The sequence below is a fragment of the Denitrificimonas halotolerans genome, from assembly GCF_034259425.1.
GTDB classification, from domain to species: domain Bacteria; phylum Pseudomonadota; class Gammaproteobacteria; order Pseudomonadales; family Pseudomonadaceae; genus Denitrificimonas; species Denitrificimonas halotolerans.
On sequence record NZ_JAXIVU010000009.1, the window covers coordinates 1 to 57671 of the forward strand.

The window sequence follows — 57671 nt, forward strand, 5'->3', positions numbered from 1 at the left end:
GGCTTGGAATAAGAGAATGGACGTGCAGTGGGTGTGGTGTCGCTCACGATCGCGATATCAACGCGGCACGTAACATTCTCGCGGCTGGGCATAGTCGTCTAGCAGTAGGAATCCCCGTCCTTTAGGTTGGGGAGGATGTCAACCGGTAGCAGTCCGAAGGGGGTGTAAGTAATATAGGGAGCGTACTGTGTAGCAGCATGCCCGGTCATGATATCAATGCTGCTTAGAGCATTTTCGCGATCGGGCATGGCCATCTTGCTGTAAGAATGCCGGTTTTAGAATGAGGTAATGAGTGATTAGTGATTTGTACCTTGTGTATAACTGTCAAGATTGCTTGCTGTATCGGGAGTTGCTATTTCAGTAGCAGTGATAGATTCAAGAGCTATCGGTTGGCCCATTTTTACAGGACTTTCTGCTTTGAGTTCGGCGTTCCAGGTTACATGCTCAGGGCCAAATAAAACAATGGCCGTTGAGCCGAGTTTAAAACGACCTAGTTCAGCACCTTTTTCCAAGGTGATAGGTTGACGTGCTGTTTGGCTATAATCATAGCTGCGTAATGCACGTTTAGGGGGCGTAATTAATCCAGACCAGACAGTTTCAATACTGGCAACGACCATTGCACCTACGAGCACGATAGCCATAGGGCCATGCTCAGTATCGAAAATACAAGCGACCCGCTCATTGCGGGCAAAAAGTTCAGGGACATTCTCTGCGGTGGTTTGATTTACAGAAAATAAACGGCCGGGAATATACACCATTTCACGTAAGATACCGGTGAGTGGCATGTGAACGCGGTGGTAGTCTTTAGGGGATAAGTAAACTGTAGAGAAGTTACCGCCCATAAAAGGTGCTGCGCGTTCTGCATCACCGCCGAGTAATTCAAGCAAGCTAAAGCTATGACCTTTTGCTTGAAAAACACGGCCATGTTCGATTTGTCCTATTTGGCTGATGGCACCATCAGCAGGACTGACAACCGAATGCGTAGAACTGTCAATGGGGCGTGCACCTTCTTTGAGTGGACGGGTAAAGAAGTCGTTGAAGTGGCGGTAAGCATAAGGGTCAGAAATTGCTGCTTCACTCATATCAACTTGATAACGCTGAATAAACCATTTGATCAAGCGGTTTTTAAACCAGGTTTTTTCGCATTCGGCGAGACAGCCAATCAGGCGCGATAAAGTGTGGTGCGGTAATATATATTGCATGAAAATAAATAGACGCTGTTTAAAGTTCATCAATCGAGCCTTTTAATTTTAAAAATGATAGACAAGAGGGCTATGTCAGTGCACACATATCTGCATGAGTCATGACGTGTTTTATACAGCGTTCACGACGCACTATGGAGCAAGCTAGTGCATATTGTAGGGTAAAGATTGAAGGCCTGCCTTGTTTGGCTTGCTTTAGCCCATCGGACTCTGTTCACGTAGCGCTCAATGCTGTATCTGTGTGTTGAAAATCAGTAATGCTCTGTATTGATACCGCTGATAATGTGCTTAAAACTAGCTAAGCGTTGGGGGTGTATCTTGCCAGCCTCTACCGCTGCGAGTAGAGCACAGCCGGGTTCATGTTCGTGGGTGCAGTCACGGAAACGGCAATGGCCTAGAAAATCATGGAACTCAATAAATCCAGCTTCTACATCAGCAATACTGACATGTCCAAGGCCAAACTCACGAATACCTGGGGAATCAATCAGTTGGCCACCGGCAGGAAAGTGAAAGAGGCGTGCGGTAGTTGTGGTATGGGTTCCTTTGCCGGTGAGTTCTGAAAGGGCTCCTACACGGGTGTCGGTATCAGGCAGTAAACGATTCACTAGTGAGGATTTACCAACTCCAGACTGACCAACAAAAACACTAACTTGATGATTAAGTTGTGCCTGTAGTTGTTCTAAACCATCACCAGAGTAGGCTGAAACTTCGAGCAATGGATAGCCTAAGGTATGATAGGTATTGAGTAGGCTGTGGGTGCGTGACTGCCCGCTTGGATCCAGTAAGTCAGATTTATTAAGCAATAGAAAGGGCTTAATACCCGCATGCTCGGCAGCAATAATATAGCGATCTATAAGGTTGGCGTGGGGCTCCGGTAGCGGAGAAAAAACAATAATAATTTGATCAACGTTAGCTGCTACGGGCTTTAATGTTCCACGGGTGTCAGGACGACGCAGTTCGCTGTGACGTGGTAGTTGCGCAACAATAATGCCTAGGCCTTGGTTGCCTGGGCGCCAAACCACTCGATCACCGGTGACTAGAGGGGGTAAGTTGGCGCGTAAATAGCAGCGGTATGTTTGCCCTGCATGTTCAGGGTTTTCTGTTTCAACTTCAACTTGCACGCCAAAATGTGAGATGACGAGGCCGTGTTGTTCTGGGCCTAAGTCGCCACCTTCGAGCTCTTCCAGAGCGCGTTCTTCACGTTTCGCAGCGCGAGCAAGGCGCTCTTCTTGAATTTTATTGACGCGCCAGCCTTGGCGACGATTGAGTGTACGTTTGGCCATATTTAACTCTTGTTATGGGCACTGAATAAGACAGGTAACATGTATAGTACAGGCCATACTTATTGGTCTGTCGGTAAGCCGCGTTGAGTACGCCAAGCGCGAGCGGCAATTACAAAAAGGGTAATAGCAGTTAAGGGGACAACATAGCCAATCATGGCTTCGGCAAAGGTAGTAGCAAAAGCTTCGCCGTTGCTTTGCATGATTAAGTAGGCGGTGTAGGCTAAGTAATAGCCTAAAAATAATGCGCCTTCCCAGCGGCTTACACGGTAGCCGGCAAAGAATATAGGCAGGCATGCCACCATCACGGCTAGCATCACTGGAAAGTCAAATTTAATTGCCGTGCTTGCCACAACAATTTTTTCTGGAGACACCAAACCAGCTAAACCTAACACAGCCAGAAGGTTAAAAAGGTTGCTGCCAACGACGTTACCCACAGCAATGTCACGTTCACCGCGCCAAGCAGCCACTAAGGACGTGGCCAACTCTGGCAATGAGGTACCTACGGCAATAATCGTTAAACCAATCACTAACTCAGATAAGCCTAAAGCTTCAGCAAGATTGACAGCACCTGTGACTAACAGATTAGAGCCCACTACGAGCAACACAAAGCCAGCGACTAAATAACCAGCATTGATCAGTGAGGCATAAGGGTGAGGGTTTACTTGGGTAATGTATTCTTCGTCAATATCTACCGCTTGGCCTGGGCGCCATCTTTTTAAACTGCTCACAATTAAGTAGCCGGTATAGCTGACAATGCAAGCAAATAGAATAAAGCCATCAAGACGACTATAGCTGCCATCCATTGCCAAAAACCAAGCTAAAAGGCCGGCGGCAATCATAATAGGAACATCAAAGCGTACAAGCTGACGTGAAACAACTAGGGGAATAATAAGAGCGGAAACACCTAGTACGATAAGAACGTTAAAAATATTACTGCCAATCACATTGCCGATAGCAATATCACCTTGACCTTGAAAAGCTGACTGAGTACTGACTGCCATTTCTGGGGCGCTGGTACCAAAAGCTACAACTGTTAAGCCAATAATGAGTGGTGAAATACCAAAACGAGCAGCTAAGCGTGCGGCCCCGCGAACTAAAACTTCTGCACCAATGACCAGCAAAATAAAGCCGCCAATAAGGTAAATAAAGGTTAAAACAGACATGCGGTGACTCCGGCTTTGTGTTGTGCGCTGAGGCGTAGATTAGCAGGTTGCGAAAGGTGAGTAATTGATTGCTAAATAATAAATTTAACGTAGAACTTGGATGTGCACAGGGGCTACCCCTCTGTTGACTAAGTTGATTTCCTCTGCTGCTGCGCGCGATAGGTCGATAATGCGGTCTTTGACATAAGGGCCGCGATCATTGATGCGCACAATAACGCTTTTTTGACTGATAGTGTTGGTGACTTTAACTTTTGTACCGAAGGGCAAAGTTCGGTGTGCCGCTGTCAGTTCATGCCTGTTGAATCGTTCACCATTGGCGGTGAGCTTGCCTTGATGGTAGGCGCCGTACCAAGATGCTTTACCACTACTTTTGGCTAAAGTTGTGCTGTGTGATTGTGTTGAACAGGCCGTTAAAAGTATTAAGGCCGCAGTAATCCAATAAAAGCGCATAAAGTGCACTCCTTGAGCATTTGCCAGTGAGAGCAACCTCAAGCTGGCTGAGCCAACTTGAGGTCCCTCCGGGTTATTGATCAAGCTTTTTCTTTAGCAGCTCGTTAACTTGTTGCGGGTTTGCCTTGCCTTTGGAAGCGCGCATTGCTTGACCTACAAAGAAACCAAACATTTTGCCGCGTTTATTCTCATCGCTAGCACGGTATTGTTCAACTTGCTCAGCATTGGCTGCTAAAACATCATCCAATAGAGCTTCAATGGCTCCGCTGTCAGTGACTTGTTTTAGACCGCGCTTTTCAATGATGCTGTCGGCATCGCCTTCACCTTCAGCCATGGCTTCAAAAACCATTTTAGCGATTTTTCCAGAAATGGTGTTGTCTTTGATGCGCAACAGCATACCACCAAGTTGTTCGGCGCTGACCGGTGACTGGGCGATATCTAGGTTTTCTTTGTTCAGCAGGCTAGATAGCTCGCCCATGACCCAGTTAGTGGCTAATTTAGCGTCTTGACAGATTTTCTCTACTGCTTCGAAGTAATCAGCGAGCTCGCGACTGGCTGATAGTACACTGGCATCATAAGTTGATAGGCCAAAATCTTGCTCAAAACGCTCGCGTTTTTGTGTGGGCAGTTCGGGTAAGTCTTTGCGTAAGCTGTCCAACATCTCCCGTGGAATATGCACCGGTAACAAGTCAGGGCAAGGGAAGTAACGGTAGTCGTTGGCCTCCTCTTTAGTACGCATGGAACGGGTTTCGTCTTTATTAGGGTCGTACAGGCGAGTTTCCTGAATAACTTTGCCGCCATCTTCAATCAAGTCAATTTGACGCTGGATTTCATGGTTAATGGCGCGCTCAATAAAGCGGAATGAGTTAACGTTTTTAATTTCAGTACGAGTGCCTAGCTCGGTTTGACCTTTAGGGCGTACCGATACGTTGCAGTCGCAACGGAAAGAACCTTCGGCCATGTTACCGTCGCAGATATTGAGGTAGCGCACTAAAGTGTGAATGGCGCGCGCATAAGCCACAGCTTCTTTGGCGCTGTTCAACTCTGGTTCTGAAACAATTTCCAGTAAAGGAGTACCGGCACGGTTTAAGTCAATACCTGTCATGCCGCTAAAGTCTTCATGCAAGCTTTTGCCTGCATCTTCCTCTAAGTGCGCGCGGGTGATGCCAACGCGTTTAATGCTACCGTCTTCTAGGGCAATATCTAAATGACCCAGACCGACGATAGGGTCATCCATTTGACTGGTTTGATAGCCTTTAGGCAGGTCTGGATAGAAATAATTTTTGCGAGCAAAAATATTGTACTCGCCAATTTCAGCATTGATTGCTAAGCCAAACATGCAGGCCATACGTACTGCTTCTTCGTTTAATACGGGCAAGGTGCCCGGCATGGCCAAGTCAATTAAGCTGGCTTGGGTGTTCGGTTCAGCGCCAAACTCAGTGGCGCTACCAGAGAAAATTTTTGTATCAGTTGCGAGCTGTGCATGGATTTCCAGCCCGATCACGGTTTCCCATTGCATTGTGAGTCGTCCTCAGAATCCGGCTGGCGTACGAGTGTGCCAATCAGTGTGTTGTTGGAATTGATGTGCAACCTGCAGTAAACGTGCTTCTTGGAAGTACGGTGCTTGCAGTTGTACGCCGACTGGTAAACCATCGATTACGCCAGCAGGCATCGATAGGCCAGGGATACCTGCTAAATTAGCAGGTACGGTATAAATATCTTCTAAGTATGCGGCCACTGGATCATTGGCTTTTGCGCCAAGTTGCCAAGGTAGGTTTGGCGTGGTTGGGCCAAGAATTAAGTCGACTTGCTCAAAAGCGTTAGTGAAGTCGTTTTTTATTAAACGACGAATTTTCTGTGCTTTTAAATAGTAGGCGTCGTAGTAGCCTGTGGAAAGTGCGTAAGTGCCCATCATGATGCGACGCTTGACCTCTTCACCGAAAGCCTCGTTACGAGAGCGTAAGTACAAGTCTTCGAGATCTTTGGGAGCTTCACAGCGGTAGCCGAAACGAACGCCATCAAAGCGCGCTAAGTTGGTAGAAGCTTCAGCAGAAGCAATCACATAATAGGTGGCTACAGCATGAGGTAAGCTTGGTAGGCTGACTTCAACAAAAGTTGCACCTAGCTGTTTCAGTTGTTCAATGGCTGTATGAACTGCATCGCCAATGCGAGCATCTAGGCGGTCGTCGAAGTACTCTTTCGGTAGACCTATGCGTATGCCTTGAAGCGGTTGTGTTAAGGCGGCAGGGTAGTCATCCACAGGCTGCTGAGCACTCGTGGAGTCACGCTCATCGAAGCCAGCAGTGGCTTGTAGTAGTAGTGCGCAATCTTCTGCGTTGTGGGCTAAGAAACCCGCTTGATCAAAGCTGGAAGCATAAGCGGTCATGCCCCAACGTGAAATGCGCCCATAGGTTGGTTTGATACCTGTTAGGCCAGTGAAAGCAGCGGGTTGACGAATAGAGCCACCACTGTCGCTACCGGTTGCAGCGGGCACTAGGCGTGCAGCAACTGCGGCAGCACTTCCACTGGAAGAACCGCCTGGAACTCGCTCTAGATCCCAAGGGTTTTTGCTAGCGCCGTAGAAGCTGGTTTCACCGGAAGAGCCCATAGCGAACTCATCCATGTTGAGTTTACCTAAACTGACGCAGCCTGCTTGGTTGAGCTTTTCGATAACGGTAGCGTTATACGGGGCAATGAAGTTATCTAACATTTTAGATGCACAGCTAGTGCGTACGCCTTGAGTGCAGAATAAATCCTTATGCGCTAGGGGTACACCCAGAAGCGCTGAGGATTGCCCTTCGCTGCGTAACTGGTCAGCTGCTTGGGCTTGCTGCAATGCAGCATCTTCAGTCACTGTAATAAAACTGTTGACCTGAGGATCAAGCTGTTTAATACGTGCTAATAAGTGTGTTGTAAGCTCGTGCGCAGAAAACTGCTTGGCAGCCAGCGCTTTTGAGATGTTGGCTAAAGTAAGTTGATGCATGACAAATGAGTCCTTAATCGATGACCTTAGGTACCAGGTATAAGCCGTTTTCTACAGCTGGAGCGAGGGCTTGGTAGTCATCACGCTGATTGCTTTCGGTGACGGTATCTGTGCGTAAACGCTGGGTGGCTTCTAAAGGGTTAGCCAAAGGCGTTACATTGTCAGTATTTACCGCTTGCATGGCATTGATCATGTCGAGGACGGTATTTAAGGAAGCGGTGCTGCTGTCTAATTGCGCATCATCTAGTCCTAAACGAGCTAGATAAGCCAGTTTTTCCACGTCGCAGCGTTCAAGTGCCATGTGAAATTCTCCTACTTAAAGAGTGTGGGGTGGCCATTTATACAGCCAAAATGGAACAATCACAGGATTGTTACATCTATACGTTTGTAAAATTCATATTGATGTTTAGAAAGTGTTAATCTAACACAGTGCGCACCTTGCTCAAAAGGTCGATGGTTGTTAGAGTTTCCTATTATTTTTTAATCAGCGTTTCAAATGCGCGTTGCCTAGGGTTATCCATCCCATGTTAAAGAAATTACGCGGCCTGTTTTCCAGTGACTTATCCATTGATTTGGGAACGGCCAACACCCTTATTTATGTGCGTGAACGCGGTATTGTATTAGATGAGCCATCAGTTGTTGCGATCCGTACGCGAGGCAATCAAAAAAGTGTTGTAGCTGTGGGTACCGATGCTAAGCGTATGCTCGGACGTACTCCAGGGAATATTTGTGCGATTCGCCCGATGAAAGATGGCGTGATTGCTGATTTCAGTGTATGTGAAAAAATGCTGCAGTACTTTATAAATAAAGTACACGAGAATAGCTTTTTACAGCCGAGCCCGCGTGTATTGATTTGCGTGCCTTGCAAATCCACTCAGGTTGAGCGCCGAGCCATTCGTGAGTCTGCGCTAGGTGCTGGCGCACGTGAGGTTTTCCTGATTGAGGAACCGATGGCTGCTGCTATTGGGGCTGGTTTGCCAGTGGATGAAGCGCGCGGTTCTATGGTGGTTGATATCGGTGGCGGTACCACGGAGATTGCTTTGATCTCTCTTAATGGTGTGGTGTATGCCGAGTCTGTACGGGTGGGCGGTGATCGCTTTGATGAAGCCATTATTACTTATGTGCGTCGTAATTACGGTAGTCTCATTGGTGAGTCCACTGCGGAACGCATTAAACAGGAAATTGGCGCAGCTTTTCCAGGTGGCGAATTGTTGGAGTTTGATGTACGTGGACGTAACCTGGCTGAAGGTGTACCACGTAGTTTCACGCTCAACTCTGACGAGGTGCTAGAGGCTTTGCAAGAGTCGTTAACCGCGATTGTACAAGCAGTTAAAAGTGCTTTAGAACAATCGCCACCAGAATTGGCATCAGACATTGCTGAGCGAGGTTTAGTGCTCACTGGTGGTGGTGCTTTGCTACGGGATATGGATAAATTGCTCGCACAAGAAACAGGCTTGCCCATTATTGTTGCTGAAAATCCAAAAAACTGTGTGGCTTTAGGTGGCGGTCGTGCTTTAGAGATGATGGACCGCAACTCTATGGATCTATTATCGATTGAGTAAGCGCTGCTGACACCTCAAGCGTTTGCGCTTTATGCTTATCGTTCATCTTAACTGCAGGTCGATTTATACTGGCCTGTAGTTAAGACGCTGGGGATGTATCATTAAGCCTCTATTTGCTAAAAGTACTGCTCTAAGTACAAAGTTTTTAATACTGACTTGTTTATCTATTGCCTTGATGTTGGTCGATGCACGTCTAGAGGTGCTTAAGCCTGTGCGTAGCCAATTAGGTATGGTGCTGACGCCAATGTATTGGCTAGGCGATTTACCTGTACGTGTATGGTCTGACAGCATCCAAATGTTCAGTAGTCGCACGAATTTAATTGCAGAAAATGAGCAGTTGCGTGCTGAGACATTATTGATGCAGCGCCGTTTGCAGAAACTGGCAACTTTAACTGAACAAAATGTCCGGTTGCGTGAGCTGTTGAATTCATCCGCCTTAATTGATGATCGAGTGCTGGTTGCGGAATTGATCGGTATTGATCCGAATCCTTACACCCACCGTATTTTAATTAATAAGGGAAGTGAGGACGGTGTCACTTTAGGTCAGCCGGTTCTAGATGCTCGTGGTGTAATGGGGCAGGTGGTTGAGGTGATGCCTTATACCTCACGCATTCTACTGATCACGGACAGTAATCATAGTGTACCTGTGCAGGTGAACCGTAATGGTTTGCGTGCTATTGCCAGTGGTACTGGTCATCTGGAATCGATGGAATTGCGTTATGTCACTGATAGCGCAGATATTCGCAAAGGTGATTTATTGGTCACTTCAGGTATGGGGCAGCGTTTTCCTGTGGGCTATCCTGTTGCAGTGGTCAGTGAGGTGCAACGTAACACGGGGCAGCCTTTTGCTCGAATCAAAATTTTGCCTGCAGCAAGCTTGAACCGCAGTCGTTATTTGTTGTTGGTATTTCGTGACCATGTACATGGCGTGCAGAGTTTAGATCAAAGTGTGCAGCAAACCTTAGAGGATGATGCGAAGCAGCTGCGTAAAGCTACGGAGACAACAGCAGAAGAGGCGCAGCGGGATGGGTAGAATGACACTTACTATTTGGGCAACACTCATCGCTGCCTTATTGTTGTCAGTGGTACCTATGGCAGAGCATTTAGAAATCGGGCGGCCCATGTGGCTGGCTTTAGTGCTCAGTTTTTGGGCAATGAACTTCCCGCATCGAGTGGGCCTGCTGACCGCGTGGTTTTTTGGTATTGCTCAAGATGTGCTATACGGCACACTTTTTGGTCAACACGGTTTAGCGCTCGTCGTAGTGGTGTTTCTTGTATTAACTTTGCAACAGCGTCTTAAGTTGTTTCCTTTGTGGCAGCAGTCTTTTGCTTTGCTAGTGATTTTTGGTTTATCACAGCTTTTACTCTTGTGGCTTAGTACTTTATCAGGGATGCGTCCTGAACTGAGTTACTATGCGGTGCCGGTTTTAGTCAGTAGCTTAATCTGGCCTTGGTTGTACTTGTTACTGATCAACCTAAAACGATTGCGCGGCTTCAAATGAGTCCTGCCTTATGTGATCGTGAACTGTATCGGAACTATGAGCCTGCGGAGCAGGGTGTGGCGCACTTGGCGATATAGTGCGATGTTAGCGATAACATTGTAATCTCCTGAGTCGTAATGTGTTATTAATTGAAGTGTTTGGTGTTTTGCACAGCCAAGACCTTAATGCATTGCGTATAGAGCTCGTGCACACCCATGTCCCTAGATTGAGAGCACCATGAGTGAAGAAATTTTAATTAACATTACACCAATGGAATCCCGTGTTGCAGTTGTGGAAAACGGTGTGTTGCAAGAGGTCCACGTTGAGCGCACTCAACGTCGAGGTATTGTTGGTAATATTTACAAAGGTAAAGTGGTACGGGTTCTGCCAGGAATGCAGGCAGCCTTTGTTGATATAGGCTTGTCTCGAGCTGCTTTTATTCATGCCGCGGATATTGCTGCACGAGAAGGCATGACTGGTGAGGGAATTAGTGGCTTGGTGCATGAGGGGCAAGCCATTGTGGTGCAAGTCACTAAAGACCCTATTGGTAGTAAAGGGGCACGCCTAACGACTAATTTATCGATCCCTTCACGTTACTTGGTTTATATGCCAAGCAGTAGTCATATTGGTGTATCACTGAAAATTGAAGAAGAAGCCGAGCGTGAGCGTTTAAAACAAGCTGTTACCGAATGCTTAGCGAAGGAGGGGTTAGAAGATAAGGGTGGTTTTATTATTCGGACCGCTACTGAAGGCGCTGATCCAGATGCCATTATGGTAGATATTCGTTATTTGCATCGTTTATGGGCGCAGGTCCGTGAACAAATGAAAGTTTGTGCTGCACCAACGGTGATCTACGAAGAATTATCTTTGCCATTGCGTACTCTGAGGGACCTGGCTGCTGAGCACACTGAGAAAGTGCGCATTGATTCGCGGGAAATGTTACAAAAAGCACAGCAGTTTGTAGGTGAACTGATGCCAGAAATTTCTGATCGCGTTGAGCATTATCCCGGCGAGCGTCCGATTTTCGATCTATACAGTATAGAGGATGAAATTCAAAAGGCTCTAGAGCGCAAGGTTCCGCTTAAATCAGGCGGTCATTTAGTAATTGATCCGACTGAAGCTATGACCACCATCGATGTGAATACAGGGGCTTTTGTTGGGCATCGTAATCTTGAAGAAACGGTTTTTAAAACTAATCTAGAAGCAGCATTGACCATCGCACGGCAATTACGCCTACGCAATGTAGGCGGCATCATCATCATTGACTTTATTGATATGGAAGATGAAGAGCATCGTCGCCAAGTGCTACGTACGTTAGAGCGTCAGCTTGAGCGTGATTATGCGAAAACCAATATTATCGGTATTACTGAGTTAGGTCTGGTGCAAATGACCCGTAAGCGTACACGGGAAAGTCTAGCACAGGTTCTGTGTGAGCCTTGCGTAACGTGTCAAGGGCGAGGACATATGCGCACTGCAGAGACCATTTGCTATGAGATCTTCCGTGAAATTATTCGCGAGGCACGCACTTTCCAAGCGGATGGGTATATGGTGTTGGCCAACCAGAGTGTGGTTGACCGTTTACTCGATGAAGAGTCCGGGAATGTGGCTGATTTGGAGTCTTTTATTGGCCACCCCATTCGTTTCCAGGTTGAGAGCATGTATTCACAAGAACAGTATGATGTGGTTTTGCTTTAATTTATTTAAAGCTTAAGGAGCCTGAATGGGTTTTGCTCTGCGTCTGTTGAATGCTTTATTGCGCGGGAGTTTATGGCTGCTCGCAGCCTTATTGATTTTTGCTGCTTTGTATGTCAGTGCGGGGCGTCAGTTGACTCCCTTAATGGCGGAGTACCGTGATGAAATTCAGCAGGGTTTGCAGCAACACTTGCGGCAAAGTATCCAGGTAGAGCGCTTTGAAGGGGGATGGCGTGGTTTTTCTCCCTTATTAAAGGCGCGCGATGTAAGGCTGGGTGAAGGGGAGCATGCATTACTGATTGATTCGCTTGACCTGCAACCTGATGTGATTGCGAGTTTATTAGCTCGTGAGTTGCGATTAAAAGCCTTGATCTTAGATGGGTTGCAAGTGCGTTTTCAGGAGGATCAGGATGGACAATGGTCATTACAGGGCTTGCAGTTAGATGATACCGAGCGAACTGTTTTTCAGTTGAACGATTGGTTGTACAAGCTGGGGCAGGTCGCTCAGCTTAGTGTGTTGAATAGTCGGGTAATTATTCAGGGCCATGAGCAGGAGTCTTTTACTTTAACGTATGCAGGCTTTACTTTGAGCCGCATAGGATTGCAGCAGCGCTTAGATTTGCGTGGGATTTTGCCTGATGGTGAAGCGCTGGAGCTGAGTGCGCAAGGTCAGTTCGTGGATGATGACTGGCGGAGCAGTGATCTCAGTGTTTACGTGAAAACGCCCAGTAGTAACTTAGCGCAGTGGATTCCCAAAAAGTATATGCCTGATTGGAATCTAGAGACAGTCAAGGCTGGCGCTGAGCTTTGGCTGCATGCCCAGCAAGGGCAAATGCAACGTGCTGTTTTGCGTCTTATTCAACTTGAGTTGCAAGGGCAGTTTGCTGATGCTGAGCCACTTTATATTCAGTCCAAGGATGGGTTGGCTTTTTATCAAAATGATCAGGGTATACAGAGTGCTTGGTTTGAGCGACTTCTATTGCAAATTAATGAGCTGAAGGTGCGAGATTGGCAGCTGTGGGCAGCCTACGACAATGTAGTGGCCCCGCGCTGGCAGTTAGCTATTAAGCAGCTGGAGCTATCTGATGTCCAGTATGTCTTGGACAGGGTTGTGCAATTGCCAGATAAAGCAGTTGAGGTTATGCAAAGCATGCAGCCTCGTGGACTGCTCAATAATTTACAATTGCAATGGCGGCCAGAAGCAAAACTTGCTGAGCGTTTGTCATTCAGTAGCGGGCTGCAGAATATTGAATTTTCCGCATGGGAAGCTGTTCCTGCAGCTTTTGGTATCAACGGTTTGATTTCTGGTGATTTAACCCAGGGTGAACTGCGCTTATCGAGCTCTAGTGGGTTTGGTTTGCATTTATCTCATCTATTTGCAGAGCCTTGGCAGTATCAGCAGGTGCATGCGCAGTTACTATGGATGTTTGATGAGCAGGGGTTTACTTTGCAAAGCCCTTATTTGCAAGTAAAGGGCGACGAAGGTGACATTGCAGGTGATTTTCTAATTCGTTTACTAAAAGACCCGGCAGCCGAAGATTATATGGATTTACGTGTCGGTTTACGTGATGGCGATGCCCGCTTTACCCGTAAATATTTACCTTCTTTAGCTCCTGGCTTTAATCCAGCTTTAGAGCAATGGTTGGGCGGTGCAATTCAGGCTGGAATGATTGAGCAAGGTTACTATCAGTATCAAGGTGCCTTAAATAGAGATGCACCGGCGAACTCACGCAGTATGAGTTTATATTTTGCGGTTAAAAATGCTCAGCTTGATTATCAGCCAGGTTGGCCTGTGCTGAATGACGCGGATGTTGAGGTGGTGGTAGAAGACGATAGTGTGCGCATCCATCTTGATCGAGGTGTCATTTTAAATACGCCCATCACTTATGCGTATGCGGAAGTGGCAGCTAGCGAAACTGGAGCTGCTCCTGTTTTGCAATTGCGTGCTGAGCTACAAAGTAATGTTGCTGATGGCTTATATTTCTTACAAAAAACACCGATTGCGCAAACAGCCACGGCGTTTTCTCATTGGCAGGGGCAAGGCAGTTTGCCGGCAACTTTAGATTTGCGAGTGCCATTAACAGCACGGCAACCAGTGCAGGTGAAGCTGGATTTGAATGCGCGTGGTGCAGAGTTGAATATGCCGGAAATCAATGTGCACTTGCACGATTTAAATGGTGTTTTTAGTTTTGATAGCCAGCGTGGTTTAACGGCCAAAAAGATTGAAGGCCGGTTTTTAGGGCAAAAGTTTTCCGGAGCAATTACAGCTGAAGGTACTGCTCCGCTACAGCGCACTCACCTTGATGTGCGGGGAGTAATGCCTATTGCACGCCTAACAGAGTGGGGGCAGATCAAACAGAGATTACCGGTAACGGGTAACTTACCTTATCGTTTGCGGGTGATGCTTGATGGCGAAGATACTCAGTTACGATTGGATTCTAATATGCAAGGTGTAGCTGTTGACCTGCCGGCGCCTTTGGGCAAGACAGCACAGCAGTCCAGTTACCTCGATTGGCGCATGACCTTAGTGGGGGCAGAACGCCGCTATTGGTTGGATTATGCTGATCAGCTCAGTTTAAGCTTGGCTGCTCCTGCCGGTGAGTTTTTTAAAGGTCGTGCACAATTACATATTGGGGGTGGATTAGCTCGTTTGCCTAGTCAAAGGGGGCTTCAAATTACAGGGCGGTTGCTTGAGTTTAAACTGGAAGAATGGCAGCAAGTTCTGCAGCGCTATAGCGGGACGCATAATCAAGCAGACGAGCGGTTGTTAACCCAGGCTAAATTGACTTTTGAGCAATTTAATGGTTTCGGTATCTCGGTTGATCATTTAAATGTTGAGCTGGCTACACAGGCTAAAGGTTGGACATTGTTGCTCGATAGCCGTCAGTTACGTGGACGGTTGACCAGATTGGGGGAGGGTAAGCCGCTGCAGGTGCGCCTTGCCCGTTTACACTTGCCAGCACAGTCACTTGCATCAGATAAAGAGAAAGACCCGTTGGCAGGCTTTGATATGTTAAATATTCCTGCTTTAGATATTAAAGTCGATCAGCTGTATCGAGATGGTGATTTGCTAGGAGCTTGGTCGTTAAGTACGCGTCGACAAGCGCATGGAGTGATTTTTGATCGGTTAAATCTTTCCCTTAAAGGGCTCAAGTTGACGGGGCAGTTAGGTTGGGAGCGAGTCGGACAACAGACACGCAGTTGGTATAAAGGACAACTCGGTGGTGATGATATCGGCGAGGTGTTGGTTGCTTGGGGGTTTGCGCCCAATATCACCAGTAAGCATTTTACGGTCGATGCAGACATGCGTTGGAGTGGTTCCCCTGCAGCTTTTTCTTTAGCGCAGCTGAGCGGAGACTTGAATGTGGATTTTCGTCAAGGCCAACTGACTACGCTGGATGGTAGTGCGCAGGCCCTAAGAGTGTTTGGTGTGTTTAATTTTGATGCCATTGGACGTCGTTTGCGTTTGGATTTTTCTGATTTGATTGGCAAAGGATTGGCATATGATCGAATTAAAGGCAGGGTGGTGGCTCATCAAGGCATCTATCAAACCCGTGATCTTATTGCTGTTGAGGGTCCATCCAGTAACCTTGAATTAAAAGGCCGAGTGAATGCTGGGAATGAGCAAATTAATGCCAGTTTATTGGTGGCCTTACCTTTGACGAATAATTTACCCTTGGCTGCGATTGCTGTGGGAGCACCTGCTGTGGGTGGGGCATTATTTTTGGTGGACCGCCTAATTGGTGATCGAATATCAAGGTTTGCCAGTGTGACTTATCACATCAATGGAGATTTGCACAAGCCGCATATTTCTTTAAGTGAGAAGAAAAAATAAAGCGCGCCTCATTAAGCACGCTTTGCCGGCAGTGCTTGGGCACTGTCTAAAATTTTACGAGCATGCTGTAAGGATTCATCGGTTAAGTCAATGCCGCCAAGCATGCGAGCTACTTCTTCTACTCGTTGCTCAAAAGTTAGCGTTTTAACCGCAGTATGAGTGGACTTTTTTTGACGCTCTTTGTGTACAAATAAATGTTGATGGCCTTGTGCTGCAACCTGCGGCAGGTGAGTGACGGTTAAAACTTGGCCATTTTCTCCTAGCTGTCGTAGCAATTGGCCTACGATTTCCGCAGTAGGCCCTCCAATACCCACATCCACTTCATCAAAAACTAAGGTGGGGACGCGGGAGGTTTGTGCGGTAATGACTTGAATAGCTAAACTGATGCGTGAAAGCTCACCTCCTGAGGCAACTTTGGCTAAGCCGCGTAGCGGCTGGCCTGGGTTGGCGCTGACTAGAAACTCAACGTTTTCTAAACCTTGTAAGGCGGGGGAGTCATTTTTGGATGGGAGTAAGGCAATACTAAATTGTCCATCTGGCATGCCGAGCATTTGTAATTGCTGCATTACAGCTTGAGTCAGCTTTTTTGCAGAACTGGCGCGACGCTTGCTGAGGGCTTGTGCTTTTTCTGAGTATTCCTTTAGCAGCAAGTCAGCAGCGTGCTGTAAGTGTTCGAGATTGGCATCTTCTGCATCCAGTGCGGCCAGTTCATTTGCTAGCTGATTTTGTAATGCGTGGAGCTGCTCTGGTTGTACGCGGTGCTTGCGCGCTAGGGTGTAAATGGCATCGAGGCGCTCTTCAATCCATAGCTGACGTTGCGGGTCTGCTTCAAAGGTTGCGGCAAAGTGATTGAATTCACTAATGGCTTCTTCGATTTGAATGTGTGCGCTGGATAATAAGTCTGTAGCTTGTGTGAAGGCCTGCGGGGCGCCTGATAAACTTTGTGCGCGTTGCAGTAGAGACGCTAGGGTGCTGAGCACATTAGCATTATCATTTTCACTGCAAGCATCAATGATTTGACGGCAGCTATCCAATATGCTTTCAGAATTGCTTAGGCTTTTATGTTCTTGCTCGATATGTGCTAGCTCATTTTCCCCTAAGGATAGCATTTCGAGTTCTTCGAGTTGATACGTGAGGAGCTGGCGTCGTGCGCGTTGTTCTTCTTCGCTGGCGCTCAGTTGTTCGATTTTTTGCTGTGTAGCACGCCAACGTTGAGCCAGGCTTTGTACGGCGCGAGTCAGTTCTGTAGCGCCGGCAAACTCATCTAGTAAGCGGCGGTGGGTATCGGTTTTTAGTAAGGATTGATGTTCATGCTGACTATGGATATCGATTAAAATCTCACCCAACGCTTTTAAATCAGCCAGTGGACAAGGTGTGCCATTTATATAGCCGCGTGAGCGACCTTCACGAGTGATCACGCGGCGTAAAATACATTGAGCATCGTTGTCTAGGTCACGTTCTTTAAGCCATTGTTGTGCTTCTGGGATATGCGTCACATCAAAACTGCTGAGAATGTCAGCTTTGTCTGCACCTGGACGAATCACACTGCTGTCCGTACGCGCACCTAAAGTTAGGCTGAGTGCATCTAGCATAATTGACTTGCCTGCACCGGTTTCTCCAGTAATGACACTCATACCCTCATGCAGCTCAAGGTCTAAGTGATCAACGATGGCATAATTTTTTACTGAAATATGGACTAGCATAGAGGCATCTCCCAATTAGGCTGTTCATTTATACAGTTAATTGGGTGTTGGTTTCAAGAGGTGGGCTGAAAAATAACTTGGTTTAATGTGGTAAGTGGGTCGGCATAAATTGACGTCGGAGATCACATGTAAGAGCGCGGTTGTGAATAAAAGTATTATTTTTACTTTAAATGCTTGAAATTATGGTTGGCACCCTCATATAGCAGGCATACGCAGGTGACGGACCTGTACTATTTTTTGAGGAGGGTGTCATGACCGACGAAAAAAACTTGGACGAGCAAACGTCCGATGTAGAAGCTGATCAGCAAAATGCCGAAACTGAAGCGCAAGTAGATGCAGTGCAGAGCGACGAAGAGCGTATTGCTCAGTTGGAAGATCAGCTGGCTAAAGCGCAAGAGGATGCGCTGCGTGCTGCAGCTGAAATGCAAAATATTCGTCGTCGTGCAGAACAAGATATTCAGAAAGCACACAAGTTTGCTTTAGAAAAGTTTGCTATGGACTTATTGGCCGTGCTTGACAGTCTTGAGCGCGGTATTGAGGTGTCGAGTCCTGATGATGAAAACATTCGTCCGATGCGCGAGGGAATGGAACTCACTTATAAATTGTTTTTGGATACGCTTAAGCGCTTCCAAGTTGTGCGTATTGATCCGCAGGGTGAGCCCTTTAACCCCGAAGAACATCAAGCTATGGCAATGGAAGAAAGTGCCGAACTTGAGCCCAATAGTGTTTTAAAAGTATTCCAGTGTGGATACAGCATTAATGGCCGCTTGTTGCGCCCAGCGATGGTGGTGGTTAGTAAGGCACCAGCTGCTGCAGAGTAAAAATAGACTGTAGGGCTTGAAATATTCATAAGCGGCCCCATCTATTAAGACAAGTAAGTAATAAGTTTCTCAGTCCAGCGTTGCGCTGTGAATGAATCAAAGTTTTAGGAGATTTAACATGGGTAAGATTATTGGTATTGACTTAGGTACCACCAACTCCTGCGTTTCTGTAATGGAGAATGGCGTTGCTAAGATTTTAGAGAACGCAGAAGGTGGTCGTACGACACCGTCTATTATTGCGTACACCAATGATGGTGAGACTTTAGTGGGGCAAGCTGCTAAGCGTCAGGCTGTAACTAACCCGCACAACACCTTGTATGCGGTGAAGCGTTTAATTGGTCGTCGTTTTGACGAAGACGTTGTGCAAAAAGATATCAAGATGGTGCCTTACAGCATTGTTAAAGCCGACAATGGCGATGCTTGGGTAGAAGTTAAAGGTGAAAAAATGGCACCACCGCAAATCTCTGCGGAAGTGCTGAAGAAAATGAAAAAAACCGCAGAAGACTACCTAGGTGAGCCAGTGACCGAGGCGGTAGTAACTGTACCTGCGTATTTTAACGACAGTCAGCGTCAAGCCACTAAAGATGCCGGCCGTATTGCTGGTTTAGATGTGAAACGTATCATTAACGAACCAACTGCAGCTGCTTTGGCTTATGGTATGGATAAAGCACAAGGCGATCATACAGTTATCGTTTATGACTTAGGTGGTGGTACGTTTGACGTTTCAGTGATTGAAATTGCTGAAGTGGATGGTGAGCATCAGTTCGAAGTGTTGGCGACTAACGGTGATACTTTCCTCGGTGGTGAGGACTTTGATAACCGCTTAATCAATGACTTGGTAGAGCAGTTCCAAAAAGACAGTGGCTTTGATCTGAAAGGTGATCCGCTGGCTATGCAGCGCCTGAAAGAGGCTGCAGAAAAAGCTAAGATTGAGTTGTCTTCAGCGCAGCAAACCGACATTAACTTGCCGTATATCACTGCTGACGCAACCGGCCCTAAGCACCTCAATATTGTTGTGACTCGTGCCAAATTAGAAGGCCTAGTGAGTGACTTGGTTGAGCGCACGCTTGAGCCATGCCGTGTTGCATTGAAAGATGCTGGCATTGCGGTTGATGAAATCAATGATGTGATCCTGGTGGGTGGTCAGACACGTATGCCGTTGGTTCAGAAAACTGTGGCAGACTTCTTTAAGAAAGATGCTCGTCGTGATGTGAACCCTGATGAAGCGGTCGCTATGGGCGCGGCAATTCAAGGTGCAGTATTGTCCGGTGATGTAAAAGACGTTCTTTTGTTAGACGTTAGCCCGCTGACCTTGGGTATTGAAACGATGGGTGGTGTTATGACTGCTCTGATTGAGAAGAATACGACGATTCCAACTAAGAAATCACAAGTGTTCTCAACAGCAGATGACAACCAGAATGCAGTTACTATTCACGTTCTGCAGGGTGAGCGTAAACAAGCGTCGGCAAACAAGTCGCTGGGTCGTTTTGACTTGGCTGATATCCCACCTGCGCCACGTGGTGTGCCGCAGATTGAAGTAACTTTTGATATTGATGCCAACGGTATCCTTAACGTATCAGCAAAGGATAAGGCTACAGGTAAAGAGCAGTCTATCGTTATTAAAGCCAACTCAGGTTTAAGCGATGAAGAAGTTGAGCAAATGGTGCGTGATGCTGAGGCTAATGCTGAGGAAGACCGCAAGTTTGAAGAGCTAGCAACTGCACGTAACCAAGGTGACCAGTTGGTTCACGCAACTCGTAAGATGATCACTGAGGCTGGTGATAAAGCGACCGAAGAAGATAAGACCGCAATTGAAGCTGCTTTGGCTGAGCTGGAGGAAGCTGTTAAAGGCGATGATAAAGAAGCCATTGATGCAAAAGTGGAGGCTTTATCAAAGGTCACCGCGCCGCTTGCAGAGAAGATGTATGCAGAGCAAGCACAGCAAGCTGAAGGTGCAAGTGCAGAACAGGCTGACAATGCTGAAGATGTTGTCGATGCTGAGTTTGAAGAGGTTAAGGATACGGATAAGAAGTAATCCTATTAACCTAAGCCCTGCAGTGATGCAGTCGTGATTCACCGCGCGGGACTTGCTCCCGCGTTGGTGTCTCTGGCAGATGAGAATCCGGAGTTAAAAGACTTATGTCAAAGCGTGACTATTACGAAGTGCTCGGCGTGGAGCGCGGTGCTAGCGAGGCGGAGCTAAAAAAGGCTTATCGTCGTCTGGCAATGAAATTTCACCCGGACCGTAATCCGGATGATAAAAATGCAGAAGAAAAATTTAAAGAAGCCAACGAAGCGTATGAGGTCTTATCTGACGCTGATAAGCGAGCAGCTTATGACCGTTACGGCCATGCTGGTGTAGATCCGCAGATGGGCGGTGGCGGAGGCTTTGGTGGTGGTAACTTCTCTGATGTATTCGGAGATGTTTTCAGTGACTTCTTTGGTGGTGGCGGTAGTAGCCGCGGTGGTCCACAGCGTGGTAGCGATTTGCGTTACAACATGGAGCTGGACTTAGAAGAGGCCGTACGGGGCACCACGGTAACCATTCGAATTCCGAGCTTGGTTGATTGTAAAACCTGTGATGGCAGTGGTGCTAAAAAAGGTACTAGCCCAACAACTTGCACAACCTGTAACGGTATGGGGCAGGTTCGCATGCAGCAAGGCTTCTTTGCTGTGCAGCAAGCTTGCCCACGCTGTCATGGTTCAGGCAAGATGGTGACTGATCCTTGTGGCGATTGTCACGGTGAAGGTCGCGTTGAAGAGGAAAAAACCTTGTCGGTTAAAGTGCCGGCAGGTGTTGATAGCGGTGACCGCATACGTTTAAGTGGTGAAGGTGAAGCTGGTGCTTTAGGTGGCCCAAGCGGTGATTTATATGTTGTTGTGAATGTGCGTCCGCATGCGATTTTCCAGCGTGATGGCCGTGATTTATACTGTGAGGTGCCGATCAGTTTTGCCGATGCAGCATTAGGTGGCGAGTTAGAAGTGCCAACCTTGAACGGGCGCGTTAAGTTGAAAATTCCTGAAGGGACGCAAACCAACAAGCTGTTTCGCTTGAGAGGCAAAGGAGTCACACCTGTGCGTGGTGGTGGTGTTGGTGATTTAATGTGCCGTGTTGCTGTCGAAACGCCGGTTAAATTGAATAAACGTCAACGTGAGTTGCTTGAGGAGTTCCGTGAAACATTGCAAGGTGATGATTCACATTCGCCTAAGAAAAGCAGCTGGTTTGAAGGTGTAAAGCGTTTTTTCGGTGATCTGTAATGGTTTAAGGGTGCACTTGGATTTCAGTGCACCCATTTGTATTTTAATGAGCTAGGAAAATAACAATGCTTCGAGTTGCAGTGGTAGGTGCCGCAGGGCGCATGGGTAAAACTTTGATTGAAGCGGTACGCATGGTGCCTAGCTTGCAATTGTCCGCTGCAATTGATCGTCCAGAAAGCACTTTGTTGGGTGCTGATGTGGGTGAGTTGGCAGGTGTTGGACGTATTGGTGTCAAGCTTGTAGGTGATTTATCCAGCGTGTTGGATGATTTTGATGTGCTGATTGATTTTACCCATCCAACGGTCACTTTGCATAACCTTGAAGTGTGCCGCCAGGCCGGCAAAGCAATGGTTATTGGTACCACAGGCTTTACCGAGGATGAGCGTCAGCAGCTTGATGATGCGAGTAAAAATATCCCGATAGTGTTTGCAGCAAACTTTAGTGTGGGTGTTAACTTATGCTTAAAGTTGCTTGATACTGCAGCACGGGTATTGGGTGATGATGCAGATATTGAAATTATTGAGGCGCATCACCGTCATAAAGTTGATGCACCATCCGGTACTGCATTGCGTATGGGGGAAGTTGTGGCAGCGGCCCTAGATCGTAATCTGGCGGAAGTTGCTGTGTATGGTCGTGAAGGACAAACAGGTGCTCGTGAGCGTGAAACGATTGGTTTTGCGACAGTGCGTGCGGGTGATGTAGTGGGTGATCATACGGTGCTCTTTGCCGCAGAAGGTGAACGTGTTGAGATTACTCATAAAGCTTCCAGTCGTATGACCTTTGCTAAGGGTGCGGTGCGTTCTGTACAGTGGCTGAAAGATAAGCCTGCAGGGTTATATGATATGCAGGATGTGCTCGAGCTAAAATAATTTATTTGAGTACTTCCTGTTAAATCAAAAAGGCCGTACAATTACTTTTTAGTGTATCCACTAAAAGTGCCCCAATATGACGAATAAACTGAAAAGCGGAATGATGTGAATTTACGTCATTCCGCTTTTTTGTAAGTCATGGGTGCAAATCAGGCTAAATAACGGGAGGTCTTCTTGACTAAGCCAGCCATACTCGCCCTTGCTGACGGCAGCATATTTCGCGGCGAATCCATTGGAATTGACGGTGAGACCGTTGGTGAGGTGGTTTTTAATACTGCCATGACCGGCTATCAGGAAATTCTGACAGACCCATCTTATGCGCGTCAGTTAGTTGCTCTAACATATCCGCATATTGGTAACACAGGTACTACGCCAGTAGATGCTGAATCGAATCAGGTTTGGGCTGCGGGACTTATTATTCGTGACCTACCTTTGCTGTCAAGTAACTGGCGCGATAAACAACCTTTAGGTGAGTATTTAAAGGACAATAGGATTGTTGCTATTGCAGGTATTGATACCCGCCGTTTAACCCGTATCCTGCGTGACACTGGTGCGCAGAGTGGCTGTATCTTAACAGGTGAAGAGGCAACTGAGGAACGTGCTCTTGAGTTGGCTCGTAGCTTTGGCGGGCTGCAGGGGTTAGATCTCGCACAGGAAGTGACCACCAATAAGGTATATGAGTGGCGTTCAGCACCTTGGCAGTTAGCCACTGACTCGCATGCAGAGGTTCCTGCTGAGCAGTTACCGCATCACGTCGTGGTTTATGATTTTGGGGTGAAGCGTAATATTTTACGGATGTTGGTTGCGCGCGGTTGCCGGCTTACGGTTGTGCCGGCAGATACACCGGCGAGTGAAGTGTTACTGTTAAAACCTGATGGTGTGTTTTTGTCCAATGGTCCTGGTGATCCTGAGCCGTGTGACTATGCAATTAAGGCTATTCAAGAAATTTTGGAGACAGATATTCCTGTCTTTGGTATTTGCTTGGGTCATCAGTTGCTCGCTTTGGCTTCAGGTGCACGTACCATGAAGATGAGCAGTGGCCATCATGGTGCTAACCACCCTGTGCAAGATTTGAAAACCAAATTAGTGATGATTACGAGTCAAAACCATGGTTTTGCGGTTGATAAAGACAGCTTGCCGGCACATTTAGTGGCCACGCATGAGTCTTTGTTTGATCAAACTCTGCAGGGCATTGAGCGCACTGATAAAGTGGCATTTGGTTTCCAAGGTCACCCTGAAGCCAGTCCAGGGCCGAATGATGTCAGTAGCTTGTTTGATCGCTTTGTAAGCAGTATCGAAGCACGTCGTTAAGGCTATTGATGATGCTGCCAAGCTTTGGGATCACAGACATATGGACCTATATCATAGGAACAATCTTTGTGGTGTTATTGCCAGGACCTAACTCACTATTTGTTCTGGCAACAGCTGCTCAACGCGGTATTGCTGCAGGGTACCAAGCGGCTTGTGGGGTGTTTTTAGGTGACACCATATTAATGACTTTATCAGCATTGGGCATTGCATCCTTGTTACGTACTGAGCCTGTGTTATTTGTTGGGCTTAAGTATTTAGGTGCAGCCTATTTATGTTGGTTAGGTCTGAATATGTTACGAGCAGCTTGGTGCTCAATGCGGAAAAAAACGCAAATGGTTGAAGAGTTGGAGCAGCAAAAGCCTATCGTGCAACCTCTACGTAAGGCGCTTTTGTTAAGTCTCTCTAATCCCAAGGCGATTTTGTTTTTTGTCTCATTTTTTATCCAGTTTGTGGATCCAGGCTACGCCTACCCTGGTATATCCTTTTTAGTACTGGGATTGATTCTGCAAATCATTAGCGGAATTTATCTAAGTCTATTAATTTTTAGCGGCGCTCGCTTAGCGCGCTGGTTCGGCCAACGAAAAAATTTGGCTGCCGGCGCATTGAGTGGAGTGGGCGCCATGTTTGTCGGCTTTGGCGTGAAGCTGGCCACTGCAACCCTGTCCTAATATTACGAGAATCCCATGCCAAAACGTACAGATATCAAAAGCATCCTCATCATCGGCGCTGGCCCAATCGTTATTGGTCAAGCTTGTGAGTTTGATTATTCAGGCGCGCAGGCTTGTAAAGCATTACGTGAAGAGGGTTACCGCGTTATTTTGGTGAACTCTAATCCTGCCACCATTATGACCGACCCAGCGATGGCAGATGCCACTTATATTGAGCCGATCAAATGGCAGACCGTTGAGAAAATCATCGCCAAAGAACGCCCAGACTTATTGTTACCCACCATGGGTGGCCAGACTGCACTGAACTGTGCTCTGGACCTAGAGCGTGAAGGTGTTTTAGAGAAGTACGGTGTAGAAATGGTCGGTGCCAACGCTGATACCATTGATAAGGCAGAAGACCGCTCACGCTTTGATCAGGCCATGCGTGCTATTGGTCTTGAGTGCCCGCGCTCCGGTATTGCGCACAGTATGGAAGAGGCTTACAAAGTACAAAGCGAAGTGGGCTTTCCTTGCATTATTCGCCCAAGTTTTACTATGGGTGGTACAGGCGGCGGTATTGCTTACAACCGTGAGGAATTTGAAGAGATTTGTACTCGCGGTTTAGATCTATCGCCTACTAAAGAACTCTTGATTGATGAGTCTTTGATCGGCTGGAAAGAGTATGAGATGGAAGTGGTGCGTGACAAAAATGACAATTGCATTATTGTCTGTTCCATTGAAAACTTCGACCCTATGGGTGTGCATACTGGGGACTCCATTACTGTTGCGCCGGCACAGACTTTAACGGATAAAGAATACCAAATTATGCGCGATGCATCTTTGGCCGTCATGCGTGAAATTGGCGTTGAAAGTGGTGGTTCAAACGTTCAGTTTGGTATCAATCCTAAAGATGGACGTATGGTGGTGATTGAGATGAACCCGCGGGTTTCACGTTCATCAGCCTTAGCCTCGAAAGCTACGGGATTCCCGATTGCAAAGATTGCTGCCAAGTTAGCGATAGGTTACACCTTGGATGAGCTGAAAAATGATATTACTGGCGGTCGTACCCCAGCATCTTTTGAGCCGTCGATTGATTATGTCGTAACTAAAATTCCACGCTTTGCTTTTGAAAAGTTCCCTAAAGCCGATGCGCGTTTAACCACTCAGATGAAATCTGTTGGTGAGGTGATGGCCATTGGCCGCACATTCCAAGAGTCGTTACAAAAAGCCTTGCGCGGCTTGGAAGTGGGTGTCGATGGTTTAGATCCTATTCTGGATTTAAATGATCCAGAGGCTGCGAGTATTTTACGCCGTGAGCTAACAGTGCCTGGGGCTGATCGTATTTGGTATTTGGCTGATGCGTTTCGTTTTGGGATGACCCGTGATGAGATTTATGACCTTACTAAAATCGACCACTGGTTTTTAGTGCAGTTAGAAGATTTAATGCTTGAGGCTGAGCGTTTAAAAACAATGGGCCTTGCTGAAGTTGATGCGGCGCAGATGTTTAAGCTGAAGCGTAAAGGTTTCAGTGATGCGCGTTTAGCAACTTTGCTTGGAGTAACTGAAAAGAATCTGCGTACTCGCCGCCAGCAGTTGAATGTTTTTCCTGTCTATAAGCGTGTTGATACGTGTGCTGGCGAGTTTGCTACAGATACGGCTTACATGTACTCAACGTATGAAGAAGAGTGTGAGGCCAATCCAAGTGATCGTAAAAAAATCATGATTTTGGGTGGTGGTCCAAACCGTATTGGTCAGGGTATTGAGTTTGACTATTGCTGTGTGCATGCTGCTTTAGCGATGCGTGAAGATGGTTATGAAACCATTATGGTGAACTGTAACCCAGAAACTGTATCTACGGATTACGATACTTCTGACCGCCTCTATTTTGAGCCGGTTACTTTAGAAGATGTGTTGGAAATTGTTCGAGTGGAAAACCCCGTGGGTGTGATTGTGCAATACGGTGGTCAGACTCCGTTAAAAATTTGTCGTGCCCTAGAAGAAGCGGGTGTGCCTATTATTGGTACTAGTCCAGATGCTATTGACCGTGCTGAAGATCGTGAACGCTTCCAACAGATGGTGGAACGTTTGAATTTACGTCAGCCTGAGAACGCCACCGCACGCAGCGAAGAAGAAGCTATCAATGCGTCTCGTGAAATTGGCTATCCATTGGTTGTTCGTCCATCCTATGTCTTAGGTGGTCGTGCCATGGAGATCGTTTATGATGAAGCCGAGTTGAAGCGTTATATGCGGGATGCGGTGAAAGTATCTAACGACAGTCCAGTGCTGCTTGATCACTTCCTTAATAGTGCAATTGAAGTGGATGTGGATGCGGTTTGTGATGGTGAAATCGTTGTTATTGGTGCGATTATGCAGCATATTGAGCAGGCGGGTGTTCACTCAGGTGACTCTGCTTGTTCATTACCTCCATACTCATTGCCTGCTCATATTCAAGATGAGATTCGTGCCCAAGTGACTCGAATGGCGTTGGAGTTGGGCGTGATGGGCTTAATGAACGTGCAAATGGCGGTACAGGGCGAAGATATTTATGTGATTGAAGTGAATCCACGTGCGTCACGTACAGTGCCTTTTGTGTCTAAATGCATTGGTGAGTCTTTGGCAAAAGTGGCAGCACGAGTTATGGCTGGCAAGACATTAACAGAGTTAGGTTTTACCAAAGAGATCATTCCGCCATTCTTTAGTGTTAAAGAAGCTGTTTTCCCATTTGCTAAATTTCCTGGTGTTGATACGATTCTAGGACCAGAAATGAAGTCTACGGGCGAAGTGATGGGCGTGGGTGATAGCTTTGCTGAAGCCTTTGCTAAATCACAAATGGGAGCTGGTGAGGTCTTGCCAACCAGCGGCTGTGCATTTGTTAGTGTACGTGAAGACGATAAAACTTACGTTGCTGATTTGGCCCGTGACCTAATTGCACTAGGCTTTACTTTAGTGGCAACCACTGGCACTGCAAAAGTCATTGAGGCTGCAGGTTTAGAGGTGCGCCGCGTAAACAAAGTGACTGAAGGCCGTCCTCACATTGTTGATATGATTAAGAATGATGAGGTAACTTTGGTCATCAATACCACCGAGGGGCGTCAATCTATTGCTGACTCCTTCTCGATTCGTCGAAACGCTCTGCAGCACAAAGTATACTTCTCTACCACCTTGGCGGGGGGGCAAGCTGTTTGTGAGGCGCTTAAATTCGGTCCAGAGAAGACCGTGCGTCGTTTGCAGGACTTGCATTCAGGAATTAATGCGTGACTAAATTTCCAATGACTGTCCAAGGCGCTCGCGCCTTGGAAGAAGAGCTTAAGCATCTTAAAACAGTGATGCGTCCACAGATTACCGCAGCTATTGCCACTGCGCGAGAATTGGGTGATTTATCAGAAAATGCTGAATACCATGCTGCTCGTGAGCAGCAAGGTATGACCGAGGCGCGTATTCGTGATATCGAAGGGCGTTTATCCGGTGCGCAGATTATTGATGTCACGACAATTCCGTACACCGGCAAGGTGTTTTTTGGCACTACGGTAGAAATTGAGAACGTAGAAACTGAAGAGGTCTTAAAATACCAGATTGTTGGTGAAGATGAGGCCGATCTAAAGCAAGGTAAGATCTCTGTTACTTCGCCGATTGCTCGGGCGTTAGTGAGTAAAGAGGAAGGTGATATCGCTGTAGTACAAACTCCAAGTGGTTTGATTGAGTATGAGATTATTGGAGTCGAGCATATCTAGTACAGCACCACAGCGCGCCGGCGCAATGACTTGGCAGATTGCTCAAGTGTTTTGGGTTGGTGGCGTTTGGGTCATGCACTTTGTATTGCTTAAAGCATTAGAGAATCTTGGGTTTACTAATGTTCTGGTTGAAGAGGTCGCAATGTACATGCGGCCTCTTTTAATTGGTTTGGCAGGGCTGTGTGTGATTTTGCAGCTGTTGGTGCTTGGGCAAGCGGTTTCAGTAAAGCGCTTGTTTCAGGATGTTCGTGGGCAGCTATTATTGGCTAGCTTGCTGCTCTCTTGTAGTTTTTTGCTGACTCATGCATTCTTGCCAAGCGCTACAATTTGGCTGGAGTATAGCTATGTATTGTTGGGGATGTGCGGCTTGTTGTTAGTGATTCAGCCAGTGCCTCAGTATGATCCAGCTACAAGTGAGTAAACCTCATAGCTGGATATGGGTGTTTTACTGAAAACTATAGCGTAAAACGTTTGATAGGTTTTTGTTGGGTTGCGGGTTTTTCCGATAGATTAGCGCAACTTTACCGATACTTTGTACCAAAATGCTGCTGCTTTGTTTGCAGAGCTGTTCGATCAGAGCTTTCCGATCGTCTCGCTCAATACGCAGTTGGATTTTGATCAGCTCGTGGTCGTGCAGCGCACGGTCCAACTCAGCAAGTACGCCTTCGGTTAAACCGTTATCGGCAACTGTAACAATCGGCTTTAAGTGGTGGCCGATGGATTTAAACTGTTTCTTTTGCTCTTGTGTGAGCGTCATAATCGACCTCTGAGTCGTAACATTGAATGAAGGTGGGTAGTTTACCTGACCTGAAGCTTAAGAGGTATTCTGTGGCACGATCTAAAAGCAGTCAGCGTTGGCTAAATGAGCATTTTAATGATCCATATGTGAAAATGGCTCATAAAGATGGTTATCGCTCGCGCGCTAGTTATAAGCTATTAGAGATTCAAGAAAAAGACCGTATTTTACGCCCTGGGATGACCGTAATTGATCTGGGGAGCACCCCTGGCGGTTGGTCGCAGGTCACCAGTCGGGTCATTGGTGATAAAGGCACTTTGATTGCATCTGATATCTTGCCGATGTCACCTATTGCTGATGTCACCTTTATTCAAGGGGACTTCACTGAAGATAAAGTGTTCAATGAAATTATTGATGCGCTAGGAAATCAACCAGTAGACCTTGTTATTTCCGATATGGCCCCCAATATGAGTGGTGTACGTGCAGCTGATCAAGCGTCGGCAATGTATTTGTGTGAACTTGCTTTAGATTTAGCGTCTAAAGTTTTGCGCCCAGGTGGTGACTTTTTAATTAAAGTTTTCCATGGGGAAGGGTTTGATGAGTACTTGCGTGACGTGCGCGGGCGTTTTGAAAAAGTGCAGATGCGCAAGCCGCGTTCTTCACGTGATCGTTCCCGTGAGCAGTATTTGTTAGCGCGTGGTATGCATGCAGTAGATGAAGATGCTTAACTGACGTGTTTAAATGTATTGTTACAGGACAAACATACGCTGCGAACCAATCTGTAGTAAGTTTGTTCTTTGTAATTGACGTGTTTGTTGCGGTTGTTGCAGCAGAGGATATATAGAATTGAACGATATGACTAAAAACCTACTCTTATGGTTGGTTATCGCTGCTGTCCTAGTGACTGTGATGAATAACTTCACCTCGCAAGGCGAGGCCGGCAAGCTGAACTACAGTACGTTTATTGAAGAAGTTCAGTCCGGCAGTGTTAAGCAAGTAACAGTGGATGGTTTTGTGATCACAGGACAGCGTGCTGATGGCAGTACATTTGAAACTGTGCGACCGGCGATCCAGGATAACGGCTTAATGGGCGATTTGTTGGAACATAATGTCAGTGTTGTAGGTAAGCAGCCTGAGCGGCAGAGTATGTGGATGCAGCTGTTGGTAGCTAGCTTCCCAATTTTAATTATTTTAGCTGTTGTTATGTTCTTCATGCGCCAGATGCAAGGTGGAGCTGGTGGGAAAGGCGGACCGATGAGCTTTGGTAAAAGCAAAGCGCGTTTATTGGCTGAGGATCAAATTAAAACAACTCTTGCCGACGTGGCTGGCTGTGATGAGGCTAAAGAAGAAGTTGGGGAGTTGGTTGAGTTCTTACGTGATCCAACACGTTTCCAACGCTTAGGTGGAAAAATTCCTCGTGGTGTTTTGATGGTGGGTCAGCCCGGTACCGGTAAAACTTTGCTAGCTAAAGCTATTGCAGGTGAGGCGAAGGTTCCATTCTTTACTATTTCCGGTTCTGACTTTGTTGAAATGTTTGTAGGTGTCGGTGCATCGCGTGTGCGTGACATGTTTGAGCAAGCGAAAAAACATGCACCGTGCATTATCTTTATTGATGAGATTGATGCTGTGGGTCGTCACCGTGGTGCCGGAATGGGCGGAGGTAATGATGAGCGCGAACAAACATTGAACCAACTGCTGGTTGAAATGGACGGTTTTGAAGATAACGATGGTGTGATTGTTATTGCGGCAACTAACCGTCCTGATGTGTTAGACCCTGCTTTACTGCGTCCAGGGCGCTTCGACCGTCAGGTGGTGGTAAGTTTGCCAGATATCAGAGGCCGTGAGCAGATTTTGCAAGTACATATGCGTAAAGTGCCGGTGCATGATGATGTTGATGCTGCAGTGATTGCCCGTGGCACACCAGGTTTCTCAGGTGCTGATTTGGCTAACTTGGTCAACGAGGCGGCTTTATTTGCTGCACGATCTGACAGTCGTTTAGTTACGATGAAAGAGTTTGAGTTGGCTAAAGACAAAATCATGATGGGTGCAGAGCGCAAGTCTATGGTGATGTCTGAGAAAGAAAAGCTTAATACGGCTTATCACGAAGCAGGACATGCCATTGTAGGTCGCTTAGTGCCTGAGCATGATCCAGTGTATAAGGTTTCTATCATCCCTCGTGGTCGTGCTTTGGGTGTGACTATGTTCCTGCCTGAAGAGGATCGTTACAGCTTATCTAAGCGCGGTTTAATCAGTCAGATTTGCTCACTGTACGGCGGTCGTATTGCTGAGGAGATGACACTGGGGTTTGATGGTGTTACCACAGGGGCTTCAAACGATATTATGCGCGCGACACAGTTGGCACGAAATATGGTTACTAAGTGGGGGTTGTCTGAAAAACTTGGTCCATTAATGTATGCGGAAGAAGAAAATGAAAGCTTCTTAGGCCGCTCGGGCGGTGGTACGGCGAATGTTTCGGGTGAGACCGCTAAGCTGATTGATCAAGAAGTACGTGACATCATTGATGAATGCTATAGCACTGCGACAAAAATTTTGCATGAGAATCGCGATAAGCTAGAAGCTATGGCTATGGCCTTAATGAAGTATGAAACCATTGATAGTGATCAGATTGACGATATTATGGAAGGACGCGAACCTCGTGAGCCGAAGGGTTGGGGTGACGGAGGGTCAACGGGGACACCGTCTGCAACTGTTGAACCAAAGTCAGAGGCAGAACGGCCGGATGCGCCTATTGGCGGGCCGGCAGGCGAGCATTAATCATACACGGGCGCTAAGTTAGCGCCCTTTTTCATAGAACAGAAGGCGGATTATGAGCAGCCCAGTGAGCTCTGTTTTGCAGTGTGGTCAACGTGCTTTAGACCTTTCTCAGCCTCATGTGATGGGGATCCTTAACGTGACGCCGGATTCTTTTTCTGATGGCGGCCGTTATAACAAGTTAGATGATGCGTTAGCTCGAGCGCTACAGATGCAAGCGTTGGGGGCTAGTATTGTTGATATTGGTGGTGAGTCCACGCGTCCTGGTGCGGCCCATGTAAGTCCGCAAGAGGAGTTGGATCGTGTTGCACCTTTGGTTGAGCGGATTGCTCAAGAGTGTGACATGGTTATTTCAGTTGATACTTCTACACCGATCGTGATGCAGGAGTCTGCACGCTTAGGTGCTGGGCTGATCAATGATGTACGTTCCTTGCGGCGTGAAGGTGCATTAGAGGTGGCTGCAGCAACAGGTTTGCCTGTGTGCCTGATGCATATGTGTGGAGAGCCGCAAACTATGCAGAACCAACCTTATTATGAGGATGTTGCCACTGAAGTGGCAGTGTTTTTACAAGAACGTATACAGGCTTGCGCGCAGGTAGGAATTGGTGCTGAGCGCATTATACTTGACCCAGGTTTTGGTTTTGCAAAAAATACTCAGCATAATTATGAACTGTTTAAGCGTCTGCCAGAATTGCACCAGTTGAAGCTCCCATTGTTGATAGGTGTGTCCCGTAAGAGCATGGTTGGGCATGTTTTAGATAAGCCTGTTGATCAGCGCCTATCGGGTAGTTTGGCATTGGCTGTAATGGCAATGGAGCGTGGCGCGAAAATTTTACGTGTGCATGACGTGGCGGAAACCATGGATGTGCTAAAAATATTTAATGCGGTGCAGTCCGCAACAAAGGAATAAATAACAATGGCTAGAAAGTATTTTGGTACCGATGGGATTCGTGGGCGTGTTGGTACACAGCCGATCACACCTGAGTTTATGTTGAAACTCGGTTGGGCAGCAGGTATGGCATTCCGTAAGCAGGGCAAATGTCGTATTTTGATTGGTAAAGATACTCGAATTTCTGGCTATATGTTTGAATCAGCGCTGCAAGCTGGCTTGTCCGCTGCTGGGGCTGATGTCATGTTGTTGGGTCCCATGCCGACTCCAGCTGTGGCTTATTTGACACGGACTTTTCATGCTGAAGCTGGCATTGTGATCAGTGCGTCACATAATCCGCATCATGATAATGGGATTAAGTTTTTTTCAGGCGCTGGCACTAAGCTTCCAGATGCGTTAGAGCAGATGATTGAAGAGCTGATTGACGAGCCTATGACGGTGGTTGAGTCAGAGCAGCTCGGTAAAGCATCGCGTATCAATGATGCTGCGGGGCGTTATATTGAGTTCTGCAAAAGTAGTGTGCCAACCAGTACTAGTTTTGCTGGTTTGAAAGTCGTTGTTGATTGTGCTCACGGCGCAACCTACAAAGTGGCGCCTAGTGTGTTTAGAGAGCTAGGTGCAGAGGTTATTGCAATTGCAGATCAGCCTGACGGTTTAAACATTAATGATGGTGTTGGCTCAACGAGTTTGGGTCTGTTGCAAAAGGCTGTGGTAGAGCACGGTGCTGATTTGGGTATAGCTTTTGATGGTGATGGCGATCGAGTGCAAATGGTTGACCATACGGGCGCCGTGGTAGATGGTGATGAGTTGTTGTATATCATTGCCACTGACCTGCAAGAGCGTGACCGCTTGCCAGAAGGCTCAGGGGTTGTTGGTACTTTGATGAGTAACTTAGGCTTAGAGCTGGCATTAAAAGCACGTGATATACCTTTTGTGCGCGCTAATGTTGGTGATCGCTATGTGATGGCCGAGATGCAGGAGCGTGAGTGGGTGCTAGGAGGTGAGAACTCTGGGCATATTCTCTGTGCGCAACATGCGACAACAGGGGATGCAATCATTGCTGCATTGCAAGTATTGTTGGCTTTACGTCGTCGTGGACAAAGCTTAGCGAAAGAACGGTTAGCCTGGAAAAAATTGCCGCAGGCGCTGATTAATGTGCGTTTTAGCGGTAGTGTCGATCCGATCAAAGACCCTAAGGTTAAGGCCGCTTGCGATCAAGCAACTGAGGCAATGGCAGGGCGTGGACGGGTTTTGCTGCGTAAGTCAGGTACTGAGCCGCTTGTGCGTGTAATGGTTGAAGGTGAGGATGAAGCTGCAGTTTTACAGCATGCTCAGGAATTGGCTGAAGTTGTTCAGGCGGTATGTAGTTGATTTTGCTTGCATCTTTTGTCGCGCTTGAGTAATATCTGCGCCCACTTTGAGCGAAGAGGTTCGACATGCGTCGCCCATTGGTTGCTGGTAATTGGAAAATGCATGGTAGCTGTACCAGCATTAAGCAATTGCTTTCTGAGTTGGTTGATGAACGACTACCTGAAAATGTAGAGGTGGCGGTTTTCCCTGGCTTAGTGCATTTGCAAACTGTTATTGCACAGCTGGCTGATAGCTCGATAGCTGTTGGTGCGCAAGATTGTGCGGTGCAGCTAGAAGAGGGCGCTTTAACTGGCGAGACTTCAGCTTTGCAGCTGAAAGATATTGAATGTTCAATGGTGCTTGTTGGGCATTCTGAACGCAGACAGTTGCAAGAAGAAACTGATAGTGTAATATGCCGAAAGTTTAGTGCAGCGCAGGCGGCAGGATTGATCCCTGTGTTATGTGTGGGGGAGACGCTTGCTGAACGAGAAGCTGGTAACGCGGTTGCAGTTGTTCAGCGTCAAGTTGATGCGGTATTGGTTGAGTTGGGTGTAGAGTCTTTGGTGCATGCTGTTGTTGCTTATGAGCCCGTATGGGCGATAGGTACTGGCTTGACGGCAACTCCGGAGCAGGCGCAAGAAATACATGCACAAATACGTGAACATGTGGCAAAATACAGCGCAGAAGTCGCTAAAGAATTAAGAATTTTATATGGCGGCAGTGTTAAAGCCGCTAATGCTGCGGAGCTATTTGCTCAAGCAGATATCGATGGGGGGCTAGTAGGCGGCGCCTCCCTCAACGCAAAAGAATTTAGTGCGATTTGTCGCGCTGCGGGAAACTAGAATGCTGGAAACAGTTATAATCATTGTGCACTTGGTCGTTGCGATAGGTGTGGTGGGCTTTGTCCTGATTCAGCAGGGTAAGGGTGCAGATGCCGGTGCGTCGTTTGGTTCAGGTGCATCAGGAACTGTATTTGGTTCGCAAGGTTCAAGTAATTTTTTAAGTCGCTTGACAGCAGTTTTAGCTGCGGTATTCTTTGCAACCAGTTTGGGATTGGCGTTTTATGCTAAGGATCGTGCAAACAAGATTTCGGAGTTAGGTTTGCCAGATCCAGCGGTATTAGAAGTGCCAGTACAAGATCTTCCTGTGTTAGAAGATATTCCTCAGGTGGATACGAAGACTTCAGAAAGTAGTGATGTGCCTGTAGTCGATTAAAAATGTTTTGCCGAGGTGGTGGAATTGGTAGACACGCTACCTTGAGGTGGTAGTGGCCATAGGCTGTAGGGGTTCGAGTCCCCTCCTCGGCACCATATAACAAAACGACCTGCTGTATAGCGGGTCGTCTTGTTTCTGCTTGCTTGACTGTAATGCAGTAGGGCTGTACTATTAGTCCTTAGTCTTAAGCATTATAGTTTTTGTGGGGTGCAATTGAACGCCAGCACCTTGCTCTAAGAGCCCCTTGTTAGGGGCTTTTTATTAGGTCTAACAGATAGTTTGTACTTTTTTGGATGGGCGTTAAGCCCATTTTTCATTTTTACAGCATGCATTGGAGGTCGGATGACGAGCAAGCTGGAGCAGTTGCAGGACATGTTGACGCCAGTTGTTGAAGCGCTGGGATACGAGTGCTGGGGTATAGAGTTTATCTCCCAGGGTCGTCACTCGGTGTTGCGCGTCTATATTGACCATGAGGATGGAATCTTGATTGATGACTGTGAAAAAGTCAGCCGTCAACTCAGTGCTGTAATGGATGTTGAAGATCCAATCAGTTCTGAATACACGTTGGAGGTTTCATCCCCCGGCGTGGATCGCCAGCTTTTTACGTTAGAGCAGTTTGCTCGTTACGTTGGTGAGCAGGTGAAAATTAAGCTGCGTTCTCCTATTGAAGAGCGCCGCAATTACCAAGGGTTGCTTCGCTCAGTAGAAGATCAGGATGTGGTTGTTCAGGTGGACGAGTATGAGTACCTGTTGCCTATCGATCTGATCGAAAAGGCGAACATACTCCCGACTTTTGAATAATAACGGTTCCCCGCGACTTCTACAGTTTGCGAAAGGCGAGGCATGCGATGAGCAAAGATATTTTACTGGTTGTTGAATCAGTTTCTAATGAAAAGGGTGTTCCGCCAGCGTTGATTTTTGAAGCGCTGGAGTTGGCGTTAGCCACCGCGACGAAAAAAAATTACGAAGATGAAGTGGATTTACGCGTGACGATTGATCGTCAAACGGGCGAATATGAAACTTTCCGTCGTTGGACTGTTATCGAAGAAGAAGACTTTGATGATCCAGCGCACCAGTTGACTATTGATATGGCCGAAAAGCGCGTGGAAAACCCAAGCGTTGGCGATGTTATCGAAGAAAGAATTGATTCTATTGAGTTTGGACGCATTGCGGCGCAAACAGCTAAGCAAGTGATTGTACAGAAGGTGCGTGAAGCTGAGCGTGCGCAGATTGTAGAAGCGTATCGTAGCAAACTTGGTGAGGTTATTTTTGGTACGGTTAAAAAGGTTACCCGTGACAATATCATTGTTGATTTAGGCAACAATGCTGAAGCAATTTTAGCGCGTGAAGATATTATTCCTCGCGAAACTTTTCGTGTGGGTGCGCGAGTGCGTGCGCTGTTGCAGGAAATTCGTACAGAGAACCGTGGTCCGCAGCTGATCTTATCACGTACAGCCCCAGAAATGATTATGGAATTATTCAATATTGAAGTTCCAGAAATCTCTGAAGGCTTAATTGAAATTATGGCGGCAGCTCGAGATCCAGGTTCGCGCGCTAAAATAGCAGTGCGTTCTAAAGATAAGCGCATTGATCCACAAGGTGCTTGTATTGGTATGCGCGGCTCGCGTGTTCAGGCGGTATCGAGTGAGTTAGGCGGTGAGCGTGTTGATATCGTATTGTGGGATGAGAATCCAGCACAGTTTGTGATCAGCGCAATGTCACCGGCTGAAGTTGTGGCCATCATTGTGGATGAAGATACACATACGATGGATATTGCAGTTGCAGAAGAAAATTTGGCGCAAGCCATTGGTCGAGGCGGTCAGAATGTACGCCTAGCTTCGCAATTGACCGGCTGGACATTGAATGTGATGAGCCATGAAGATATTCAGGCGCGTCAACAAGAAGAGACCGGTGATCTACTACAGCTCTTTGTCAGAGACCTAGAAGTTGATGAGGATTTGGCCCAGGTACTGGTTGATGAGGGCTTCACAAGTTTAGATGAAGTTGCTTATGTACCTATGGAAGAAATGTTAAACATCGAAGGTTTTGATGAAGAAATCGTTAATGAGTTACGTACCCGTGCGAAAAACTGTTTATTGACTCGTGCAATTGCAACAGAAGAAAAGCTAGCTGATATCCAGCCGGCACAAGACTTGCTCGACTTAACGGGTATGAGTAAAGAGCTGGCTGTTGAGCTGGCTGACCGCGGAGTGCTCAGCCGCGAAGACCTAGCAGAGCAGTCAATTGATGACTTGCTCGAAATCGAAGGCATGAATGAAGATCGTGCCGGCAAGCTGATCATGGCCGCCCGCGCCCACTGGTTTGAATAAGCACATTGCGGCTTGAGGAGAGAAGTTCATGACGCAAGTCACAGTTAAAGAACTGGCTAAAGTAGTCAACACACCAGTAGATAGTCTACTGCAACAAATGAAAGAAGCCGGTTTAGCACATACAAGTGCAGATCAAAAAGTTACAGAAAACGAAAAACAAAAGCTTTTAACCTTTTTAGAGAAAGGTAGCAGCCCTAAAGCTGATAAATCGAAGAAGATTACTTTGCAACGTAAAACGACAACAACCTTGCGTACCCCTGGTAGTAAAACTATCAGCGTTGAGGTACGAAAAAAGAAAACTTATGTAAAACGTAGCGCTGAAGAGATTGAAGCTGAAAAGCAAAAAGATCTCGCGAAATTACAGGCAGAGAAAAAAGCGAAGGAAGCTGCGCAAGCAAAAGCACAGCCAGCACCCGCTGTGAAGAAGGCTGAGTCTGCTGCTGAAAAGCCAGTTGAGTCTAAGGTTGAGCCTAAAGCTAAGCCTAAAGCTAAGCCGGTTGCTGAAGAAGCAAGCTTACCACCAGTTGACATTACTTTGCCTGTTGTGGATGAAGTGGTTAAACCTGCACCAGAGCGCAAAAAAGCACCTGCTAAGCGTGGCGAAGATGATGAGCGTCGTGAGCGCAAAGGAGCATCTCGTGTGGGCGCGAAAGGTAAGCGTGGTGATGATGATGAGCAGTTGTCCCGCCGTGGTGGTCGCAATCGTGGTGGTAAGGCTAAAAAGCGCAATAATGAGCACGGTTTTCATAGCCCCGCAGGCCCGATTGTACGTGATGTACAAATTGGTGAAACTATCACTGTTGCTGAACTAGCGGCGCAGATGTCTGTTAAAGGCGTCGAAGTTGTTAAGTACATGTTTAAACTGGGTTCACCAGTAACTATTAACCAAGTGCTGGATCAAGATACTGCGGTATTAATTGCTGAAGATATGGGTCACCGAGTGAGCCGTGTTAGCGATAACATCATTGAAGAAGAGTTTGCTGAATCTTTAGTGGTTGATGGTGAATCATTCCATCGTGCGCCTGTCGTCACTGTAATGGGGCACGTTGACCATGGTAAAACTTCGCTGCTTGACTATATTCGTCGCGCTAAAGTTGCCACAGGTGAAGCCGGTGGTATTACTCAGCACATTGGTGCTTACCATGTTAAAACTGAAGGTGGAATGATCACTTTCTTGGATACCCCAGGTCACGCCGCTTTTACTGCTATGCGTGCACGTGGTGCTCAAGCAACGGATATTGTTATTCTAGTGGTGGCTGCTGATGATGGCGTGATGCCACAAACCATCGAGGGTATTGAGCATGCTAAAGCGGCTGGTGTACCTTTAATTGTTGCTGTAAACAAGATAGACAAGCCTGAAGCAGACCCAGATCGCATTAAAAATGATTTAGCTGCGCATGATGTGATTCCTGAGGAGTGGGGCGGTGACACCCAGTTTGTCCATGTGTCTGCGAAAGTGGGTACAGGTATTGATGAGTTGCTTGAGTCAGTCTTGTTGCAGGCGGAAGTTCTTGAGCTCAGCGCAACACCATCAGCGCCAGGTCGTGGTGTAGTGATTGAATCTCGACTGGATAAAGGTCGTGGTCCGGTTGCTTCTGTGTTGGTGCAGAATGGTACGTTGCGTCAGGGTGATATGGTGCTAGCGGGTGTGAATTTCGGCCGTGTGCGCGCGATGATGGACGAAAACGGTAAGGCGATTCAGGAGGCTGGACCTTCGATTCCAGTTGAAATCTTAGGTCTTGACGGTACGCCTGAAGCGGGTGATGAAGCGACAGTTGTTGTGGATGAGCGTAAGGCGCGTGAAATTGCATTATTCCGCCAGGGTAAATTCCGTGAAGTTAAGCTAGCGCGTGCACATGCAGGTAAGCTTGAAAATATCTTCGAGAGCATGGGGCAAGAAGAGAAGAAAACACTTAATATCGTTATCAAAACTGATGTGCGCGGTACGTTGGAAGCGTTACGCGGTTCATTAGAAGATTTAGGTAATGATGAAGTTGAAGTATGCGTGGTTGCTGGTGGTGTAGGTGGTATTAACGAAAGTGATGCCAACTTAGCTCTGGCCTCGAATGCGGTGATCTTTGGTTTCAACGTGCGTGCTGATGCTGGTGCGCGTAAAATCGTTGAGCAAGAAGGTCTCGATATGCGTTACTACAATATCATTTACGATATTATTGAAGACGTTAAGAAAGCATTGTCCGGTCTGTTAGGAACTGATGTTCGTGAGAAGATCGTAGGTATTGCTGAAGTTCGTGACGTATTCCGTTCGCCTAAGTTGGGTGCAATTGCTGGTTGCATGGTGACTGAAGGTGTTGTTTTACGTAACCGCCCAATTCGTGTTCTGCGTGATGATGTAGTGATCTTTGAGGGTGAGCTTGAATCTTTACGCCGTTTTAAAGACGATGTCGGCGAAGTGCGTGCCGGTATGGAATGCGGTATTGGTGTGAAGAGTTACAATGACGTGAAAGTGGGTGATCAGATCGAAGTATTTGAGAAGATCCAAGTCGCACGTACTCTGTAATTCATAGTCGTATAGGCAACGGCAAGTGCAATTGGCTCGGTCAAAACCAGTCAGTTGGACTTGCCGTTTGCTGCTTATATGGAACAGAACAAAGCTGCATGAGCAGCGCAAGGTGAATGTTATGGCGAAACAATACAGCCGTACCCAACGCATTGGTGATCAGATTCAGCGCGAGTTGGCGACGATGATCCCGCGCGAAGTAAAAGATCCACGCTTAGGCTTTATTACAGTGACTGGTGTGGATGTTAGTCGTGATATAGGTCATGCCAAAATTTTTGTAACAGTGATGGGTGATAATTCACCTGAAATGATTAAAGATAACCTCAGTGTTTTAAATGATGCAGCGGGCTATTTGCGTATGTTACTTGGTAAGGCAATGAAGCTACGTAGTGTGCCAGCATTGCATTTCCACTATGATGAAAGTATTACCCGTGGTGCATACTTGTCAGCGCTGATTGAAAAAGCAGTGACACAAGATAAAGGTAAGACAGAGTCTGACGGAGAGTAAGGCGTGGTACAGCAAGTTAAACGTAAGCGCCGCAGTGTGAGCGGAATCATTGTTTTTGATAAGCCCTATGGCTTTAGCTCAAATGGTGCTTTGCAAAAGGTGCGCTGGTTGCTTAATGCTGATAAAGGTGGGCATACCGGTAGTCTAGATCCATTAGCGACCGGTGTTCTGCCATTGTGCTTTGGTGAAGCCACCAAGTTCTCCCGCTACTTGCTTGATGCCGATAAGGTCTATGAGGCCACCATGCAGCTAGGAGTGACCACTAATACTGCTGATGCTGAAGGTGAAGTGTTGGAAACTAAACCTGTAAATGTTAGCTCTGCTGATATTGAAGCGGTTTTACCACAATTTCGCGGTGAGATTGAGCAAGTACCGCCAATGTACTCAGCATTAAAAAAAGATGGGCAACCTTTATATAAGTTGGCACGTGCAGGTATTACAGTTGAGCGACCGGCACGTCAGGTGACCATCAGTCATTTAGAATTGCTATCTTGTGAGGGTGATCAGGCAAGAATTGTGGTGGGTTGCTCTAAAGGTACCTATATTCGTAGTCTGGTTGAGGATATTGGTGCTGCTCTTGGCTGCGGTGCGCACGTGGCGCAATTGCGTCGAACTGAGGCTGGCCCTTTTGATTTAACTCATGCGGTCACGCTAGAAGAACTTGAGCGTCTGCATGAAGAGGGCGGAGCTGAAGCACTGGATGCCTGTATGATTCCTGTGGACAGTGGTTTACAAGATTGGCCAATTGTGTATTTGACAGAACATAGCAGTTTTTTTTGGCTCAATGGTCAACCGGTACGCGCGCAGAAGGCTCCGTTGGAAGGGATGGTGCGGGTTTACAACCATAACGATGAGTTTATCGGTGTGGGTGAAATGAATGATGATGGAATGGTTGCACCAAGGCGCCTAATTCGGTCACAATAAGTCTGTTTTCTGGCGTGCTAGGTGTGCGCCTTGAAAACATTAAACAGGTAGGCTGTTGGCAGGCACGGTCATACCTCTATCTTTTGCACGGGAAAACTCCCGGCCTGTCCAAACTAGGAGCCCATCATGGCACTAAGCAACGAAGAAAAAATCCAGATTATCAACGACTACAAGCAGTCTGAAGGTGATACAGGTTCTCCAGAAGTGCAAGTTGCACTTTTGACCCATAACATCAACAAGCTGCAAGGTCACTTCAAAGCTAACGTTAAAGATCACCACTCACGTCGTGGTTTGATCCGTATGGTTAACCAACGTCGTAAGTTGTTGGACTACCTGAAAGGTAAAGATCTTGGCCGTTATGCGACTTTGATTGGTCGTCTGGGTCTACGTCGTTAAGACGTAAGCTGCAACGTGAAGCTGGAAGTCTGGAGTGCTAAGCGTGAAGTGATTTGCGCAGTGCTTTGGGCTTCCAGCTTTTCGTTTTTTCAGGAGTCCGTTGGGCCGATACCCAAGCTCTTGCTGATTTCCCCAAGGTAACATTAGAGAAGGAAGATACCGTGAATCCGGTTATTAAAACGTTTCAATTTGGTGACTCCACCATTACATTAGAAACAGGTCGCATTGCTCGTCAAGCATGCGGTGCTGTATTAGTTAGCGTAAATAATGACGTTTCTGTACTGTGTACAGTTGTCGGAGCTAAAAAAGCAGATCCAAGCAAAGACTTTTTCCCATTATCTGTGCATTACCAAGAAAAAACTTATGCTGCAGGTAAAATTCCAGGCGGTTTCTTTAAGCGTGAAGCGCGTCCATCTGAAAAAGAAACATTGACTTCGCGTCTGATTGACCGACCAATTCGTCCGCTGTTCCCAGAAGGTTTCAGCAACGAGGTTCAGGTCATTTGTACGGTCGTCTCGACAAGTAAAAAAACGGACCCAGATATTGCAGCAATGATTGGTACCTCTGCTGCTTTAGCAATTTCAGGTATTCCGTTTAATGGTCCAGTGGGTGCTGCACGAGTTGGTTTTCACCCTGAGACGGGCTACCTGCTCAACCCTACCTATGAGCAACAAGAAGCATCTTGCTTAGATATGGTGGTAGCAGGTACGAAAGACGCTGTATTGATGGTTGAGTCTGAAGCTCAGGAATTGACCGAAGACCAAATGCTAGGCGCGGTCCTTTTTGCTCACGAAGAATTCCAAGTTGTGGTTGACGCCATTACTGAACTTGCTGCTGAAGCAGGTAAGCCGCGTTGGGAGTGGACGCCAAAAGCTGAGAATACGGAGTTGTTGAACACGCTACGCGATCAGTTTGGTGCTGCTATCTCCGAAGCTTACGGTATTATCATCAAGCAAGATCGCTATGCACGTTTGGATGAAGTACGCGAGCAAGCTGTTGCTGCACTAGCAAGTGAAGTGGAAGGTGAGGGTCCAACCGCTAGCGAAGTGAAAGACGCATTCGGTGAGCTTGAGTACCGTACTGTACGTGAGAATATTGTTAACGGTAAGCCGCGTATTGATGGTCGTGATACACAAACAGTACGTCCATTGTCCATTGAGGTGGGTGTATTGGATAAGGTCCACGGCTCTGCTTTATTTACTCGGGGTGAAACACAAGCCTTGGTTGCAACAACATTAGGTACGGCCCGCGATGCACAGTTGCTTGATACTTTAGAAGGCGAAAAACGCGATCCATTTATGTTGCACTACAATTTCCCACCATATTCTGTGGGTGAGTGCGGCCGTATGGGTGCTACTGGTCGTCGTGAAATTGGTCACGGTCGCTTGGCACGTCGTAGTGTTGCAGCGATGCTGCCAGATGCAGATGAGTTCCCGTATACCATCCGTGTGGTTTCAGAAATCACTGAGTCAAATGGCTCCAGTTCTATGGCATCTGTTTGCGGTGCTTCATTGGCCCTGATGGATGCTGGTGTTCCGATGAAAGCGCCGGTTGCTGGTATAGCTATGGGTTTGGTTAAAGAGGGTGAAAAATTTGCCATTTTGACTGATATTTTAGGTGATGAAGACCATCTCGGTGATATGGACTTTAAAGTAGCAGGTACTGCTAATGGTGTGACTGCGCTGCAAATGGACATTAAAATCGAAGGAATCACGGAAGAAATCATGGAGCTTGCGTTAAACCAAGCACATGTCGCACGTCAAACTATTCTTGAGCAGATGAATCAGGTGTTAGCGACTTCTCGCACAGAGTTGTCAGAGAATGCGCCGACAATGATTTCAATGAAAATTGATTCAGATAAGATCCGTGATGTGATTGGTAAGGGTGGTGCAACCATTCGTGCCATTTGTGAAGAAACGGATGCGTCGATTGATATTGAAGATGATGGCTCCATTAAAATCTTCGGCACTACACGTGAAGCAGCTGAAGCTGCACGTGTGCGCGTTGAAAGCATTACGGCGGAAGCCGAGATTGGTAAGATCTATAACGGTAAGGTTGAGCGTATTGTTGATTTTGGTGCGTTTGTTAACATTTTGCCAGGTAAAGATGGTTTAGTGCATATCTCAATGCTGAGCGATGAGCGTGTTGAGAAGGTAACCGACGTTTTGACTGAGGGTGAAATGGTTGATGTTCTGGTGATGGATGTTGATAATCGTGGCCGTATCAAGCTGTCGATTAAAGATGTTGCTAAAGCCAAAGCAGAGCAAGCTTAAGCTGTTATGAGTAAAAAAGCCGCCTTGTGCGGCTTTTTTTGTTTGTCTATGGTGGGTGTTGTATGTCAACCATGTATTTATCAAGATCGCGTAAGACTTCACCCAAACCTGTTCGAGTTGTGGCTGTTTGCCCGAGCCGAGGCCGAAAGGTATCGCAGGACTTGGAATAAGAGAATGGATGTGCAGTGGATGTGGTGTCACCCACGATCGCGATGTTAGTGCGGCACGGAACATTCTCGCGGTCGGGCATGGCCGTCTAACAGTAGGAATTCCCGTCCTTTAGGCCAGGAAGGATGTCAATTGTTGTTAAGGTGAGCTCATGGATGTGTTGATAGAGTGGTTTGTTCCATCTGATTTGTCCATATGGGCAGTACTAGTTTTAATTGCTACAGCCGGTTTAACTTCGGCTATGACGGCTGCTTTCGGGATTGGTGGGGGTGTTTTGTTGTTGGCGGTTATGAGTATGATACTGCCAGCAGCTGCTATTATTCCTTTGCATGGTTTGGTACAGCTAGGCTCCAATGCAAACCGAGCGGCATTAACAGCTGCGCATATTCGTTGGCGAGTGGTGGCATGGTTTGCTCCGGGAGTGGTATTAGGGGCTTTATTGGCTAGTTTATTATTGGTAGAGCTTCCTACAGTGGTGTTGCAGTTGAGTATTGCAGGCTTTATTTTGTTGCTGTGCTGGGGGCCGGGAATACCAGCAGTGGCAACAGGAGCTTTGGGCACCTTTATCGCTGCGATCTGTACTACTTTTATCAGTCATTTTGTAGGAGCTACAGGACCACTGGTTGCTGCATTCATTAAGCGCCAACAGCAAGAGCAACGGCAGGCTACAGTGGCAACTTTTGCTGCGACAATGACGTTGCAGCATGCTCCTAAGACATTGGTGTACACTGCCGCAGGTTTTGTTTTTTATGAGTGGTTGGGCTTAGCGTTACTGATGATTTTGGCGGGTCTGCTCGGTACTAAGCTTGGTTTAGCGGTATTGTACAAAACTACAGATCAGCATTTTGGTATGATTTTTAACTGGCTTTTGACTGCTTTAGCGTTGCGCTTGATTTGGCAAGCGTTGAGTTAATTGAGTGGTATGATCTATGCTAGCGTTAAGATTGAGCATGATTATTTTAGTTTAGAAGCTAGCGTTGCAGTAGCCTGCGATGATAGCGAATTAAGACTTTATAAGGAATCTAGATGTTAAGCGTGTCCTTCAAAACAGCCTTACTAGCACTAGCAACATTAATTTATCTTGTTGTAGTAGGTGGAGTATTGCTCAAGCGAGCAGCCAATAGGCAAGATGCGCGGATTACTCATCCATTTATAACAATGTTACAAGTGGGGGGGGTATCTGGAATTGTTTTTGCCTTAGCGTCTGTACCTAGTTATGTTGCACAACTTGTGAGCCCTGACATCTTGCCTTTCATCATGCCGTATATGCCTGTTTTGTTTGTGGTGAGTTTTGTTGTTTTGCTCTTGAAGTTGGAGTCTAGGCGTAGCGGCCGCTATCAAGCTGCCGTAGCTTTGTCGATGGCAGCAACTATTACTGTCTTCTTCATGCTTGCGCAGGTCGTTATGCAAGCAGTATTTTGACAGGGCGAAAGGGAAAGATGACAGCGTACAAGGCGTACGCCGTCAGTACTTTGTAAAGCTCGAACAGAAAAAACTATTGCTTAAGGTTGCTTTGTGTAAGGTCAGTTAGGAGTTGCTGAAGGTCTTGATAGAGTGCCTGAGCGCTGAGTTTATACCCTTCAGAAGTAAAGTGTACGCCATCTTTTTGTGCTAAACCCTTGGCTTGCCATGTAGTAAAGCTGCAAGCCCCGCCCATCATGGCTTGCCAATCCCAATATAATGTCTGTTGCTCTTGAGCGACTTGGCGTTGTATTGCCTGTACTTTAGTCAGTTGTATTGGGCGTTGTGCTTGGCAGTTGCGAGCTAGTGGTTGTTTAATGGCATCGGGTGTGCCAATTATGAGCAAGGCAGTTTGCGGCTGTTTTTCGCGTAGCTGGCGTACATGGCGAGTTAAATCTTGATAATATAGATCCGTATTAAGTTCATTATTAAAGGCTTCGTTAGTGCCGTAAGCCAAAATAACTAAATCGGGGTGTAATGCTTGTAAGGCGCTGTGCCAGTTGCTTCCCCATTTATCGAGCATGTTGATGGTTGCACCATTGATCCCTAAGCTGCTGAATAATATACCAGGGCGGCCATTATCGACAAACCAACCGCCCAGTTGAGGAAAGTGTTGATCATGCACTTCCAAGTTTAAAGGCAGCTGTACTGACTGTGCAGGACTCCATTGCCAATCAGCTTGCGGCGCTAGCATTACAGTCCGTTGATTGAGGCTGATTGCCACTTCTTTAGGGCTTTGATAGAGCATGCGCACGTTAAAGAAGCGAACATCGTTGCTGTATTGACTGAGTCGCAATTGTCCGCCTTTTTTGAGTGGTTGCAATAAAAAACCTCCGAGCGGGAAGTTGTTATGTTCAGCGAGTCGGCTGCTAATGAGTTGCCAGTTTTTTGCATGAGCTGTATCGAGCTTCAGGGTGGCACTGCGTTGCCCACGAATCCAAGCGGGGGGTAACCAACCTGGGCCTGCATTACCATAGCGTTGTTGGATTTGATCGCGTAACGCACCGGTAAAAAAGTCGGCAGCAGTATGTGAGTCGCCTAGTTGTAGGATGTGGGCATTATCCGCAGGGTTTTGTAGCAGGTTGATAAGCCTGAACTCACCAAAGTCGAACAGGTTACTGTTGCTCGATTTTAAGTGTTGCGCCTGTTGTTGTAGGGGTTGCTGCCGTTGCTGTGATTTGTTTATTGCAACAGTGATGCTCTGCTTGTGTGTTTTAGTGGGCTGACAACAGCTACTGATAAAAGGTAGCGATAAGAATAATGCGATACCTGTCAAATAGCTTTTGCTTACAACGCACAAACAACGGCAGGACTTTTTTTCTGGCGCCAGTTTTTTAGTCATAGTTGGCCTGTGTGGGTGTAAAGGTAATAAGATCAAATACAGCATTAGCTAATGTGCGCTGCCCAGTAACTGTGAAATGAATACCATCGCCTGTACGCATTTTTTGTTTGATGCTTTGGTCTCCCATATAGTCAGAGTAGGTGTCTTCTGTATACCTAAAGACTTGATTTCCAGAGAGAAAAACCTCTCCAGCATCTCGTACTTCAGACTCATAAAGCTGACTTAGGTAACTCACTTTATTGGACAAGCTTTTACGGCGCATATGTGGAGGGCTGACCCAAATGATATCAACCTGGTGTGCTTGCGCATCTTGAATGATGGTGCGTATGCGCTCTCGATATAGAGCTTCCCATTCAGTGCTGGCAAAACGAAGGTATTTTCCACCTTTACTGGCTGGCATGTCCCAAGGGTCGTTCGGTCCTAAAAATACAATTAATAATTTAATGTCGGGATGTTTGGTTAGGGTGGTGCGAATGGTCTCTGGCCAGTTGAATGCTCGGGGATAAGCGAGCCCAGTGCTTTGTTTACTTAGATCAATACTTGATATGCCGTACTCGCGGCGCAAGCGCACTGCAAGATGGGGGGCTACGCCTTGCATCATTGAGTCTCCAGCGAAGAAGACACGGTCTCCTTCTTTGAGTTGTGCGTACTCTTTGGGTTGGATGATATCTGGTGCAGTAGCAGGCTCTGTTTCGACGATCTGATCTTCCGGGATGTTTGCTACAGCTGAGCAGCTACAGGATGCATCACTTTCGTTAAGTGAGCTTGTAGTTGCGCTGGAGGGCAAAACAGTGGTTTCAGTTGCAGTTATGGTTTGTCCTTGCATTTTCTGCCAAAAAACTTGTGCTGCGCTAGCGAGTGCATGATGTACGCGGCTACCGGCCTGCCAAGCTTCGATTGACTGCATTGATTGCCAAGGCGGTGGGCTGTGATAGCTTTGCTGCCAAAAGTTTTCTAGGGAGTTTTGATGAAGCCAGACCAATAATGTACCTGTGCTGAATACAACGTAGCAGCTGAGCAAGAGTCTTTTTAAGTTATACATCATTTTAAAAATTTGCGTAAATAAAGTTTGGCATTCCGTCGGGGGCTAGACTGAAAGCGAGGCTGAGAATAATGGTAAGCATGATCGGATAACTGAACCATTTGAATTGTCCGCTGTGCGTTTCTATATGATGTGTGAAACTAACGAGCAGAGGGTAGAAAAAATACAGTAATGCTGTGGCTAATAACGGAGTGGCATAGTGCGCTGCAGCAGTTGGAAAGTGTAAGGTGCTGATTTGTTGCAGCATTAAGAGGGCGTTGTCAAAGCTATTACTGCGGAAAAATATCCATGCAAAACAAACAAAATGAAAGCAAATAAAACGCGCTAAATTGCGTCGAATAAATGCGGTGAAGCCAAAACGGTGTTTAGCTTTAGGCAGGACTAGGTCCATGATGTTGAGAAAAATGACACCAAGTCCATGGAGGGCACCCCAAATTATAAAGGTTGTAGCGGCACCATGCCAAAGTCCTGAAATTGTCATGGCCAGTAAGACGTTGACTTGAGTTCGTATCCAACCTTTACGACCTCCACCGAGTGGAATGTATATATAGTCACGAATAAAACTGGACAGGCTAATGTGCCAACGTGTCCAAAATTCTTTTAGATTGCTTGCCAGATAAGGTGCGTTAAAGTTAATCGGTAAGCGAAAGCCTAAAAATAAAGCGATACCTGTAACTAAATCGGTGTAGCCAGAAAAGTTGAAATAGATATTCCATGCATAAGCATACATAGCAATTAAGTTTTGTTCAGAACTATAGCCGCTAGGGTCATTAAAGACAGGGTCAACCATGTTTTCGGCAAGCCAAGCACTGAAAAGAAACAATTTAAGCAAGGCTAATGTAATTAAAAATAAAGCGCGCTTGGGCTCTAATAGAGCACGCTGACTGTTTTGGATTTGTGGTATGAATAGCGTGGCGCGGTTAATAGGACCAGCGATAATGCTAGGGAAAAAGCATAAATATAGTATAACTTCAGTAAGGCGTGCTTTAGGTAGTTCTTGGCGTTGCACTGATACCACATAGCTAACAGAGTGGAAGCTGTAGTAAGACAGGCCTATTGGCAATAGTAGGTTTAAAAGAGGCAAGTCAATCTGCCATCCAATTTTAGAAAATGCTATTTGTATCGATTCTTGGAAAAAAGCATAGTATTTGAAAATAATAAATAAACTGAAAATCACGCTGGCTAAGAGTAGGTAGATTTGTTTTTTCGTTAAAAGACGATCGCCATAGTTTGCTAGTGCATAAATAAATAAACTGTAGCCAAGTAAAATCAAAGCGAATTGTAAACTAAAGAGAGCTATGAGTGTATAGCTAGCAGCAATTAATAATTGATTGCGGGCTAGGCTTGGTAAAAAGGGTAACCAATAAATAAATAAGAAAGTAACAAAAAAAATTATAAATTCAAAAGAAAGAAGATTCATATGGTAATAAGAAAAGTGATTTATAGGTAGGTGTTGTTGGTTTTATTTGGTTTAAATGAACTTTTTAGTTTCTAAAATTTTCTATAAAGTTTTTTTGATGGTCTTGTATAAACTGATCGATTGCGCCGCGCTGTAGTGATTTTAGATTGTTTACTTAGGTGTGGTCTTAAATTAATAGTTCTGCTTGTTAACAAGATGCGCATCTTACAACAGCTGAAGTTTTAATTAAAGTTTATGGCTTTGGGTTTTTCAGTTTTTTTGGGGGGAATGGTTAGGGGTTATGTGGGATAGATTGCTGAGGTTAAGTTTAATATTTAGTTGGTTTGTTTTATTTTTTGATGTGAGTAAGTTTGAGATATATAGTTATATAGTGTCTTAAAGATAGTCTTAGTATGATGGTGCTAGTTATTATGGGGTATGATTTATAGCTTTATGTTTATTATCAAAATCGCGTAAGACCTCGTACTTTCAAGTCAGTGTTGGATGCTGGCTGGGGTCAATTAAAAACAATGCTGGACTATAAATGCGCTCACGCAGGCATTGTTTTTAAGGAAGTTGACGAGGCATACACTACCCAAACCTGTTCGAGTTGTGGCAATTTTCCCGAATCGAGGCCGAAAGGTATCGCAGGACTTGGAATAAGAGAATGGACGTGCAGCGAGTGCGGTGTCACCCACGATCGCGATATCAATGCGTCACGCAACATTCTCGCGGCCGGACAGGGCCGTCTAGCAGTAGAAATCCCCGTCCTTTAGGTTGGGGAGGATGTTAATGTGATGTGTTAGCTTTGAGTATTGGTAAAAACAGAGAAGTTTTTTTGCTTAACAAGAGCATTAAGTGGTTGTAGCTTGGGTAAGGTGTACGTGTGAAAAAAAGCTATGTGCTGTACGGGAGGGCTAGATCTGTATTGCTTGAATACGTAGGCGCTGTGCAGAATAAAAGAAGAGAGTAGTAATAGAAAAGAAATGGTGCCCAGGAGAAGACTCGAACTTCCACGGCCGTAAGGCCACTAGCACCTGAAGCTAGCGTGTCTACCAATTTCACCACCTGGGCATAAAAAACGATACTTAATGTACTGAATTCATGGTACAACATTATTCATATAACGTTGTGGTGGCGAACTATACGACTGAAAAAAGAAGTTGTAAACCCCCAAACGCTAAAAAATCTGTTAAATTAGACACGCTATACGGTGAAGTGAGTATTGATTTGCTTCACCATTTATTTTTACATGTAAGGTGAATTCAATTTGGTAGCCGATTGGCAATCCCTCGATCCAGAGGCCGCGCGTGAAGCGGAAAAATACGACAACCCAATCCCTAGTCGAGAGCTGATCTTGCAGCACTTGGCTGAACGAGGCGCGCCTGCGACTCGTGAGCAGCTCGCAACGGAGTTCGCTCTAAGCTCAGAAGAAGACTTAGAAGCATTACGTCGTCGTTTAAGAGCGATGGAGCGCGATGCGCAAGTGGTTTATACCCGGCGTGGTGCTTATGCGCCGGTAGATAAGCTAGATCTTGTGGTGGGACGCGTGAGCGGACACCGAGATGGCTTTGGTTTTTTAATTCCTGATGATGGTGGCGATGACTTATTTTTAAGTCCCACTCAGATGCGTTTGGTATTTGATGGTGACCGAGCCTTGGCTCGGGTGGTTGGCTTTGATAAGCGTGGCCGACGTGAAGGTGCTATAGCTGAAGTTGTTGTGCGTGCTCATGAAACTATTGTGGGGCGTTATAACGAAGAAAATGGTATTGGCTTCGTTTTGCCGGACAATAAGAAGATGCAGCAAGAAGTGCTGATCAGTCCGGGTCGCAATGGTGGTGCGCAAGTTGGACAGCTGGTTGAGGTGGCGATTACTCATTGGCCAACGCGACGTTTCCAGGCTCAAGGTAATATTGTGGAAGTGCTGGGTGAGTATATGGCGCCGGGCATGGAAATTGAGGTTGCTCTGCGTAACTATGATATTCCCCATGAGTGGCCTGCGGAAGCATTAAAGGAAGCGCGTCGCCTAAAGCCTGAGGTTGATGAGAAAGATAAAGAGCGTCGAGTAGATCTGCGTGAGTTGCCTTTTGTCACTATTGATGGTGCTGATGCTCGTGACTTTGATGATGCAGTGTATTGTGAGCCGCGTACAGGAAGTAGTGGTGATATTGTTGCTGAAGGCTGGCGTCTTTATGTTGCCATTGCTGATGTGTCGCACTATGTCAAAGTAGATTCGGCATTAGATGCTGAAGCACGATTGCGTGGTAATTCGGTGTACTTTCCTGAGCGCGTGATTCCAATGCTGCCAGAAGAGTTATCTAATGGACTGTGCTCACTTAATCCGAACGTTGATCGTTTGGCTATGGTTTGTGAGATTGCTTTAGCCCGTAACGGTAAGATGATCGGTTATCAGTTTTATGAAGCGGTGATTAATTCTCATGCGCGACTTACCTATGATGTGGTAAGTGCAATGCTTGAGCATCCGCGTAGTGCTGAAGGTAAAGAAGCGATGGCTGAATATGCGGCAGTTGTGCCGCATGTAAAGCATTTGTATGCGGTATATAAAGCGTTACAAAAGCAGCGTCATAATCGTGGTGCAATTGATTTTGAAACCCGTGAAACTCGTATTGTGTTTGGTGAAGACCGTAAAATTTCAGAAATTTTACCGACCGAGCGTAATGATGCGCACAAGTTGATTGAAGAATGTATGTTGTGTGCCAACGTTGCCATGGCAGAGTTTTTGGAAGAGCATGACTTGCCTGGCTTGTATCGTGTGCATGATGGTCCCCCAGAAGAAAAATTAGAAAAATTACGAGGTTTTTTAAGTAGCTTAGGTTTGACTCTGAATCGCGGTAAGGGTGATCCTACTCCGAAAGATTACTTAGCTCTGCTTGAAGTGGTGCGTGAACGTCCAGACTTTCAGTTGATTCAAACAGTGATGCTGCGCTCGTTGAGTCAGGCTATGTATAGCCCAGATAATCATGGGCATTTTGGTTTGAACTACGAAGCTTATACGCACTTTACATCGCCGATTCGTCGTTATGCGGATTTGCTGAATCATCGCGCGGTGCGCAGTATTATTCGATCGCGCAAAAACACTGAGCGCGTGCAGCGTGTAGGTGCACGTAGTATGCCAAAGGCACGTATTTATCCATATGAGCTGCAACAGCTTGAGGAGATTGGTGTAGAGGTGTCGTTGACAGAGCGTCGTGCTGATGAAGCTACACGTGACGTTGTGACATGGCTTAAGTGTGAGTTTATGCTGGGCCGTGTTGGCGAAAGCTTCCCTGGCGTGATTACCGCAGTGACTGGTTTTGGCTTATTTGTTGAGCTGATTGATATTTACGTCGAGGGCTTGGTGCATGTTACTGCATTGCCAGGTGACTATTATCAGTTTGATGCCTTACATCATCGTTTGACTGGTGAGCGCAGTGGTCGCAGTTTCCGCCTAGGGGATACAGTGGAAGTGATTGTCGCTCGCGTTGATTTAGATGAGCGTAAGATTGATTTTGAAATGAATCCGGATGATGTTAACGCTGGCAAGCGTGCATCTTCGGTGGGTAAAACAGCGAAAAAATCATCTAAAGAAGAAAAGAGCGCACAGCCGAAAAATAAAGCGCGTAAGCGTAAAGTAGTGAGTAAATCCACTAAAGCGGGGCACTATGAGTAATTTGGAAAATGTTTATGGTGTTCATGCTGTTGAGTCATTGCTGCGTCATCACCCTAAGCGAGTGAAAGCTTTGGTTTTAGCTGAAGGTCGCAGTGAGCCTCGCGTTCAGGTTTTGCGGGAGCTGGCAGAGGAAGCTCGGATTCCTGTCAGTACGCTGAGTCGTCGTGAGATGGATGAGCAGCTTGATGGTGTTCACCAGGGAGTGCTAGCTAAAGTCAGTCCGAGTCAAGTATGGGGTGAAGCTATGCTTGATGAATTGTTGGATCGTTTAGCTGAGCCGCCCTTGCTGCTAGTGCTTGATGGTGTCACTGATCCGCATAATTTAGGAGCCTGTTTGCGCACGGCTGATGCTGCAGGTGTGCATGCGGTGATCATTCCGAAAGATAAATCGGCAAGCTTAAATGCTACTGTGCGTAAAGTGGCGTGTGGTGCTGCGGAGGTCGTGCCTTTAGTTGCAGTGACCAACTTGGCACGAGCTTTAGAGAAGCTGCGACAGAAAGGCTTGTGGGTCGTAGGCACAGCGGGCGATGCTGAACAGAGTTTATATCAGCAAGATATGAAAGGGCCGCTTATAGTTGTGATGGGGGCGGAAGGGGCTGGCATGCGCCGTTTAACTCGCGAGCATTGTGATTTTTTAGTGCATCTACCCATGCAGGGTAGCGTCAGTAGTTTGAACGTGTCAGTGGCAACAGGTGTTTGCTTGTTTGAAGCTCAACGGCAACGTTTGCTCAAGGGCTAAGTTGGTGTTTGCAAAAATAACTCATGCTTTTTGAGACTTGCCTTGCTTAGTGGGGTGAGCTTCTTTAGAATACCGCACCTTGCATTGTGCGTATTCTTTGGGGATACGTTTGTGTAAATTTTATCCACTCCTTGTCTGACCGCTGAATGCGGCAGGCTACAACCCGTAAGGAGCATCTATGCGTCATTACGAAATAGTGTTCTTGGTCCACCCGGATCAGAGCGAACAAGTCGGCGGTATGGTTGAGCGTTATACCAAACTGATCGAAGAAGATGGTGGTCAAATTCATCGTCAAGAAGACTGGGGTCGTCGTCAATTAGCTTACCCAATTGATGATATCCATAAAGCTCACTACATTTTGCTCAACGTTGAGTGCAGTAGCAAAGCTTTAGCAGAGCTGGAAGACAGCTTCCGCTACAACGATGCAGTGCTGCGCAACCTGATCATTCGTCGCGATGAAGCGGTTACTGAACAGTCTGAAATGTTAAAGGCTGAAGAGAACCGTAACGAGCGTCGTGAGCGTCGTGAGCGTCCTGAAACTACCGAGCGTACCGAAGAAGACGGTAACGACGATAGTGACAGCGAATCTGACGACGAGTAATCCCTGAGTTAATTGAGGAGCCACTACCATGGCACGTTTTTTCCGCCGCCGTAAGTTTTGCCGTTTTACTGCTGAAGGTGTTACCGAGATCGATTACAAAGATCTAAACACCCTGAAAGCTTATGTTTCAGAAACTGGCAAGATTGTACCAAGCCGTATTACTGGTACTAAAGCTAAATATCAGCGTCAATTGTCAACCGCGATCAAACGCGCGCGCTTTTTAGCTCTGCTGCCATACACCGACAGTCACAATAATTGATCTTTGGCTGTACCGTGAAATGGATAGGTTAATGCATGCGTATACTCGCTGAGTTTGTAATGCGTGGGCGCATGCAGGCTGTTGTAGTGACAGCCTTAGCCGTGGCCGTACCAATGATGTTTTGGTTCGGTGCTGCTGCTGCGAGTTTAGTGTTATTAAGACGCGGCTTGAATGATGCATTGAATGTCATCGTTTGGGCATTATTGCCTGCAATAGTTTGGGCTTACTTTGATGATCCTCGTCCTTTATTGGGGTTGCTTGGAGCATTAATATTGGCACAAGTGTTGCGTAGCAGTGCGTCTTGGGCAAAAGTCTTGCTTGCAAGTCTCTTGCTAGGAGCTGTTTTTGCATGGGGGCTTGGTGTTGCATTTGCTCAACCGCTTAGCGAGTTGGCCAATGAGCTCAATACGCTCATGCCTAAACTTCTTCCAGACCTTTATGAGCAGCTTAATGCTGAACAGCATTTGCAGTTAAGTAGTCTAATTGTGCCAGTACTAACTGGTTTGATGGCTGCTGTATTGCAAATCATATGTGTACTCAGTGTGGTGCTTGCACGATATTGGCAAGCAGCTTTATATAACCCTGGTGGGTTAGGGCTTGAGTTTAAAGCCTTACGCTTACCTGCGGTGATAGTGTTCCCCCTAGTGTTTGGTATGTTGTTTGCGCCAAGCCTCGGGATACAGGCTGCAGTGTTAACGCCAGTGTGCAGTGTGCCGCTGTTATTTACAGGGTTGGCCGTTGTACACGGGCTGATCGCTAAATACCGCGCAGGCAGTTTTTGGTCGATTGGTTTGTATATAGGTTTGATCTTGTTTACGCAGGTGATTTATCCGTTTTTAGTGGTACTGGCTATCGTCGATAGTGTTTTTGATTTTCGTGGTTTAAAGCATCAGCAAAATGATGCTTAATGTCGCGAACGGTGAACGTTGAAATTCAAGAGGTGAGACTCAAATGGAAGTCATCCTGCTAGAGAAAGTCGCAAATCTGGGCGACCTGGGCGACAAAGTAAATGTTAAGGCCGGTTATGGTCGTAACTTTTTATTACCGCAGCGTAAAGCAACTGCTGCAACGGCTGAAAATATTGCAGCTTTTGAAGCGCGCCGCGCAGAGCTGGAAAAAGCAGCTGCTGAGAAGCGTGCAAACGCAGAAGCGCGTGCTGCTCAACTGTCTGAGTTAGAAGTGACTATCACTGCTAACACAGGTGAAGAAGGTAAGTTGTTTGGTTCTATCGGTACCCATGATATTGCTGATGCGCTGACCGCTTCTGGTGTTGAAGTGAATCGCAGTGAAGTGCGCTTGCCGCACGGTACAATTCGTCAAACTGGCGAATATGACGTTACTGTGAACTTGCACACTGACGTTGAAGCTACAGTTAAGTTGATTGTAGTTGCAGGCGAATAAGCCTATTGGTTAACTCAGGTTAACTGATGCTAGAAAGGCACGCTATCTTATGGATGCGTGCCTTTTTTATTTTATAGCTTGCTATAATTTTATCTTGAGTAACATGTGAGTGTAGTACATGAGCGAGTTAGAGGTTCCCCAACAGTATGATTTAGAGACAGCTGCGCTGAAAGTGCCGCCGCACTCAGTAGAAGCTGAGCAGTCCGTTTTGGGCGGCTTGATGCTAGATAATAATGCTTGGGAGCGAATCCTTGATCAGGTCTCCGACAACGATTTTTATCGGCATGATCACCGTTTGATTTTCCGCGCTGTTGCACGTTTGGCTGAGCGTAACGAACCTTTTGATGTGGTGACATTATCTGAGCAATTGGATAAAGAAGGTCAGCTTGACCAAGTGGGTGGTTTGGCTTATTTAGGTGAGCTCGCTAAAAATACACCCTCGGTCGCGAACATTAAAGCTTACGCTCAGATTATTCGTGAGCGTGCAACTTTGCGGAAGCTCATTAGTATCAGTAATGAGATTGCTGACAGTGCTTACTCACCGCAAGGTCGTAGTGGTGATGAGATTCTGGATGAAGCTGAGCGTAAAATTTTTGAAATCGCCGAAGAGCGCCCTTCAACGGGTGGTCCGGTGGGTCTCAATGATTTGCTGGCAAACGTAATTGATACCATTGATACCCTGTTTAATAGTGATGAGGCCATTACGGGTGTCTCGACAGGTTTTACTGATTTGGATGAAAAAACCAGTGGTTTGCAGCCCGCAGATTTAATTATTGTTGCCGGTCGACCTTCGATGGGTAAAACCACTTTTGCTATGAACTTGGTAGAGAATGCTTTAATGCGTTCGGATAAAACAGTCATGGTTTTCTCGTTAGAGATGCCGGCTGAGTCACTCGTGATGAGGATGATTTCTTCTCTCGGGCGTATTGATCAGACTAAGGTGCGATCGGGTCGTTTAGACGAGGATGATTGGCCACGCTTAACTTCTGCAGTGAACATGCTGCAAGAGCGTAAGTTGTTTATTGATGATACGGCAGGTATCAGCCCCTCAGAAATGCGTGCGCGCACCCGTCGAGTTGCTCGAGAGCACGGTGAGATTGCATTGATCATGGTGGACTACCTGCAGTTAATGCAGATTGGTGGTGGCGGTAGTGAAAACCGTACCAATGAAATTTCTGAAATTTCACGCTCATTGAAGGCATTAGCGAAAGAGTTTAACTGTCCGGTTGTGGCTTTATCACAGCTGAACCGTTCTTTGGAGCAGCGCCCGAATAAACGTCCAATCAACTCGGACTTGCGTGAGTCAGGTGCGATTGAGCAGGATGCTGATGTCATTATGTTTGTTTACCGTGATGAGGTGTATCACCCCGAGACAGAGTATAAAGGTGTTGCAGAGGTGATTATTGGTAAGCAGCGTAACGGGCCTATTGGTACTGTACGCTTGGCGTTCCAAGGTAAGTACACGCGTTTTGATAATTTAGCGCCTGGTAGTTATCAATTTGATGATGATTGATATTGCCCTGTAGTTTAAGGTTTGTATATCAATCTAGCTGCGCCGAATAAGCCAGATGCCTCCCAAGATTAGGGCCAGTCCAGTGATTTTTCCGAGGCTGATGGGGATTTCTTTATACCCCATCCAACCTTGATGGTCTAAAAAAACTGCACTGCTTAATTGACCAAGTAATAC

50 protein-coding genes, 2 tRNA genes and 2 pseudogenes (1 of these 54 running past the window's edge) are annotated in these 57671 nt (G+C 46.6%); 40 read left to right on the plus strand and 14 right to left on the minus strand.

The window, feature by feature from the left end; translation table 11 throughout:
- Positions 1-8 precede the first annotated feature (8 nt).
- Positions 9-125 (plus strand): zinc ribbon domain-containing protein, encoded by a 117-nt coding sequence (locus TOI97_RS07725; RefSeq protein ID WP_321553643.1) that lies wholly within the window; start codon positions 9-11, stop codon positions 123-125.
- Positions 126-296: 171 nt separating this feature from the next.
- Here TOI97_RS07725 and asd read toward each other — a convergent pair whose 3' ends face one another.
- From asd to gatC, 7 genes are all read right to left on the minus strand, one after another.
- On the minus strand, positions 297-1232 hold the full coding sequence (gene asd / locus TOI97_RS07730) for an archaetidylserine decarboxylase (RefSeq protein WP_321553550.1): 936 nt from the start codon (positions 1230-1232) through the stop codon (positions 297-299).
- A 221-nt stretch (positions 1233-1453) separates the two neighbouring features.
- On the minus strand, positions 1454-2485 hold the full coding sequence (gene rsgA / locus TOI97_RS07735) for a small ribosomal subunit biogenesis GTPase RsgA (RefSeq protein WP_321553551.1): 1032 nt from the start codon (positions 2483-2485) through the stop codon (positions 1454-1456).
- Between the two features lie 59 nt (positions 2486-2544).
- Positions 2545-3648 (minus strand): calcium/sodium antiporter, encoded by a 1104-nt coding sequence (locus TOI97_RS07740; RefSeq protein WP_321553552.1) that lies wholly within the window; start codon positions 3646-3648, stop codon positions 2545-2547.
- Positions 3649-3732: 84 nt separating this feature from the next.
- Complete coding sequence (locus tag TOI97_RS07745) at positions 3733-4098, minus strand: septal ring lytic transglycosylase RlpA family protein (protein WP_321553553.1); 366 nt, start codon at positions 4096-4098, stop codon at positions 3733-3735.
- Between the two features lie 73 nt (positions 4099-4171).
- Positions 4172-5617 (minus strand): Asp-tRNA(Asn)/Glu-tRNA(Gln) amidotransferase subunit GatB, encoded by a 1446-nt coding sequence (gatB, locus tag TOI97_RS07750; RefSeq protein ID WP_321553554.1) that lies wholly within the window; start codon positions 5615-5617, stop codon positions 4172-4174.
- 12 nt (positions 5618-5629) lie between these two features.
- Positions 5630-7081, minus strand: coding sequence for an Asp-tRNA(Asn)/Glu-tRNA(Gln) amidotransferase subunit GatA (gatA, locus tag TOI97_RS07755; RefSeq protein WP_321553555.1), 1452 nt, complete (start codon positions 7079-7081; stop codon positions 5630-5632).
- A 13-nt stretch (positions 7082-7094) separates the two neighbouring features.
- Positions 7095-7382, minus strand: coding sequence for an Asp-tRNA(Asn)/Glu-tRNA(Gln) amidotransferase subunit GatC (gene gatC, locus TOI97_RS07760; protein WP_321553556.1), 288 nt, complete (start codon positions 7380-7382; stop codon positions 7095-7097).
- A gap of 223 nt (positions 7383-7605) precedes the next feature.
- On the opposite strand from gatC, the gene TOI97_RS07765 reads away from it, so the two are divergent.
- The 5 genes from TOI97_RS07765 (at position 7606) to TOI97_RS07785 (ending at position 15651) form a co-directional block, all read left to right on the plus strand.
- The gene (locus TOI97_RS07765) at positions 7606-8643 is read left to right on the plus strand and encodes a rod shape-determining protein (RefSeq protein WP_321553557.1); all 1038 of its coding nucleotides are present in this window, start codon (positions 7606-7608) and stop codon (positions 8641-8643) included.
- A 148-nt stretch (positions 8644-8791) separates the two neighbouring features.
- A complete protein-coding gene (gene mreC / locus TOI97_RS07770; RefSeq protein WP_407651337.1) occupies positions 8792-9676 on the plus strand; it encodes a rod shape-determining protein MreC in 885 nt (294 codons plus the stop codon).
- A 1-nt stretch (position 9677) separates the two neighbouring features.
- Positions 9678-10145, plus strand: coding sequence for a rod shape-determining protein MreD (mreD, locus tag TOI97_RS07775; RefSeq protein ID WP_321553558.1), 468 nt, complete (start codon positions 9678-9680; stop codon positions 10143-10145).
- 216 nt (positions 10146-10361) lie between these two features.
- On the plus strand, positions 10362-11819 hold the full coding sequence (gene rng / locus TOI97_RS07780; protein ID WP_321553559.1) for a ribonuclease G: 1458 nt from the start codon (positions 10362-10364) through the stop codon (positions 11817-11819).
- Positions 11820-11844: 25 nt separating this feature from the next.
- On the plus strand, positions 11845-15651 hold the full coding sequence (locus tag TOI97_RS07785; protein ID WP_321553560.1) for a YhdP family protein: 3807 nt from the start codon (positions 11845-11847) through the stop codon (positions 15649-15651).
- A gap of 11 nt (positions 15652-15662) precedes the next feature.
- Here the strand turns inward: TOI97_RS07785 and recN are convergent, their stop codons facing one another.
- Entirely contained in the window at positions 15663-17354 is a 1692-nt protein-coding gene (gene recN, locus TOI97_RS07790) for a DNA repair protein RecN (RefSeq protein WP_321553561.1), read from the minus strand.
- A 251-nt stretch (positions 17355-17605) separates the two neighbouring features.
- Between recN and grpE the strand changes: the two genes are divergently transcribed.
- The 9 genes from grpE to TOI97_RS07835 all read left to right on the plus strand — a co-directional run bounded on the left by grpE (position 17606) and on the right by TOI97_RS07835 (position 28412).
- The gene (grpE, locus tag TOI97_RS07795) at positions 17606-18175 is read left to right on the plus strand and encodes a nucleotide exchange factor GrpE (protein WP_321553562.1); all 570 of its coding nucleotides are present in this window, start codon (positions 17606-17608) and stop codon (positions 18173-18175) included.
- A gap of 118 nt (positions 18176-18293) precedes the next feature.
- A complete protein-coding gene (gene dnaK, locus TOI97_RS07800; protein WP_321553563.1) occupies positions 18294-20210 on the plus strand; it encodes a molecular chaperone DnaK in 1917 nt (638 codons plus the stop codon).
- 104 nt (positions 20211-20314) lie between these two features.
- A complete protein-coding gene (dnaJ, locus tag TOI97_RS07805) occupies positions 20315-21433 on the plus strand; it encodes a molecular chaperone DnaJ (RefSeq protein WP_321553564.1) in 1119 nt (372 codons plus the stop codon).
- Positions 21434-21498: 65 nt separating this feature from the next.
- Positions 21499-22302, plus strand: coding sequence for a 4-hydroxy-tetrahydrodipicolinate reductase (gene dapB / locus TOI97_RS07810; RefSeq protein ID WP_321553565.1), 804 nt, complete (start codon positions 21499-21501; stop codon positions 22300-22302).
- 174 nt (positions 22303-22476) lie between these two features.
- Positions 22477-23613, plus strand: coding sequence for a glutamine-hydrolyzing carbamoyl-phosphate synthase small subunit (gene carA, locus TOI97_RS07815; RefSeq protein ID WP_321553566.1), 1137 nt, complete (start codon positions 22477-22479; stop codon positions 23611-23613).
- Positions 23614-23627: 14 nt separating this feature from the next.
- Positions 23628-24281 carry a leucine efflux protein LeuE gene (gene leuE / locus TOI97_RS07820; RefSeq protein ID WP_321553645.1) on the plus strand — a complete coding sequence of 218 codons (654 nt, stop codon included), beginning with the start codon at positions 23628-23630 and terminating at the stop codon, positions 24279-24281.
- Positions 24282-24296: 15 nt separating this feature from the next.
- Positions 24297-27518 (plus strand): carbamoyl-phosphate synthase large subunit, encoded by a 3222-nt coding sequence (carB, locus tag TOI97_RS07825; protein WP_321553567.1) that lies wholly within the window; start codon positions 24297-24299, stop codon positions 27516-27518.
- A complete protein-coding gene (greA, locus tag TOI97_RS07830; protein ID WP_321553568.1) occupies positions 27515-27991 on the plus strand; it encodes a transcription elongation factor GreA in 477 nt (158 codons plus the stop codon). The genes carB and greA overlap by 4 nt, the downstream gene beginning before the upstream one ends.
- Positions 27992-28016: 25 nt before the next feature.
- The gene (locus TOI97_RS07835; RefSeq protein WP_321553569.1) at positions 28017-28412 is read left to right on the plus strand and encodes a DUF4149 domain-containing protein; all 396 of its coding nucleotides are present in this window, start codon (positions 28017-28019) and stop codon (positions 28410-28412) included.
- A 24-nt stretch (positions 28413-28436) separates the two neighbouring features.
- Here TOI97_RS07835 and yhbY read toward each other — a convergent pair whose 3' ends face one another.
- A complete protein-coding gene (gene yhbY / locus TOI97_RS07840; RefSeq protein ID WP_321553570.1) occupies positions 28437-28748 on the minus strand; it encodes a ribosome assembly RNA-binding protein YhbY in 312 nt (103 codons plus the stop codon).
- Positions 28749-28819: 71 nt separating this feature from the next.
- Between yhbY and rlmE the strand changes: the two genes are divergently transcribed.
- The 17 genes and pseudogenes from rlmE to TOI97_RS07925 all read left to right on the plus strand — a co-directional run bounded on the left by rlmE (position 28820) and on the right by TOI97_RS07925 (position 45492).
- Positions 28820-29455 carry a 23S rRNA (uridine(2552)-2'-O)-methyltransferase RlmE gene (gene rlmE / locus TOI97_RS07845; protein WP_321553571.1) on the plus strand — a complete coding sequence of 212 codons (636 nt, stop codon included), beginning with the start codon at positions 28820-28822 and terminating at the stop codon, positions 29453-29455.
- A 127-nt stretch (positions 29456-29582) separates the two neighbouring features.
- Positions 29583-31502 (plus strand): ATP-dependent zinc metalloprotease FtsH, encoded by a 1920-nt coding sequence (gene ftsH, locus TOI97_RS07850; protein WP_321553646.1) that lies wholly within the window; start codon positions 29583-29585, stop codon positions 31500-31502.
- 52 nt (positions 31503-31554) lie between these two features.
- Positions 31555-32409, plus strand: coding sequence for a dihydropteroate synthase (folP, locus tag TOI97_RS07855; RefSeq protein WP_321553572.1), 855 nt, complete (start codon positions 31555-31557; stop codon positions 32407-32409).
- Between the two features lie 6 nt (positions 32410-32415).
- A complete protein-coding gene (glmM, locus tag TOI97_RS07860; protein WP_321553573.1) occupies positions 32416-33759 on the plus strand; it encodes a phosphoglucosamine mutase in 1344 nt (447 codons plus the stop codon).
- A gap of 65 nt (positions 33760-33824) precedes the next feature.
- Positions 33825-34580, plus strand: coding sequence for a triose-phosphate isomerase (tpiA, locus tag TOI97_RS07865; RefSeq protein ID WP_321553574.1), 756 nt, complete (start codon positions 33825-33827; stop codon positions 34578-34580).
- A 1-nt stretch (position 34581) separates the two neighbouring features.
- Positions 34582-34953, plus strand: coding sequence for a preprotein translocase subunit SecG (gene secG / locus TOI97_RS07870; RefSeq protein WP_321553575.1), 372 nt, complete (start codon positions 34582-34584; stop codon positions 34951-34953).
- Between the two features lie 9 nt (positions 34954-34962).
- Positions 34963-35048: transfer RNA gene (locus tag TOI97_RS07875), tRNA-Leu, on the plus strand.
- A 247-nt stretch (positions 35049-35295) separates the two neighbouring features.
- Entirely contained in the window at positions 35296-35754 is a 459-nt protein-coding gene (gene rimP / locus TOI97_RS07880) for a ribosome maturation factor RimP (RefSeq protein ID WP_321553576.1), read from the plus strand.
- Positions 35755-35801: 47 nt separating this feature from the next.
- Positions 35802-37283: a transcription termination factor NusA gene (gene nusA / locus TOI97_RS07885; protein WP_321553577.1), complete on the plus strand. Its 1482-nt coding sequence runs from the start codon at positions 35802-35804 to the stop codon at positions 37281-37283.
- A gap of 28 nt (positions 37284-37311) precedes the next feature.
- Positions 37312-39801, plus strand: a complete 2490-nt coding sequence (infB, locus tag TOI97_RS07890) for a translation initiation factor IF-2 (protein ID WP_321553578.1) — start codon at positions 37312-37314, stop codon at positions 39799-39801.
- Positions 39802-39922: 121 nt separating this feature from the next.
- On the plus strand, positions 39923-40309 hold the full coding sequence (gene rbfA / locus TOI97_RS07895) for a 30S ribosome-binding factor RbfA (RefSeq protein WP_321553579.1): 387 nt from the start codon (positions 39923-39925) through the stop codon (positions 40307-40309).
- A 3-nt stretch (positions 40310-40312) separates the two neighbouring features.
- Positions 40313-41233: a tRNA pseudouridine(55) synthase TruB gene (gene truB / locus TOI97_RS07900; protein WP_321553580.1), complete on the plus strand. Its 921-nt coding sequence runs from the start codon at positions 40313-40315 to the stop codon at positions 41231-41233.
- A gap of 126 nt (positions 41234-41359) precedes the next feature.
- Entirely contained in the window at positions 41360-41629 is a 270-nt protein-coding gene (gene rpsO, locus TOI97_RS07905; protein ID WP_321553581.1) for a 30S ribosomal protein S15, read from the plus strand.
- A gap of 161 nt (positions 41630-41790) precedes the next feature.
- Positions 41791-43902: a polyribonucleotide nucleotidyltransferase gene (gene pnp, locus TOI97_RS07910; RefSeq protein WP_321553582.1), complete on the plus strand. Its 2112-nt coding sequence runs from the start codon at positions 41791-41793 to the stop codon at positions 43900-43902.
- Positions 43903-44014: 112 nt separating this feature from the next.
- Positions 44015-44185, plus strand: a pseudogene (locus TOI97_RS07915) (zinc ribbon domain-containing protein); the annotation flags it as partial.
- A 36-nt stretch (positions 44186-44221) separates the two neighbouring features.
- Positions 44222-44983, plus strand: a complete 762-nt coding sequence (locus tag TOI97_RS07920; RefSeq protein ID WP_321553583.1) for a sulfite exporter TauE/SafE family protein — start codon at positions 44222-44224, stop codon at positions 44981-44983.
- 113 nt (positions 44984-45096) lie between these two features.
- Positions 45097-45492: a hypothetical protein gene (locus TOI97_RS07925; RefSeq protein ID WP_321553584.1), complete on the plus strand. Its 396-nt coding sequence runs from the start codon at positions 45097-45099 to the stop codon at positions 45490-45492.
- Between the two features lie 73 nt (positions 45493-45565).
- On the opposite strand, the gene TOI97_RS07930 is transcribed toward TOI97_RS07925, so the two are convergent.
- From TOI97_RS07930 to TOI97_RS07940, 3 genes are all read right to left on the minus strand, one after another.
- Positions 45566-46873, minus strand: a complete 1308-nt coding sequence (locus TOI97_RS07930) for an SGNH/GDSL hydrolase family protein (RefSeq protein ID WP_321553585.1) — start codon at positions 46871-46873, stop codon at positions 45566-45568.
- Positions 46866-47780, minus strand: coding sequence for an SGNH/GDSL hydrolase family protein (locus TOI97_RS07935; RefSeq protein WP_321553586.1), 915 nt, complete (start codon positions 47778-47780; stop codon positions 46866-46868). Before TOI97_RS07935 ends, TOI97_RS07930 begins: the two co-directional genes overlap by 8 nt.
- Before the next feature lie 139 nt (positions 47781-47919).
- On the minus strand, positions 47920-49335 hold the full coding sequence (locus TOI97_RS07940; RefSeq protein ID WP_321553587.1) for an MBOAT family O-acyltransferase: 1416 nt from the start codon (positions 49333-49335) through the stop codon (positions 47920-47922).
- A 476-nt stretch (positions 49336-49811) separates the two neighbouring features.
- Between TOI97_RS07940 and TOI97_RS07945 the strand changes: the two genes are divergently transcribed.
- On the plus strand, positions 49812-50090 hold the full coding sequence (locus TOI97_RS07945; protein WP_321553588.1) for an RNA-guided endonuclease InsQ/TnpB family protein: 279 nt from the start codon (positions 49812-49814) through the stop codon (positions 50088-50090).
- A 211-nt stretch (positions 50091-50301) separates the two neighbouring features.
- Here the strand turns inward: TOI97_RS07945 and TOI97_RS07950 are convergent.
- Positions 50302-50388, minus strand: a tRNA-Leu gene (locus TOI97_RS07950).
- Between the two features lie 196 nt (positions 50389-50584).
- Here TOI97_RS07950 and rnr point away from each other — a divergent pair.
- The 7 genes and pseudogenes from rnr to dnaB form a co-directional block, all read left to right on the plus strand.
- Positions 50585-52831: pseudogene (rnr, locus tag TOI97_RS07955) on the plus strand (ribonuclease R); the annotation flags it as partial.
- A 145-nt stretch (positions 52832-52976) separates the two neighbouring features.
- Positions 52977-53723 (plus strand): 23S rRNA (guanosine(2251)-2'-O)-methyltransferase RlmB, encoded by a 747-nt coding sequence (gene rlmB, locus TOI97_RS07960; protein ID WP_321553589.1) that lies wholly within the window; start codon positions 52977-52979, stop codon positions 53721-53723.
- 178 nt (positions 53724-53901) lie between these two features.
- Positions 53902-54324, plus strand: a complete 423-nt coding sequence (gene rpsF / locus TOI97_RS07965) for a 30S ribosomal protein S6 (RefSeq protein ID WP_321553590.1) — start codon at positions 53902-53904, stop codon at positions 54322-54324.
- 28 nt (positions 54325-54352) lie between these two features.
- A complete protein-coding gene (rpsR, locus tag TOI97_RS07970; protein WP_321553591.1) occupies positions 54353-54583 on the plus strand; it encodes a 30S ribosomal protein S18 in 231 nt (76 codons plus the stop codon).
- Positions 54584-54618: 35 nt separating this feature from the next.
- Positions 54619-55491: a YybS family protein gene (locus TOI97_RS07975; protein WP_321553592.1), complete on the plus strand. Its 873-nt coding sequence runs from the start codon at positions 54619-54621 to the stop codon at positions 55489-55491.
- 43 nt (positions 55492-55534) lie between these two features.
- Entirely contained in the window at positions 55535-55984 is a 450-nt protein-coding gene (rplI, locus tag TOI97_RS07980) for a 50S ribosomal protein L9 (protein ID WP_321553593.1), read from the plus strand.
- A 118-nt stretch (positions 55985-56102) separates the two neighbouring features.
- Complete coding sequence (gene dnaB / locus TOI97_RS07985; protein WP_321553594.1) at positions 56103-57497, plus strand: replicative DNA helicase; 1395 nt, start codon at positions 56103-56105, stop codon at positions 57495-57497.
- Between the two features lie 33 nt (positions 57498-57530).
- On the opposite strand, the gene TOI97_RS07990 is transcribed toward dnaB, so the two are convergent.
- Positions 57531-57671 carry the final stretch of a DMT family transporter gene (locus TOI97_RS07990; RefSeq protein ID WP_321553595.1) on the minus strand. The gene runs 312 nt beyond the window's last position, so 141 of the gene's 453 nt are visible here — the last part of the coding sequence; the start codon falls outside the window, past its right edge; its stop codon occupies positions 57531-57533.

Bases quoted from the DNA above. Each gene is read 5' to 3' on its own strand.
- asd (WP_321553550.1), bottom strand. From the start codon at position 1,232: ATGAACTTTAAACAGCGTCTATTTATTTTCATGCAATATATATTACCG.
- rsgA (WP_321553551.1), bottom strand. From the start codon at position 2,485: ATGGCCAAACGTACACTCAATCGTCGCCAAGGCTGGCGCGTCAATAAA.
- TOI97_RS07740 (WP_321553552.1), bottom strand. From the start codon at position 3,648: ATGTCTGTTTTAACCTTTATTTACCTTATTGGCGGCTTTATTTTGCTG.
- TOI97_RS07745 (WP_321553553.1), bottom strand. From the start codon at position 4,098: ATGCGCTTTTATTGGATTACTGCGGCCTTAATACTTTTAACGGCCTGT.
- gatB (WP_321553554.1), bottom strand. From the start codon at position 5,617: ATGCAATGGGAAACCGTGATCGGGCTGGAAATCCATGCACAGCTCGCA.
- gatA (WP_321553555.1), bottom strand. From the start codon at position 7,081: ATGCATCAACTTACTTTAGCCAACATCTCAAAAGCGCTGGCTGCCAAG.
- gatC (WP_321553556.1), bottom strand. From the start codon at position 7,382: ATGGCACTTGAACGCTGCGACGTGGAAAAACTGGCTTATCTAGCTCGT.
- TOI97_RS07765 (WP_321553557.1), top strand. From the start codon at position 7,606: ATGTTAAAGAAATTACGCGGCCTGTTTTCCAGTGACTTATCCATTGAT.
- mreD (WP_321553558.1), top strand. From the start codon at position 9,678: ATGACACTTACTATTTGGGCAACACTCATCGCTGCCTTATTGTTGTCA.
- rng (WP_321553559.1), top strand. From the start codon at position 10,362: ATGAGTGAAGAAATTTTAATTAACATTACACCAATGGAATCCCGTGTT.
- TOI97_RS07785 (WP_321553560.1), top strand. From the start codon at position 11,845: ATGGGTTTTGCTCTGCGTCTGTTGAATGCTTTATTGCGCGGGAGTTTA.
- recN (WP_321553561.1), bottom strand. From the start codon at position 17,354: ATGCTAGTCCATATTTCAGTAAAAAATTATGCCATCGTTGATCACTTA.
- grpE (WP_321553562.1), top strand. From the start codon at position 17,606: ATGACCGACGAAAAAAACTTGGACGAGCAAACGTCCGATGTAGAAGCT.
- dnaK (WP_321553563.1), top strand. From the start codon at position 18,294: ATGGGTAAGATTATTGGTATTGACTTAGGTACCACCAACTCCTGCGTT.
- dnaJ (WP_321553564.1), top strand. From the start codon at position 20,315: ATGTCAAAGCGTGACTATTACGAAGTGCTCGGCGTGGAGCGCGGTGCT.
- dapB (WP_321553565.1), top strand. From the start codon at position 21,499: ATGCTTCGAGTTGCAGTGGTAGGTGCCGCAGGGCGCATGGGTAAAACT.
- carB (WP_321553567.1), top strand. From the start codon at position 24,297: ATGCCAAAACGTACAGATATCAAAAGCATCCTCATCATCGGCGCTGGC.
- TOI97_RS07835 (WP_321553569.1), top strand. From the start codon at position 28,017: ATGACTTGGCAGATTGCTCAAGTGTTTTGGGTTGGTGGCGTTTGGGTC.
- yhbY (WP_321553570.1), bottom strand. From the start codon at position 28,748: ATGACGCTCACACAAGAGCAAAAGAAACAGTTTAAATCCATCGGCCAC.
- ftsH (WP_321553646.1), top strand. From the start codon at position 29,583: ATGACTAAAAACCTACTCTTATGGTTGGTTATCGCTGCTGTCCTAGTG.
- folP (WP_321553572.1), top strand. From the start codon at position 31,555: ATGAGCAGCCCAGTGAGCTCTGTTTTGCAGTGTGGTCAACGTGCTTTA.
- glmM (WP_321553573.1), top strand. From the start codon at position 32,416: ATGGCTAGAAAGTATTTTGGTACCGATGGGATTCGTGGGCGTGTTGGT.
- tpiA (WP_321553574.1), top strand. From the start codon at position 33,825: ATGCGTCGCCCATTGGTTGCTGGTAATTGGAAAATGCATGGTAGCTGT.
- secG (WP_321553575.1), top strand. From the start codon at position 34,582: ATGCTGGAAACAGTTATAATCATTGTGCACTTGGTCGTTGCGATAGGT.
- rimP (WP_321553576.1), top strand. From the start codon at position 35,296: ATGACGAGCAAGCTGGAGCAGTTGCAGGACATGTTGACGCCAGTTGTT.
- nusA (WP_321553577.1), top strand. From the start codon at position 35,802: ATGAGCAAAGATATTTTACTGGTTGTTGAATCAGTTTCTAATGAAAAG.
- infB (WP_321553578.1), top strand. From the start codon at position 37,312: ATGACGCAAGTCACAGTTAAAGAACTGGCTAAAGTAGTCAACACACCA.
- rbfA (WP_321553579.1), top strand. From the start codon at position 39,923: ATGGCGAAACAATACAGCCGTACCCAACGCATTGGTGATCAGATTCAG.
- rpsO (WP_321553581.1), top strand. From the start codon at position 41,360: ATGGCACTAAGCAACGAAGAAAAAATCCAGATTATCAACGACTACAAG.
- TOI97_RS07920 (WP_321553583.1), top strand. From the start codon at position 44,222: ATGGATGTGTTGATAGAGTGGTTTGTTCCATCTGATTTGTCCATATGG.
- TOI97_RS07925 (WP_321553584.1), top strand. From the start codon at position 45,097: ATGTTAAGCGTGTCCTTCAAAACAGCCTTACTAGCACTAGCAACATTA.
- TOI97_RS07930 (WP_321553585.1), bottom strand. From the start codon at position 46,873: ATGACTAAAAAACTGGCGCCAGAAAAAAAGTCCTGCCGTTGTTTGTGC.
- TOI97_RS07935 (WP_321553586.1), bottom strand. From the start codon at position 47,780: ATGCAGTCAATCGAAGCTTGGCAGGCCGGTAGCCGCGTACATCATGCA.
- TOI97_RS07940 (WP_321553587.1), bottom strand. From the start codon at position 49,335: ATGAATCTTCTTTCTTTTGAATTTATAATTTTTTTTGTTACTTTCTTA.
- rlmB (WP_321553589.1), top strand. From the start codon at position 52,977: ATGAGTAATTTGGAAAATGTTTATGGTGTTCATGCTGTTGAGTCATTG.
- rpsF (WP_321553590.1), top strand. From the start codon at position 53,902: ATGCGTCATTACGAAATAGTGTTCTTGGTCCACCCGGATCAGAGCGAA.
- rpsR (WP_321553591.1), top strand. From the start codon at position 54,353: ATGGCACGTTTTTTCCGCCGCCGTAAGTTTTGCCGTTTTACTGCTGAA.
- TOI97_RS07975 (WP_321553592.1), top strand. From the start codon at position 54,619: ATGCGTATACTCGCTGAGTTTGTAATGCGTGGGCGCATGCAGGCTGTT.
- rplI (WP_321553593.1), top strand. From the start codon at position 55,535: ATGGAAGTCATCCTGCTAGAGAAAGTCGCAAATCTGGGCGACCTGGGC.
- dnaB (WP_321553594.1), top strand. From the start codon at position 56,103: ATGAGCGAGTTAGAGGTTCCCCAACAGTATGATTTAGAGACAGCTGCG.